The 56293-nt window shown below is 54.8% G+C and carries 57 protein-coding genes (2 of these 57 only partly in view); 31 read left to right on the top strand and 26 right to left on the bottom strand.

The features are described 5' to 3' along the window. Positions 1–543, bottom strand: the start of a protein-coding gene (gene urtA / locus V8L70_RS10630) for an urea ABC transporter substrate-binding protein (RefSeq protein ID WP_176303930.1). 705 nt of this gene lie to the left of the window's left edge; 543 of the gene's 1248 nt are visible here — the first part of the coding sequence; it begins with the start codon at positions 541–543; its stop codon lies off the left edge, out of view. 291 nt (positions 544–834) lie between these two features. Between urtA and V8L70_RS10625 the strand changes: the two genes are divergently transcribed. Further along, positions 835–4191 (top strand): ATP-binding protein, encoded by a 3357-nt coding sequence (locus V8L70_RS10625; protein WP_336269351.1) that lies wholly within the window; start codon positions 835–837, stop codon positions 4189–4191. After that, positions 4188–5096, top strand: coding sequence for a response regulator transcription factor (locus V8L70_RS10620; protein WP_176303932.1), 909 nt, complete (start codon positions 4188–4190; stop codon positions 5094–5096). The genes V8L70_RS10625 and V8L70_RS10620 overlap by 4 nt, the downstream gene beginning before the upstream one ends. 35 nt (positions 5097–5131) lie before the next feature. On the opposite strand, the gene ribA is transcribed toward V8L70_RS10620, so the two are convergent. Next, the gene (gene ribA / locus V8L70_RS10615; RefSeq protein ID WP_336269350.1) at positions 5132–5767 is read right to left on the bottom strand and encodes a GTP cyclohydrolase II; all 636 of its coding nucleotides are present in this window, start codon (positions 5765–5767) and stop codon (positions 5132–5134) included. A 311-nt stretch (positions 5768–6078) separates the two neighbouring features. Here ribA and hemE point away from each other — a divergent pair, with 311 nt between their 5' ends. From hemE to V8L70_RS10580, 7 genes are all read left to right on the top strand, one after another. Further along, on the top strand, positions 6079–7191 hold the full coding sequence (hemE, locus tag V8L70_RS10610) for a uroporphyrinogen decarboxylase (RefSeq protein ID WP_101146856.1): 1113 nt from the start codon (positions 6079–6081) through the stop codon (positions 7189–7191). Further along, entirely contained in the window at positions 7191–8057 is an 867-nt protein-coding gene (gene speE, locus V8L70_RS10605; RefSeq protein WP_101146857.1) for a polyamine aminopropyltransferase, read from the top strand. The genes hemE and speE overlap by 1 nt, the downstream gene beginning before the upstream one ends. Positions 8058–8302: 245 nt before the next feature. Further along, complete coding sequence (locus V8L70_RS10600) at positions 8303–9328, top strand: amino acid ABC transporter substrate-binding protein (RefSeq protein ID WP_101146858.1); 1026 nt, start codon at positions 8303–8305, stop codon at positions 9326–9328. A 101-nt stretch (positions 9329–9429) separates the two neighbouring features. Further along, entirely contained in the window at positions 9430–10620 is a 1191-nt protein-coding gene (locus tag V8L70_RS10595; RefSeq protein ID WP_101146859.1) for an amino acid ABC transporter permease, read from the top strand. Positions 10621–10635: 15 nt separating this feature from the next. Continuing rightward, positions 10636–11736 carry an amino acid ABC transporter permease gene (locus tag V8L70_RS10590; RefSeq protein ID WP_101146860.1) on the top strand — a complete coding sequence of 367 codons (1101 nt, stop codon included), beginning with the start codon at positions 10636–10638 and terminating at the stop codon, positions 11734–11736. Positions 11737–11820: 84 nt separating this feature from the next. After that, positions 11821–12549 carry an amino acid ABC transporter ATP-binding protein gene (locus V8L70_RS10585; RefSeq protein WP_035583650.1) on the top strand — a complete coding sequence of 243 codons (729 nt, stop codon included), beginning with the start codon at positions 11821–11823 and terminating at the stop codon, positions 12547–12549. A 114-nt stretch (positions 12550–12663) separates the two neighbouring features. Beyond that, positions 12664–13056 carry a RidA family protein gene (locus V8L70_RS10580; RefSeq protein WP_022521312.1) on the top strand — a complete coding sequence of 131 codons (393 nt, stop codon included), beginning with the start codon at positions 12664–12666 and terminating at the stop codon, positions 13054–13056. Positions 13057–13076: 20 nt separating this feature from the next. On the opposite strand, the gene V8L70_RS10575 is transcribed toward V8L70_RS10580, so the two are convergent. The 3 genes from V8L70_RS10575 to V8L70_RS10565 form a co-directional block, all read right to left on the bottom strand. Beyond that, positions 13077–14246 (bottom strand): sensor domain-containing diguanylate cyclase, encoded by a 1170-nt coding sequence (locus V8L70_RS10575; RefSeq protein WP_232774921.1) that lies wholly within the window; start codon positions 14244–14246, stop codon positions 13077–13079. A gap of 135 nt (positions 14247–14381) precedes the next feature. Continuing rightward, on the bottom strand, positions 14382–14540 hold the full coding sequence (locus tag V8L70_RS10570) for a hypothetical protein (protein ID WP_232774922.1): 159 nt from the start codon (positions 14538–14540) through the stop codon (positions 14382–14384). 50 nt (positions 14541–14590) lie between these two features. Beyond that, entirely contained in the window at positions 14591–15190 is a 600-nt protein-coding gene (locus V8L70_RS10565; protein WP_198556104.1) for a histidine phosphatase family protein, read from the bottom strand. A 174-nt stretch (positions 15191–15364) separates the two neighbouring features. Here V8L70_RS10565 and phnD point away from each other — a divergent pair, with 174 nt between their 5' ends. From phnD to V8L70_RS10535, 6 genes are all read left to right on the top strand, one after another. Continuing rightward, positions 15365–16357, top strand: a complete 993-nt coding sequence (gene phnD, locus V8L70_RS10560) for a phosphate/phosphite/phosphonate ABC transporter substrate-binding protein (RefSeq protein WP_008956569.1) — start codon at positions 15365–15367, stop codon at positions 16355–16357. Between the two features lie 56 nt (positions 16358–16413). Then, positions 16414–17211: a phosphonate ABC transporter ATP-binding protein gene (phnC, locus tag V8L70_RS10555; RefSeq protein WP_336269348.1), complete on the top strand. Its 798-nt coding sequence runs from the start codon at positions 16414–16416 to the stop codon at positions 17209–17211. Beyond that, a complete protein-coding gene (gene phnE / locus V8L70_RS10550) occupies positions 17198–18010 on the top strand; it encodes a phosphonate ABC transporter, permease protein PhnE (protein ID WP_336269347.1) in 813 nt (270 codons plus the stop codon). The genes phnC and phnE (V8L70_RS10550) overlap by 14 nt, the downstream gene beginning before the upstream one ends. Further along, positions 18004–18813, top strand: coding sequence for a phosphonate ABC transporter, permease protein PhnE (gene phnE / locus V8L70_RS10545; RefSeq protein WP_336269346.1), 810 nt, complete (start codon positions 18004–18006; stop codon positions 18811–18813). Before phnE (V8L70_RS10550) ends, phnE (V8L70_RS10545) begins: the two co-directional genes overlap by 7 nt. Before the next feature lie 77 nt (positions 18814–18890). Then, positions 18891–19322 carry a host attachment protein gene (locus V8L70_RS10540; RefSeq protein ID WP_008956565.1) on the top strand — a complete coding sequence of 144 codons (432 nt, stop codon included), beginning with the start codon at positions 18891–18893 and terminating at the stop codon, positions 19320–19322. A gap of 121 nt (positions 19323–19443) precedes the next feature. After that, entirely contained in the window at positions 19444–21300 is a 1857-nt protein-coding gene (locus V8L70_RS10535; protein ID WP_336269345.1) for a methyl-accepting chemotaxis protein, read from the top strand. A gap of 26 nt (positions 21301–21326) precedes the next feature. Here V8L70_RS10535 and V8L70_RS10530 read toward each other — a convergent pair whose 3' ends face one another. After that, positions 21327–22253: a LysR family transcriptional regulator gene (locus tag V8L70_RS10530; protein ID WP_008956563.1), complete on the bottom strand. Its 927-nt coding sequence runs from the start codon at positions 22251–22253 to the stop codon at positions 21327–21329. Positions 22254–22432: 179 nt separating this feature from the next. On the opposite strand from V8L70_RS10530, the gene V8L70_RS10525 reads away from it, so the two are divergent. After that, on the top strand, positions 22433–23209 hold the full coding sequence (locus V8L70_RS10525; RefSeq protein ID WP_008956562.1) for a ferredoxin--NADP reductase: 777 nt from the start codon (positions 22433–22435) through the stop codon (positions 23207–23209). An 82-nt stretch (positions 23210–23291) separates the two neighbouring features. Here the strand turns inward: V8L70_RS10525 and glnK are convergent, their stop codons facing one another. The 3 genes from glnK to V8L70_RS10510 all read right to left on the bottom strand — a co-directional run bounded on the left by glnK (position 23292) and on the right by V8L70_RS10510 (position 25461). Further along, on the bottom strand, positions 23292–23630 hold the full coding sequence (gene glnK, locus V8L70_RS10520; RefSeq protein ID WP_007112362.1) for a P-II family nitrogen regulator: 339 nt from the start codon (positions 23628–23630) through the stop codon (positions 23292–23294). A 171-nt stretch (positions 23631–23801) separates the two neighbouring features. Beyond that, a complete protein-coding gene (locus V8L70_RS10515; protein ID WP_101146866.1) occupies positions 23802–25049 on the bottom strand; it encodes an ammonium transporter in 1248 nt (415 codons plus the stop codon). A 73-nt stretch (positions 25050–25122) separates the two neighbouring features. Continuing rightward, entirely contained in the window at positions 25123–25461 is a 339-nt protein-coding gene (locus V8L70_RS10510) for a P-II family nitrogen regulator (protein ID WP_007112359.1), read from the bottom strand. 357 nt (positions 25462–25818) lie between these two features. Between V8L70_RS10510 and V8L70_RS10505 the strand changes: the two genes are divergently transcribed. Beyond that, entirely contained in the window at positions 25819–26166 is a 348-nt protein-coding gene (locus tag V8L70_RS10505) for an accessory factor UbiK family protein (protein ID WP_101146867.1), read from the top strand. A gap of 107 nt (positions 26167–26273) precedes the next feature. On the opposite strand, the gene V8L70_RS10500 is transcribed toward V8L70_RS10505, so the two are convergent. Then, positions 26274–26498, bottom strand: coding sequence for a hypothetical protein (locus V8L70_RS10500; protein ID WP_157826554.1), 225 nt, complete (start codon positions 26496–26498; stop codon positions 26274–26276). A gap of 70 nt (positions 26499–26568) precedes the next feature. On the opposite strand from V8L70_RS10500, the gene V8L70_RS10495 reads away from it, so the two are divergent. The 4 genes from V8L70_RS10495 to V8L70_RS10480 all read left to right on the top strand — a co-directional run bounded on the left by V8L70_RS10495 (position 26569) and on the right by V8L70_RS10480 (position 32483). Next, a complete protein-coding gene (locus tag V8L70_RS10495; protein WP_101146869.1) occupies positions 26569–27540 on the top strand; it encodes an AraC family transcriptional regulator in 972 nt (323 codons plus the stop codon). 159 nt (positions 27541–27699) lie between these two features. After that, on the top strand, positions 27700–29802 hold the full coding sequence (locus V8L70_RS10490; RefSeq protein WP_101146870.1) for a TonB-dependent siderophore receptor: 2103 nt from the start codon (positions 27700–27702) through the stop codon (positions 29800–29802). Between the two features lie 159 nt (positions 29803–29961). Continuing rightward, a complete protein-coding gene (locus V8L70_RS10485; RefSeq protein ID WP_101146871.1) occupies positions 29962–30855 on the top strand; it encodes an ABC transporter substrate-binding protein in 894 nt (297 codons plus the stop codon). Positions 30856–30974: 119 nt separating this feature from the next. Further along, complete coding sequence (locus tag V8L70_RS10480; RefSeq protein WP_101146872.1) at positions 30975–32483, top strand: YifB family Mg chelatase-like AAA ATPase; 1509 nt, start codon at positions 30975–30977, stop codon at positions 32481–32483. A 12-nt stretch (positions 32484–32495) separates the two neighbouring features. Here V8L70_RS10480 and V8L70_RS10475 read toward each other — a convergent pair whose 3' ends face one another. Then, positions 32496–33476, bottom strand: a complete 981-nt coding sequence (locus V8L70_RS10475) for an alpha/beta hydrolase (RefSeq protein WP_101146873.1) — start codon at positions 33474–33476, stop codon at positions 32496–32498. A gap of 262 nt (positions 33477–33738) precedes the next feature. Here V8L70_RS10475 and V8L70_RS10470 point away from each other — a divergent pair, with 262 nt between their 5' ends. After that, entirely contained in the window at positions 33739–35919 is a 2181-nt protein-coding gene (locus tag V8L70_RS10470; RefSeq protein ID WP_101146874.1) for a malate synthase G, read from the top strand. A gap of 110 nt (positions 35920–36029) precedes the next feature. After that, entirely contained in the window at positions 36030–36458 is a 429-nt protein-coding gene (locus tag V8L70_RS10465) for a PaaI family thioesterase (RefSeq protein ID WP_101146875.1), read from the top strand. A gap of 12 nt (positions 36459–36470) precedes the next feature. Here V8L70_RS10465 and V8L70_RS10460 read toward each other — a convergent pair whose 3' ends face one another. The 4 genes from V8L70_RS10460 to V8L70_RS10445 form a co-directional block, all read right to left on the bottom strand. Next, positions 36471–36917: a DUF411 domain-containing protein gene (locus V8L70_RS10460; RefSeq protein ID WP_101146876.1), complete on the bottom strand. Its 447-nt coding sequence runs from the start codon at positions 36915–36917 to the stop codon at positions 36471–36473. Positions 36918–37017: 100 nt separating this feature from the next. Next, positions 37018–39207 (bottom strand): aldehyde oxidoreductase molybdenum-binding subunit PaoC, encoded by a 2190-nt coding sequence (gene paoC, locus V8L70_RS10455; protein ID WP_101146877.1) that lies wholly within the window; start codon positions 39205–39207, stop codon positions 37018–37020. 3 nt (positions 39208–39210) lie between these two features. Further along, positions 39211–40161 (bottom strand): FAD binding domain-containing protein, encoded by a 951-nt coding sequence (locus V8L70_RS10450; protein WP_101146878.1) that lies wholly within the window; start codon positions 40159–40161, stop codon positions 39211–39213. Next, positions 40158–40718, bottom strand: coding sequence for a 2Fe-2S iron-sulfur cluster-binding protein (locus V8L70_RS10445; protein WP_101146879.1), 561 nt, complete (start codon positions 40716–40718; stop codon positions 40158–40160). The genes V8L70_RS10450 and V8L70_RS10445 overlap by 4 nt, the downstream gene beginning before the upstream one ends. A 171-nt stretch (positions 40719–40889) precedes the next feature. Between V8L70_RS10445 and V8L70_RS10440 the strand changes: the two genes are divergently transcribed. After that, positions 40890–41915: an XdhC family protein gene (locus tag V8L70_RS10440; protein ID WP_232774923.1), complete on the top strand. Its 1026-nt coding sequence runs from the start codon at positions 40890–40892 to the stop codon at positions 41913–41915. Then, positions 41905–42522, top strand: a complete 618-nt coding sequence (locus V8L70_RS10435; RefSeq protein ID WP_101146880.1) for a nucleotidyltransferase family protein — start codon at positions 41905–41907, stop codon at positions 42520–42522. The genes V8L70_RS10440 and V8L70_RS10435 overlap by 11 nt, the downstream gene beginning before the upstream one ends. Here the strand turns inward: V8L70_RS10435 and V8L70_RS10430 are convergent. Then, a complete protein-coding gene (locus V8L70_RS10430) occupies positions 42503–43618 on the bottom strand; it encodes a metallophosphoesterase (protein ID WP_101146881.1) in 1116 nt (371 codons plus the stop codon). The genes V8L70_RS10435 and V8L70_RS10430 overlap by 20 nt on opposite strands. A 66-nt stretch (positions 43619–43684) precedes the next feature. After that, on the bottom strand, positions 43685–44065 hold the full coding sequence (locus V8L70_RS10425) for a DUF423 domain-containing protein (RefSeq protein ID WP_101146882.1): 381 nt from the start codon (positions 44063–44065) through the stop codon (positions 43685–43687). A 137-nt stretch (positions 44066–44202) separates the two neighbouring features. Between V8L70_RS10425 and thiS the strand changes: the two genes are divergently transcribed. From thiS to trmB, 3 genes are read left to right on the top strand one after another with little or no spacing between them, the layout of a single operon-like run. Beyond that, the gene (gene thiS, locus V8L70_RS10420; protein ID WP_101146935.1) at positions 44203–44409 is read left to right on the top strand and encodes a sulfur carrier protein ThiS; all 207 of its coding nucleotides are present in this window, start codon (positions 44203–44205) and stop codon (positions 44407–44409) included. 10 nt (positions 44410–44419) lie between these two features. Continuing rightward, complete coding sequence (locus V8L70_RS10415) at positions 44420–45229, top strand: thiazole synthase (RefSeq protein ID WP_101146883.1); 810 nt, start codon at positions 44420–44422, stop codon at positions 45227–45229. 12 nt (positions 45230–45241) lie between these two features. After that, the gene (gene trmB / locus V8L70_RS10410; protein WP_101146884.1) at positions 45242–45994 is read left to right on the top strand and encodes a tRNA (guanosine(46)-N7)-methyltransferase TrmB; all 753 of its coding nucleotides are present in this window, start codon (positions 45242–45244) and stop codon (positions 45992–45994) included. A 4-nt stretch (positions 45995–45998) separates the two neighbouring features. Here the strand turns inward: trmB and thpD are convergent, their stop codons facing one another. Together thpD and V8L70_RS10400 are read right to left on the bottom strand one after the other, a co-directional pair. Beyond that, positions 45999–46910: an ectoine hydroxylase gene (gene thpD, locus V8L70_RS10405; protein ID WP_101146885.1), complete on the bottom strand. Its 912-nt coding sequence runs from the start codon at positions 46908–46910 to the stop codon at positions 45999–46001. A gap of 361 nt (positions 46911–47271) precedes the next feature. Next, positions 47272–48186, bottom strand: coding sequence for an AEC family transporter (locus tag V8L70_RS10400; protein ID WP_101146886.1), 915 nt, complete (start codon positions 48184–48186; stop codon positions 47272–47274). A 104-nt stretch (positions 48187–48290) separates the two neighbouring features. Between V8L70_RS10400 and V8L70_RS10395 the strand changes: the two genes are divergently transcribed. Both V8L70_RS10395 and V8L70_RS10390 read left to right on the top strand, forming a co-directional pair. Next, the gene (locus tag V8L70_RS10395; protein WP_232774924.1) at positions 48291–48794 is read left to right on the top strand and encodes a hypothetical protein; all 504 of its coding nucleotides are present in this window, start codon (positions 48291–48293) and stop codon (positions 48792–48794) included. Between the two features lie 5 nt (positions 48795–48799). Then, on the top strand, positions 48800–49393 hold the full coding sequence (locus tag V8L70_RS10390) for an SCO family protein (protein ID WP_008956530.1): 594 nt from the start codon (positions 48800–48802) through the stop codon (positions 49391–49393). Between the two features lie 6 nt (positions 49394–49399). On the opposite strand, the gene V8L70_RS10385 is transcribed toward V8L70_RS10390, so the two are convergent. The 7 genes from V8L70_RS10385 to V8L70_RS10355 form a co-directional block, all read right to left on the bottom strand. Beyond that, positions 49400–50491 (bottom strand): PHB depolymerase family esterase, encoded by a 1092-nt coding sequence (locus tag V8L70_RS10385; protein ID WP_101146888.1) that lies wholly within the window; start codon positions 50489–50491, stop codon positions 49400–49402. Positions 50492–50494: 3 nt separating this feature from the next. Beyond that, complete coding sequence (gene bamJ, locus V8L70_RS10380; RefSeq protein ID WP_101146889.1) at positions 50495–51175, bottom strand: BamJ family beta-barrel-assembly machinery protein; 681 nt, start codon at positions 51173–51175, stop codon at positions 50495–50497. Between the two features lie 139 nt (positions 51176–51314). Continuing rightward, positions 51315–51758, bottom strand: coding sequence for a universal stress protein (locus tag V8L70_RS10375; RefSeq protein ID WP_008956527.1), 444 nt, complete (start codon positions 51756–51758; stop codon positions 51315–51317). A gap of 21 nt (positions 51759–51779) precedes the next feature. Then, positions 51780–53063, bottom strand: coding sequence for a TRAP transporter large permease (locus V8L70_RS10370; RefSeq protein ID WP_101146890.1), 1284 nt, complete (start codon positions 53061–53063; stop codon positions 51780–51782). Positions 53064–53093: 30 nt separating this feature from the next. After that, positions 53094–53672: a TRAP transporter small permease gene (locus tag V8L70_RS10365; protein WP_101146891.1), complete on the bottom strand. Its 579-nt coding sequence runs from the start codon at positions 53670–53672 to the stop codon at positions 53094–53096. Positions 53673–53968: 296 nt separating this feature from the next. Continuing rightward, on the bottom strand, positions 53969–55015 hold the full coding sequence (locus tag V8L70_RS10360) for a TRAP transporter substrate-binding protein (protein ID WP_008956524.1): 1047 nt from the start codon (positions 55013–55015) through the stop codon (positions 53969–53971). A 202-nt stretch (positions 55016–55217) separates the two neighbouring features. Continuing rightward, positions 55218–55805, bottom strand: a complete 588-nt coding sequence (locus tag V8L70_RS10355) for a TIGR02444 family protein (protein ID WP_101146892.1) — start codon at positions 55803–55805, stop codon at positions 55218–55220. A gap of 29 nt (positions 55806–55834) precedes the next feature. Here V8L70_RS10355 and V8L70_RS10350 point away from each other — a divergent pair, with 29 nt between their 5' ends. Further along, positions 55835–56293: the start of an ATP-binding cassette domain-containing protein gene (locus tag V8L70_RS10350; protein ID WP_101146893.1), read on the top strand. It continues 1518 nt past the right edge of the window; 459 of the gene's 1977 nt are visible here — the first part of the coding sequence; its start codon is at positions 55835–55837; its stop codon lies beyond the right edge, outside the window.

Raw genomic sequence — 56293 nt, 5'->3', positions numbered from 1 at the left:
CCAAGCCCAGTTAATTCCCGCCAATATCTGCTGGGTGGCTTCCTGGCCGGTATAAATGACATTTGGAGACTCTTCGAGTCCTTCATAGAAAGTTGGGTAGTAAAGCAGGCCGTTCTCACGCTCTAGCACAGGTAGCATTGCCTTGCGCGAGGCCGATGTCCAGGCACCGAAGATGGCCGGAACATTATCCTGAGTTAGCAACTTACGTGTTCGGTCTGCGAAGGTTGGCCAATCACTCGCACCGTCTTCAATAATCGGCTCAATTTGACGACCAAGCACTCCACCCTGTGCATTGATTTGCTCAATCGCCAACTGTTCGGCTTCGACCGAACCTGTCTCACTGATGGCCATCGTGCCTGTCAATGAATGCAAAATACCTACCTGTACCGTATCGTCAGTCACGGCAAGTCCTGTGGTATTGACCTCTTCGGTGGGTGGTGCACTTAAAGCGTGCGACGAAATGCTCAGCGCGATAGGCAGTGCCACAATTCCGGTCAATAAAAAACGCCGCAAATGCGACAGCGTGGTATGTGTCGTCGTCATGATGGTGAGTCCCCAAGTCAGCGAAAACTAATCAGCGGAACGCAAGTCAGCGGAAAACCGCGGAATCTTGCTGATCCCTCGCTATTGAGTATGGGGAGACCTAGGTAAGCCAACCATGCGCGGAATGCACCAGACCACTACGTCATTTACCCCATACCTACCCTCTTACCTACCGTTTAAGATCACTAATACGCCTCGGGCATGGACGTTGCATAATTCTTCTCAGCATTGAGCGTTAAGAGGTCATCCAACCCTGCTGGCCGATATCCATTGGCCGATACAAGGCCCGCTATGACAAGCACAAAACAGCGTATATTTCCGGTTAGGCGCAACTACAATAAATGGGTAGCTAATCAAACATTAGAAGATTTTGCGCTACGCTTTACAGCCAAATCCGCACGGCGCTGGAGTGCCAAACGTGTTGCCCTGACGGCTTTAGGAACAATCTCATTTTTGGCTCTGGAAGCGATTGGGGGCGTCATTACTCTCAACTACGGCATTACTAATGCTATTGCCGCCATCGCAGTGGTCACGTTTGTTATTTTTCTGCTCGGCATACCTATCAGCTATTATGCGGCGCGCTACGGAGTGGATATCGATCTCCTGACTCGCGGCGCAGGATTTGGATACCTGGGCTCGACGTTGACATCCCTCATCTACGCCACATTCACTTTTATCTTCTTTGCTTTAGAAGCCGCTATTATGGCGATGGCTTTGGAAGTGTTATTTAACGTTCCTCTTACCTTTGGGTACATCATCAGTTCTCTGGTGGTAATACCTATTGTGACTCACGGCTTTACCTACATTAGTCGTTTCCAAGTGTGGACTCAGCCCCTATGGATATTCCTTCAGCTGTTACCCTTTATTTTTATTTTATTACAGGATCCCGACTCTCTCGAGCGCTGGGTCGATTTCGACAACCATATGATAGGGACTCAAGGTTTTAATTTGCTGTTATTCGGTGCAGCCACAACCGTGATGTTTTCTCTCGTCGCCCAAATAGGGGAGCAGGTCGACTACCTGCGCTTTCTACCCGAAGCTCAGCCTGGTAAACGCTTGCGTTGGTGGTCGGCAATGCTCGCCGGGGGCCCAGGCTGGATCATTATTGGTGCCGTCAAGGCATTGGCAGGCTCGTTCCTGGCGGTTCTCGCCATTCATCACGGCTTGGCCGCCGAACTTGCTCAGGAACCTATGCATATGTACTTGGTAGGGTTCAGCCATGTCACCACGCATCCTGCCATGTTAATGGCGCTGGCGGGCATTTTTGTTGTGCTTTCACAACTGAAAATCAACGTCACCAATGCGTATGCCGGCTCCATCGCCTGGTCCAATTTTTTCTCTCGCCTTACCCATAGCCATCCAGGTCGAGTGGTATGGCTACTCTTCAACGTAATGATCGCGCTGGTACTCATGGAGATTGGCATTTACCGCGCTTTTGAAGTTATTTTGGCCAACTACGCAATGGTCGCAATGGCCTGGATCGGTGCTTTGGTGGCAGATCTAGTAATCAACAAACCGTTGGGGCTCAGTCCGCGCCATATCGAGTTCAAGCGCGCTTACCTCTATGACATCAATCCTGTCGGCTTCGGTGCAATGTTACTGGCGACGGCTGTTGCGCTCGCCGCTAGAGGAGGGCTTTGGGGTGAAACGGCAGCAGCACTCGCATCCTTTCTAGCCTTACTGACCGCGTTTGTTAGCGCTCCGGCTATCGCGTGGCTAACCAAAGGACGCTATTACATCGCCCGCACTCCAGAACCCAAATCGATTCTCCAGGGCCACGGTTGTATCATCTGCGAGCACCATTTCGATATCGAAGATATGGCCTTTTGCCCTGCTTATAACGCACCTATATGCTCGCTCTGCTGTTCTCTGGACGCTCGCTGCAATGATGTTTGCAAGCAGCACGCCACCTTTCAAGAGCAGTTAATGGACTGGTTAGGCGTACTTCTCCCTAATCACATGCTTAAGCATTTCAACTCCCGCATGGGCCATTTCGCCAGCCTATTGATGCTTGTAACCCTGGTGATTGCCGGGTTCTTGATACTTGTTTTCTACCAGCTCCCAGACCTTACGCCTGATGTGGAGGCGTTAATGGCCACTACTTTAGCTAAAATATTAGCCATTCTCGTTATTGTCAGCGGCGTGGTAGCTTGGCTCTTTGTGCTGGCCAGCGAGAGTCGGGTGGTGGCGCATGAAGAGTCGCATCGCCAAACGCGCATGCTGCTAGAGGAGATCGACGCCCATGAGGAAACCGACCGAGAACTACAAAAAGCCAAAGAACTTGCTGAAGCGGCCAACCAAGCTAAAAGCCGCTATCTGACGAGCCTAAGCCACGAGCTTCGCTCACCGCTTAATGCTGCTTTCGGCTATGCCCAGCTCCTTGAGCATGATGACACCATTCCACCTGAGCGCCGAAAAGCGGTCGCCATCATTCGCCGCAGTACCGAACACCTTTCTGATTTAATCGAAGGACTGTTAGAAATTTCCAAAATTGAAGCTGGCCGCCTGGAGCTGTATCGAAACCAAGTACGAGTCAGCGAGTTGATTGATGAACTCGTCGCAATGTTTCGACTTCAGGCTCAGGAAAAAGGCATCGACTTCACTTTTACTAGCCAAGGACGCATCCCGGAGTGGGTCATTACCGACGAAAAACGCCTACGTCAAATACTGATTAACTTGCTCTCCAATGCCATTAAATTCACTAACCATGGCAAAGTATCGCTAAACTTTCGCTACCGCAATCAGGTGGCAGAATTCACTATTCGCGATACTGGAGTAGGTATAGAAGAGGAAGACATTCAACGAATTTTCAAACCCTTTGAACGTGTGCGCAAACCCGGTGTACCAGTTGCCCACGGTACCGGTCTGGGCCTAACGATTACTAAACTACTGACCGATATCATGGGCGGGGATCTACAAGTAATTAGCACACATGGAATCGGCAGTGAGTTTCGGCTTTCGGTAATGCTATCCAGTATAGAGCCCTTAGAGCTTGTAAGATCGCCCCATCAGGTAGTTCAAGGATATCAAGGTGAGCGATGTACTCTGCTGGTGGTCGATGATGATCCCTCTCATCGGGGTCTACTCAGTGACATGCTCACACCACTGGGATTTACGATAATAGAAGCGCCCGATGGGGTGACTAGCTTGGAGCTCTCCCGCCATACCCAATATGACTTGATCTTGATGGATATCGCCATGCCGGACACTGACGGGTGGCAAACCGCTCGCCTACTCCGCCAGCAAGGATTTCAGGGGCCTATTGTGATGCTCTCTGCCAATGCCCGCGAGAGCCAAATGGAAGCGCTTAGCGAAGGGTTGCATAACGACTACTTGATTAAACCCTTCAAGCAGGGAGCGCTTCTTGATGCACTAGCACGGCAGCTACAGCTGAAATGGCATCATCACCCCCCCTCTTCACCTAATTTTGCTCAGACTCAATTGACAGTCCCAGCCCATATTGACGCGGCATTGCGTGAAGAACTCTTGTCGCTAGTAGAAATCGGCCATATCAGTGGTCTACGTAACACTCTGAACGACGCCCAGTATCATGGAAGGATTAGTTCTTCACTGGCGACAGCGCTGGAAAGTGCTTTAGATCGTTTTGACTTCCACCAAGTGATGCGTTTGCTGGAGAAATTGCCATGAACCCGATTCAGCGTAAGGATCTCATCCTAGTCGTTGATGATTCTGCCGACTCCCTGGGAATGATTCATCATGCTTTAGAGCAGGCTGGATTAACTGCATTGGTAGCGATGGGTGGGGCTCAAGCAATCTCAATCGCGGAGAAAATGACGCCTGACTTAATTCTAATGGACGCCTTAATGCCTGGCATGGATGGCTTTGAGACTTGTCGTCATCTTAAGCTACATACCGAGTTAGCAAGCGTACCGATCATATTCATGACAGGACTAACGGATACCGAAGATGTGGTGCGGGGACTTGAAGCTGGTGGTGTGGACTATGTGACAAAACCCGTTCGGCCAAAGGAATTGGTGGCTCGTATTCGCGTACACCTCAATAACGCCCGCCTCGCCCAAAGTGCTCACACTGCCCTAGATAAACTTGGCCAGGTATCATTCTCAACAGACACGCAAGGAAGATGGCTTTGGGGTACGCCTCAGGCCGAGGATTGGATCAACATAGCTGAAGAGAATTTGATCAACCCACGCACGGAGCTTGCGGAACAAATTAAGCGCTGGCTAACCCGAACGCCGCAAACCGGCGACCAGCTAGCGCTGCCCTTGCCGCATAACGCCTTAAGATTGAGATACCTGGGCGAATCTACCGCAAATGAGCACTTATTCCGCTTGCTGCATCAGGATGGGGACAGCGAAAGCTTGCTTTTACAAAACCAACTCCGACTAACTAACCGTGAATCACAAGTACTGCTATGGATTGCACAAGGCAAGACTAATCGTGAGATCGGACAAATACTCGAATTGAGCCCCCGAACTGTTAATAAACACTTAGAGCAAGTCTTTCGAAAGCTCGGTGTTGAAAACCGCACATCCGCTGCCGCCATGGCATTCCAGTGTTTAACTAATATTTGACAACACCTTAATTCAACATCCTCGCATAGCCACTATCACCCCTTACGCTCAATATCCACATCGCTGGCCTGGGTAAAGTCATCCAGGGCCATCATATGGCCGAGCTTGCCCGCTTTAGTGGCAAGGTACTGCTCGTTATGCGGGTTCAGTCCGGTCGTGATCGACAGGCGCTCCACCACGTTCACCCCGTCGCGGGTAAGGGCATCCACTTTGCGCGGATTGTTGGTCATTAATCGCAGCGACGTAATGCCCAGGTGGTTGAGCATCGGTACGCAAAGGTCGTAGCGGCGCATGTCGGCGCCAAAGCCAAGCCGTTCGTTGGCTTCGACCGTATCCGCGCCTTGATCCTGCAAATTATAAGCGCGAATTTTATTCAGCAGACCAATTCCGCGGCCCTCTTGGCGCAGATAAAACAGTACGCCGCGGCCCTCTTCGGCAATACGCTTCAGCGCTTCCTGCAGCTGGTAGCCGCAGTCGCAGCGCATGGAAAAGAGCGCATCGCCGGTCAAACATTCAGAATGTACCCGCCCCAGTACCGGTGCGTCGCCGGTCACATCACCCAGCGTTAAGGCGATATGATCCTTGCCAGTGGCCTCATCTTCGAAGCCATGCATCGTAAAGGTTGCCCAGGGGGTGGGCAGTTGGGAAGCGGCAATAAAGCGAATGGTCACAGGTTACCTCGCTGATTGACCAAACCAGTTAACCACACCAGTGTTGGCAAAATGGGCAAGTATTCTAACAGGAAGCGGCGCCCGCCTCACGATGGCAACGCAGCTAAAGTTGGCTAATTAGAGGAGAAAAATTGATCGGGTGCGACGATTTTTTGCCACCGGTTACGCCGCCCTAGCGCCTATCTTCAAGTACAATTGCTCGCATATGGTTTCCAATACGACCCCAAGTACTGTTTCAAGTACTGTTTCAAGTACGATGCCAAGCACTGTTACAAGTACCATGCGGGCAAATTTCTTAAGAGCAAGCATTTATGACCACCACACCGTTACAAAATGACCGTTTCCTTCGCGCATTAGCGCGCCAGCCCGTTGACCGCACACCCGTATGGATGATGCGCCAAGCGGGCCGCTACCTGCCGGAATACCGCGCCAGCCGTGCCGATGCGGGCAGCTTTATGGACCTGTGCCGTAATCATGATCTGGCCTGTGAAGTCACCATGCAGCCTTTAGAGCGCTATCCGCTGGACGCCGCGATCCTGTTTTCGGACATTTTAACCATTCCAGATGCCATGGGCCTGGGGCTCTACTTTGAAACCGGCGAAGGCCCCAAATTTCGCAAAACCGTGCGCACGCAGGAAGAAGTCGCTGCACTGAGCGTGCCCGATGCCGAGCGTGACTTGGATTACGTAATGCGTGCGGTGTCGACCATTCGCCGCGAGTTGAACGGCCGCATGCCGCTGATTGGCTTCTCCGGCAGCCCCTGGACCCTGGCGACTTACATGGTGGAGGGCGGCTCAAGCAAGGATTTCCGCCACCTGAAAACCATGCTTTACGATACGCCAGATACCATGCACCAGTTGCTGGATACACTGGCCCATGCGGTCACCGATTACCTGAATGCGCAGATTCGCGCTGGCGCCCAGGCGGTACAGATTTTTGATACCTGGGGCGGCGCGCTATCCACGCCTGCGTACCTGGAATTTTCGCTGCGCTATATGGAGCAGATCGTTTCAGGATTGATTCGCGAACACGACGGTCGTCGCGTGCCGGTGATTCTGTTCACCAAAAACGGCGGCCAGTGGCTTGAGCATATCGCTTGCGCCGGTGCCGATGCCCTGGGCATCGACTGGTCTACCGAGCTTTCCGATGCCCGCGCCCGCGTTGGCCATAAGGTCGCACTGCAGGGCAACCTGGATCCCAACGTACTGTTTGCCCGCCCCTCGGCTATCCGCGCTGAAGTGGCCCGTGTGCTGGAAAGCTACGGCCACGGCCCTGGCCATGTGTTTAACCTGGGCCACGGTATTAGCCAGTTTACTAACCCGGATAACGTCACCGCCTTCATGGAGGCGCTGCATGAGCTCAGCCCACAATACCATCGGGATATCCCCACCCAATCACACACCCCGCATTCAGGAGCCAATTGATGAGCGAATTACGCGACGACCAGTGGTTTACCGAAGTCTTTGATAGCCATGGCAGCGCCTTCTCGCTGAAAATCTCTGAAAAGCTGCTGGATGTGCAGAGCCAATACCAGCACCTGGAGGTCTACGCCACAGAGACTTACGGCAACCTCATGGTGCTGGACGGCTGTGTGATGCTGACTGATCGCGATAACTTCCTCTATCACGAGATGATTGCGCATCCGGCCCTGTTTACCCATCAAGACCCTAAACGGGTGGTGATTATCGGCGGTGGCGACTGTGGCACTTTAAAAGAGGTACTTCGTCATCCAGGCGTTGAGAAAGTCACCCAGATTGATATCGATGAAGAAGTGACGAAAGCTTCTGAGCGCTTCTTCCCCTCATTGGTAGAATCGAATAATGATCCGCGCGCTGAGCTGTTGTTCGCTGATGGCGTGAAGTGGGTAGACGATGCACCTGATGAGAGCATTGATGTATTGATTATCGATTCAACCGACCCGGTCGGCCCTGCGGAAGGGCTGTTTAAAACCGACTTTCTCAAGCGCTGCCACCGTATTTTGAAAAGCGGCGGCGTGATGGTACAGCAGAGCGAGTCACCGCTTTACCACACGGGTTCAATCATTCGTGAGCTACGCCACGATATGCTGGAAGCGGGTTTTGACAGCGTCGCCACCCTGCCCTTCCCGCAGCCGGTGTACCCATCAGGCTGGTGGAGTGTGACATTGGCGGGTAAAGCCATTGATGTGAATGCGTTCCGCGAGCAGGCAGCCGCCAGCCACGAGCTGCCGCTTGAGTACTACAGCATTGATGCCCATCGCGGCGCGCTCGCCCTTCCTCCGTTTATGCGCAAGGCATTCGCGACCGAATAAACGTCCGCCCACCGCGTATCTTTCTGTCACCACTCACCTCAGCTTGCCCTACAAAGGTGCAAAGCGAGGTGGGTGGTAACATTTTTTTGCACCTAGACGTTCGTCTCGAATTCATTGAGTAGCGTTGAAAAGCGCTGAATTCACGCCTGTACCCTTGTTGGCATCTTCCTTGCTAGGTTTAGTTACATGCTACGGCATGCATAACTATTTTAATGACGGTTGTTAATCACTTCGAGGGAAACTAAATGTTCAATAAAAAACACCTGGCGCTTCTGGCGTCCGCTGGTTCACTGAGCCTAGCGGGAATGGCGACTGCTCAAGCCGACACCTTAGAAGATACTATTGAGCGTGGCGCCGTTCAGTGTGGTGTGAGCGATGGTTTGCCGGGCTTCTCAGCACCGGATGACGACGGTAATTGGCAAGGTCTGGACGTTGATGTATGCCGTGCAGTCGCCGCAGCGGTTCTCGGCGATTCAGAAGCCGTTAACTACATTTCTCTAAATGCCGTTGAGCGCTTCACCGCCCTGCAGTCTGGTGAAGTCGATGTACTGTCACGTAACACCACCTGGACCACCACGCGCGACACGACTCTGGGCCTAAACTTCACCGGCGTTACTTTCTATGATGGCCAGGGCTTCATGGTTTCACGCGATCTGGGTATTACCAGTGCCGATGAGCTAAACGGCGCCTCTATCTGCATCCAGTCGGGTACCACCACCGAGCTGAACCTGGCGGACTACTTCCGTGCTAACGACATGGAATTCAACCCGATCGTATTTGATACCTCTGAGCAAACCGTGGGTGGCTATCAAGCCGGCCGCTGTGACGTTCTGACCTCTGATACTTCTCAGCTTGCAGCGCTGCGTATCCAGCTAGACGATCCTTCTGCCTCGATGATCCTGTCTGACGTCATCTCCAAAGAGCCGCTAGGTCCTGTGGTTCGTCAGGGTGACGATCTTTGGTTCAACATCGTGAAATGGTCACTGTTTGCGATGATCAATGCTGAAGAGTACGGCGTCACCAGTGAAAACGCTGAAGAGATGCTTAACTCTGAAGATCCCAACATCGCTCGTTTGCTGGGCCAAGACGGCAACTACGGTGAAGGCATGAACCTTGAAGCTGACTGGGCTTACAATATTATTAGCCAAGTAGGTAACTACGCTGAAAGCTTTGAACGTAACGTCGGCATGGGCTCTCCGCTTGAAATCGAGCGTGGTGTTAACGCTCTGTGGACAGACGGCGGCTTCCAGTACGCTCCCCCGATTCGCTAAGCGTCTCGCTTGACCCCGGCCCGCCGCTCTCTTTGCAGGTATCTGTTTAAAGGGCATGGCGGGCCATCTGATTGACCTTCCGTGTAGCGGAGACGCCATCCATGTCTGTTAGACCCAACGTTCGCCCCGTCGGCCACAAGCCGCCGTTTTGGCGAGACCGCGCTAAGCGCGCACTTATTTTTCAAATCATTTTAGTCGCCGTTGTGGCGGCTTTCCTGATCTATATTATCGGCAATACCCAAGCCAACCTGAATGCCCGCGGCATCACCACAGGCTTTAGCTTTTTGGGCAACACAGCCGGCTTTGGTATTGGTCAAACCTTAATCGAGTACTCCTCCCAGAGCACCTACGGCCGCACCTTCGTGATCGGCTTGCTCAATACGCTGCTGGTCGGAGGGCTGGGTGTCATTGCCGCCTCAATTATCGGGTTTATCGTCGGCATTGCACGGCTATCGCCCAATTGGTTGATCGCCAAGTTAGCCAACGCCTATATCGAAACCTTTCGTAATATCCCGTTGCTGCTGCAAATTTTCTTCTGGTACTTCGCGGTACTACGGACCTTACCCAGCGCTAGAGAGAGCATGGCGTTTGGCGAAGCCATTTTCCTGAACGTGCGCGGGTTGTACTTGCCACAACCGCTGTTTGAATCAGGCTTTGGATTGATCCCTGCTACTTTTGTGGTAGCGATCATTGCCAGCATTGCGTTGGTCATCTGGAATAAGCGCCGCCACGAAGCGACCGGCAAACGCATACCGGTTTTCTGGATCTCGCTGGTGATTATTTTTGGCCTACCACTGCTGGTACTGGTGGCGACCGGCGTTCCGGTCACTTGGGAAATGCCGGTACTGCGTGGTTTTAACTTCGGCGGTGGTATTACTATCATTCCCGAATTTTTGGCCCTGTGGCTGGCGCTTTCCATTTATACCGCATCGTTTATTGCTGAGATTGTGCGCTCGGGCATTCAAGCGATTCCCCATGGCCAAACCGAAGCGGCCCAAGCACTTAGCTTGCCGCGAAAACTCGTTCTGCGCCTGGTGGTGATTCCTCAAGCCTTGCGCGTCATCATTCCGCCGCTCACCAGCCAATATCTCAACCTGATTAAAAACTCCTCTCTGGCCACCGCCATTGGTTACCCCGACCTGGTGTCGGTTTTTGCTGGCACCACGCTCAACCAGACCGGTCAAGCAATCGAAGTCATTGCCATGACCATGGCGGTCTATCTCATCATCAGCTTGCTGGTGTCCATGCTCATGAACTGGTTCAACGCTCGCGTTGCGCTGGTCGAACGCTAGGCCGGAGGCGACCCCATGATTCACAACAAAGAAACCATACCTCAGCGTCCGGCGCCTAAAGGCACGATCGGCCCGGTTGCCTGGCTACGAGGCAACCTGTTCAACGGTCCTATCAATAGTGTTTTCACGCTGTTGGGCCTGTACGTACTGTATCTGCTGGTGGTGCCAACCGTTCAGTGGGCGTTTATCGATGCCAACTGGGTGGGCGACAGCCGCGAAGACTGCACACGGGCGGGCGCCTGCTGGGTCTTCGTCAACGCGCGTTTCTCCCAGTTCATGTATGGCCTCTACCCAAGCGAAGAGTATTGGCGTGCCAACATCGTGTTTGCCATGTTTGCGGCCATTATTGCTTGGATGGTCATTCCTCGCCTGCCCTTTAAGCGCTGGATGGCCCTGTTTGCGCTGCTAATCTTCCCGGTCATCGCCTACGTGTTGCTCCACGGCGGCTACTTTGACCTACCGCGTGTCTCGACCCACCGCTGGGGCGGCTTGATGCTGACCCTGCTCTTGGCCAGCGTAGGCATGATTGGCGCGCTACCGATTGGTATCGTGCTCGCCCTTGGGCGACGCTCGAACATGCCCATCGTCAAAACCTTCTGCGTGATTTTCATTGAGTTCTGGCGCGGTGTACCACTGATTACCATTCTGTTTATGGCCTCGGTGATGCTGCCGCTGTTCTTGCCTTCAGAAATCAGCGTGGATCGCCTGGTGCGCGCCCTGATCGGCCTCACGCTGTTCCAAAGCGCCTACATGGCGGAGGTGATTCGCGGTGGTTTGCAGGCGATCCCCAAAGGCCAGGACGAAGCTGCCGCAGCGCTGGGGATGACGTACTGGAAGCGTATGGGGCTCATCGTCATGCCGCAGGCACTTAAGATGATGATTCCCGGTATCGTTAATACGTTTATCTCCCTATTTAAAGACACCACCCTGGTGATGATCATCGGGCTGTTTGACCTGCTGGGCATTGTGCAAGCGGCGCTTTCCGACTCGCGCTGGCTGGGCTTCTCAATCGAGGGGTATGTATTTGCGGCGTTCGTGTTCTGGATTTTCTGTTTCAGCATGTCGCGCTACAGCCAGTACCTGGAACGCAAGCTTAATACCGGCCATAAGCACTGATGCCGCATTTCTTTACGATTTAAGTAGGATTTCAACATGACACAAGCAGCCACCAACACCACTGACGCCAGTACTTCTGACCTGATGGTCGAGATGCGCAACGTCAACAAATGGTACGGCGATTTTCACGTACTGCGCGATATCTACCTTGAAGTAAAACGCGGCGAACGGATCGTGGTATGCGGCCCTTCGGGGTCGGGCAAATCAACGCTAATTCGCTGCATTAACCACCTTGAAGAGCACCAAAAAGGTGAAATCGTAGTGGGCGGCGTACCGCTAACCCAGGACGTTAAGCGTATAGAGCAGATTCGCCGCAGCGTGGGTATGGTGTTTCAGCACTTCAACCTGTTTCCTCACTTAACGGTGCTGGAAAACTGCTGTATCGCGCCAATGTGGGTTCAGAAGAAGCCCCGTAAAGAAGCCGAAGCGCTGGCCATGGAGTACCTTGAAAGGGTGCGCATTGCAGAGCAGGCCACCAAGTACCCCGGGCAGCTTTCGGGCGGCCAGCAGCAACGCGTGGCCATCGCCCGCTCACTGTGCATGCACCCTGACGTGATGCTGTTTGACGAGCCCACCTCCGCCCTAGACCCCGAGATGATCAAAGAGGTGCTGGACGTTATGGTGGAACTGGCGGAAGAGGGCATGACGATGATTTGTGTCACCCACGAAATGGGCTTCGCCAAAAAGGTCGCTGACCGAGTGATCTTTATGGATCAGGGTCAAATCATTGAAGAAAACGCGCCTGAACCATTCTTCAATAACCCGCAGTCTGAACGCACCCAGTTGTTCCTGAGCCAGATTCTGGGGCATTAATCCACAGCCCAATCGACAAAGCAGCTGTTGATAAGTACGTCATCATGGGTCTCATTTGAGGCCCATGATGGTTAACAGACTTTAAAAAATGGCTATCAAATAAAGGACAAAGGCATGATTGAAAAGCTGTTTATTGACCGCGCGCCACAGCCTATCGCACCGTTTTCTCATGCGTGCCGCGTAGGTGATCTGGTGTTTATCACGGGGCAAATGCCGACGGTGCCGGAAACCAACGAAATGCTATTGGGGACTTTCACCGAGCAGACCCACCGGGTGATGCAGAACCTAGCGATTGTGCTGGAAGAAGTTGGCAGCGCCTTCGAGTATGTGGTGCAGTCAAGGGTGTTTATTACCAATATGGGCCACTTTGACGAGGTCAATAAGGTTTATGCGAGCTACTTCCCCCAGCCGCTGCCTACCCGCACCTGCATTGGGGTGACCGGCCTTGCGGGCGGTGCCGATGTGGAAGTCGATATGATTGCCTGGATTCCGCCGTCGCAACAATAAACCTTATCAGTAGGCTATTCTCACGGCTGCCAGTGCGCCACAACGCAATTTCGCCCCGCCTCTTTGGCGGCATAGAGCGCTTGGTCGGCCTGGGCAACGGCGACTGCCTGACTGTGGTCTAAATCACTGGTGAGCGCCAGTGGTGCAATCCCCACGCTGACCGTGAGTGTCACCACCGTCGGCGTTTGGGACTCGCCCGCCGTCAGATAAAACGGCTCCCGGGCTATTCGTTCGCGAATACGCTCGCCTAGCTGGACTACCTGTTGGTGCGATAAATCACCTGCCGTAACGGCAAACTCTTCACCGCCAAGCCTTGCCAGACAATCCTCGGGCCGCAGGGCATCATGGACACGCTTTGCCATCTCCACCAATAGCTCATCCCCTGCGGGGTGGCCGTAGCGATCATTGATATTTTTAAAGTAATCAATATCAATCATCAGCAAGTAATAGGCTGCCGCTACAGGGCGCTCATTGAGTTGCGCTAAGTGATTAGCCAAGCCGCGTCTGTTGCGCGTGCCGGTCAAGGCGTCAAACTCCGCTGCTGCCCAGGCTTGCTCTTCGATATTTTTGCGTTGGCTAATGTCGATGACTAGACCGCCGATACGCGCCAAATAGCCATCCTCGGTGTAATAGCTTTCCATCACCAACTCGTGCCAGCGCCACTGCCCGGATGCGACCCTAAGCTGGACATCAATACGACAATGGGTTTGCAGTCGCTGATAGCACTCGCGAATCACACCAAACACCCTTAATCGGTCGGCGGGCATGGCATGGGCCAGTAAGCGACGCAACGGGAGCATGGCGTAATCGCCAGGGTATCCCAGCGAAAGCAACAACGCCGAAGAGCACCAGGTGGCGCCGCTGCGCGTGTTGATCTCCCAGGTGCCGCATGCGGCGACCTGCTGCAGCAGATCAACCTGACGCTGCCTGCGGGTAAGCTGCTGACGATAGATAGCCGAGGCGATCAGTTCGGCGCCGATCACTAGCGCCTGCAACCCCGCCCCCTCCCAGTCAACTTCGCGCTCACAGTCGTCAAAGCCCAAGGTGCCCCACCACTGACCATTCACCATAATCGGAACAGTGACCATTGATTGAATCGACTGGCTTTCCAAATTGTCGCGCAGCGTTCCCAGATCCACCTTCGAGGTAATACAGGTGTGCGATTCACCGCGCTCACGACGATTGACCATTTCCTCATACTCGGCATCGTCGATCAGCGTGGTAAAAAAGCGAAAGCGTTTTTGCGTTCGCTCACGATAGTGCGAGGAAGACGCCCACTCAAAAACAAAATCCTGCAGGACACCGTTTGGGCTGCGTTCTATGGTTTAAAATATCCACACGCGATTGACACCCGATGCCTCTCCTAGCGCCGCCAATAGCTTATCGACTCCTTCACTCCAAAAGTGCGCGTCGATTAACGCACGGCTACCCACGGCAAGGGCATTTAGCAGGCTCGGCGCATCCGGCGAAAAAGGAGCAGGCATAACAGGATCTCTTTACTTTTCTTAGAGACTATCACACAGCTTTCTGTGGATTACACACCATGCCCATAAAGAGTGATGCTAGCGGGTGCTAACGGCGTTTGCTCACGATGGGTCGTCAGCGGTTTCCCGGCTAGCGCCGTGAGCAGGATTTGCAGCGGGTCGCCATGGCTTACCAACAGGATGATTTCACCTGCGTATTGCTGTTCTAGCCCTTCCATCACGGCGCTCATGCGCGCCGCTACTGAACTAACGGCTTCCACCTGATGATGAGTATGATCGGCATTACGGCTGTCCAGTGCCCATACGTCAGGATAATGCGCATCAGTCTGCCCATCGAATTCGCCAAAATAACGCTCCCGCAAGCGCTTATCTACTGCCATCTCAAGCTTAAAAGCGCTCGCCACCTGGGCAGCCGTTTGGGTCGTCCTTAAAAAATCTGAATGCACCACTTTGGTGGGCACAGGCCACCCCCTCTCAGCCACCGCCTGGGCAAGCTGGCGCTCGCCGATCGCCGAGAGACCAAACTCGTTAATACCGCGCTCAGGGCTGCTGATAATTAGCCCCTGTTGGTTTGCTTGGCTGTGGCCGTGGCGCATTAATAAATAGCGATTGCGCCAATGGTCGGAGGGAGACTGTAAAGTATTTGACATAAGTTTGTCACAAACCCTAGATTGAAGGTGTCTGCTTTCGAAAATAACCATCCTTCGCGCGGAATGTCCACTTACGAACCATTTTTCGTTTTCATAAGTAGCAAATCGCAGTGAAGAGAACACAGCATTAACCATAGCAAGCACACAACAATAACCGTACAAACGAGGCATACCATGGCAACTTCGCTCTTCCGCAAGCGCCCGCTTGCAATGCTTACCGCCGCATCACTCCTTCCGCTCGCCCTGTTAACAACACCTGCTTTCGCTGAGTGTGAGCGGGGTGATTTGGCTGCCATTTATTGCGACGAAGATGGCGATATGGTCGCTGATCGTCCGTCTGACGAGTCTGAGTGGGTTAATCCCGATACGCTGATCTTTGCCTATACCCCGGTAGAAGATCCGGCCATTTATTCAGATATCTGGCAGCCCTTTATCGATCACTTGGCGGAAGTCACCGAGCGCGATGTGCGCTTCTTCGCGGTGCAGTCCAACGCGGCGCAGGTAGAAGCCATGCGCAGCGGGCGGCTGCATATTGCTGGGTTCTCTACCGGCCCCACACCGTTTGCGGTGAATTTGGCTGGTGCTGTGCCATTTGCATTGATGGGCTCTGATAGCGGCCAATTTGGTTATACCCTGCAGCTATTTACCCACGTCGATTCCGACATTCACGAGGTAGAAGACCTCAAAGGTAAGCGTGTCGCCCACACCTCGCCCACCTCCAACTCGGGGAACTTGGCCCCTCGCGCCCTGCTGCCTGAACTCGGCATTACGCCCGATGAAGATTACGAGGTTGTCTACTCGGGTAGCCACGATCAGTCCATGCTAGGTGTTGTGGCCCAAGACTATGACGCCGCTCCTGTGGCCTCTGAAGTCGTCGAGCGGATGGCCGCCCGCGGCCTTTACGATGAAGAGGACGTGCGGCTGATTTTTGAGTCCGACCGCTTCCCCACCACGTCTTACAACTACGCCCATAACCTGCACCCAGATCTGGTCAAAAAAATCGAAGAAGCCTTTTTCAGCTTTGATTTTGTCGGCACCGAGCTAGGAGAGGAGTTTGAAGGCGTCGAGAAATTTATTCCCATCAACTACCAGGATAACTGGAAGGTAATCCGCACCATTCAGGCGGCTAATGATGTGAGTTATACGCCAGAAAATCTGGAAGAGTAAACGTAACGCATCGCCTCCGGCGGTGCGGTTATTTTCTCGACGATGGAAGCGGACACATGCTGGAAATTACCAATCTGGTCAAACGTTATGGTCACGATGAAGCCGTGCTGAAAGGGCTTGACCTCAAGGTAAATGGGAACAGTGTTGTTTCTATCGTAGGCGCCTCGGGTGCAGGTAAAAGCACCATGCTGAGATGTATTAATCGCCTGGTCGAGCCCACCTCTGGCTCAATCAAACTCAACGGCAATGAGCTGGTGAACCTGAAAGGCGCTGAACTGCGCCGTGCTCGCCGCAAAATCGGCATGGTGTTCCAGGGCTTTAATCTGCTGGATCGTTTGACCGTGATGGAGAACGTGCTGGCCGGGCGGTTGGGTTACGTCAATCTCTATCAAGCGATATCGCGCCGCTATCCCCAGGCAGATATTGAACGTGCGTTTGTGCTGATGGAGCGGGTGGGAATCGCTCACTACGCCAACAAGCGCGCGGATGAGCTATCCGGCGGTGAGCGCCAGCGGGTAGGCGTGGTTCGTGCGCTAATGCAGGAACCTGAAGTCCTGCTGGCAGACGAACCAACGGCCTCTCTCGACCCACGCACCTCCGAGCAGATCATGATACTGCTGCAGAGCCTGGCCAGCGAGCTGTCGCTGCCGGTGCTCATTAATATCCACAACGTGGCACAGGCCAAAACCTATACCGAGCGCATAGTGGGTCTACGCCACGGCAAGATGATCTTTGATGGGTTGCCTGCCGACTTCAACAAAGACGCGCTAGACGCCATTTACGGCGGCATTGAAGCACCGGACGATGCGATCACCGAGAATCCAGCGGAGGAGCGCGCCCATGACTCCGCCTGACGCTACCACTGCCTCACCACGTACTTGGAAAAAGCCGCCGTTTATCGCCAATCCGCTGCTGCGCTACGGTTTGATCATCGTCGCCGTAGTCTATTTGGTCTGGGCGTTCGGCTCGCTGCCATTCAACTGGGCGCGAATCTCTGAAGGGTTGCCTCGCGCCACGCGTATTTTTAGTGGCGGCTTCCCGCCCAATTTAGAGCGCTACGAGCTACTGCTGACAGGTTTTAAAGAGAGCTTTCAAATCGCCATTTTGGCCACATTGATGGGGGTTTTGCTCTCTATTCCTTTTGCCGTGATGGCGGCGCGCAATATCGCTCCAATGCCGATTTACATCATTGGCCGAGCAGTGATTATTGTCTCACGCAGCTTCCACCCGGTGATCGTGGCGATTCTGTTCGTCGCTGCTGTCGGCTTTGGTCCGCTGGCGGGTATCCTTACCCTCACGCTCTATTCGATTGGTTTTGTCGGCAAGCTGCTCGCCGAAGAAATCGAGGAAATTAACTGGGGGCAGGTTGAAGCGATGAAAGCCGCGGGAGCGGGCTATTTGGCGATTCTATTTTATGCGGTTTTCCCGCAAATACTGCCACGCCAGGTCGGCCTTTCCATGTACCAATTGGACAGCAACCTTCGCGCCTCAGCAGTGGTTGGAATCGTGGGGGCAGGCGGCATTGGCGGCACGCTCATGAACGCCTTTGGGCGCTACGATTACGATTTCGCCTTTGCGATTCTGCTCGTTATTATCGCGGTCATTTTGCTCAGCGAAGGTGTCAGCGGCTGGGTAAGGAAAAAAATATGGTAGATCACGCACAGCAACTTGCCGACCGTGTTTGGCAACGTTACGACCGCAAGCAACGCCTTATTCGCTACGCCGTGCTCCTAGCCACCTTGATAGTAGTGGTCTGGACGGTGCGCGACATTGATATTTTTTGGCCCTGGGTATGGGATGCGCCTAACCAAATCTCTGCGCTTGGGGGGCGCATGTGGCCGCCCAGTGCAGCGGGATTTAATGGCATTATCGCAGCGCTCATTGAGACCGTGCATATCGCCACCCTGGCGACCTTCTTAACCATTTTCTTGGCCTTACCGGTGGCCTATATTGCGGCCCAAAACACTACGCCAAACCGTACCTGCCTGTGGCTGGGGCGTTTTATTCTCGTCTCCAGCCGTTCGGTAAACACCATTATCTGGGCGCTGCTATTCGTGGCAATTTTTGGTCCTGGCGTGCTAGCAGGGATACTCGCCATCGTATTTCGCTCCATTGGCTTTATCGGCAAGTTGATGGGCGAGGCAATCGAGGAAATCGACCGACGCCCCGTAGAGGCGATGGAAGCCACCGGCGCCTCCAAGGCCAAAGTGGTTGCCTATGCGATTGTGCCTCAGGTCATGCCAGCCTTTTTTGCCATTGTGATCCTGCGCTGGGATATCAATATCCGCGAATCGACAGTGCTTGGCTTAGTGGGTGCGGGCGGTATTGGGGTGATCCTGCAAGGTGCCATTGACACCTTTGCCTGGCCAACCGTGGCGACCATTTTGATTGCCATTATTGTGCTGGTGCTGATTGGCGAAGCCATCACCAGTTTGCTGCGCGGCAAAGTCCTGTAGGTGGCCTAAGCGTTTGACCTAGCGCCAAACGCTTGCCATGTTTAAAGGATCATCAACGACAAGGAGTATGCACAGCGATGACAACTTATATCGTGGTAGCCGACGCCGCTCGCGCGCGTATTTTTACCCGTGATTCGCTTAATCTTGCCGAAAAGGAAAGCCTGGTACATGCAGCAGGAAGACTTCATGAAGGCGATTTAATCACTGATCGCCGCGGCGCCGATGTGCATGAGTCAACATCCTCTACGTCACGCTCTTCTGGAGAAGAAAACGTTGCTTCACAGCACGAGAATGAACTGTTTGCTAAAGAGGTCGCTCAACACCTCTACAGTGCGCGGGTTAAGAACAGCCTGGAAAAGCTAATCATGGTCGCCCCACCTAAATTTTTAGGCCTGTTGCGTGACAAGCTTGATGGCCCGACCCAGAAACTGGTCATTCACTCCCTTTCGAAAGACCTAAGCAAAGCCTCGCTAGCAGAAATTCAAACTGCCGTGAGCGACTTACGTTAGACGTATTAACTTTACAATCTCCTTACTAACCTAAAGTAGTGGTCGCTCTCGCCGATACTAAGAAGTTCTATCAACAGTGCCTCCCTGGGTACTGACATGCACTTCGACGTCGAGAGCGATCATGTTTTCTACCCTCCGAGCACGCATTCTACTAGCTGCGCTAGTAGTGATTACTCTTGCCCTGATGATTAACGGCATTGCCAGCTATACCACGGTAAAACACCATAATAATCAACAAATAACCCGTAATCTAAGTGCCGTGGTTAAAGGTAATACGCAAGCTATCAACGAGTGGTTTAGCGCACGCTATACGATGCTGTCCAGTATGGAAGATGCGGTTAATAGCGATGACCCGCTTGCCGCGCTGCGCCAATTAGAGTCCTCAGGCAATTTCATGAGTACCTACATTGCCCACCCCTCTACGTCAGCCGCTATTTTTTCCGATGGCTGGGAGCCCCCTAGTGATTATGATCCTCGCCAGCGTCCCTGGTACCAAGACGCGGTAAGTGCAGGAGAAACCATTATTACTACCCCCTATGTAGATGCCCAAAGCGGTGGCCTTATCGTTACGTTTGCGCGCCCTTATTATCAAAACGAAAAGCTAGCAGCTGTGGTTGGGGCCGATATTGCCATCACTGATGTCATAGAGATTGTTAGCGGCATTGCACCGACAGACGCTAGCTTTGGTTTTCTTACTACGAATGACGGCACGCTCGTCGCTCACCCTGATGCTAACTTAACACTAGAGCCTGTATCAGCAATTAGCGCACAGCTTACCCCTGCGATGCTCGACCAACTGTCCCGTGCCTCCACACCCATTGCCCTCACACTACAAGATAGCGACAAATTACTTTTAGGCAGTCCGGTAGGTGGCAGTAGCGGTTGGCAATTAGTGGTGGCGTTAGATGAAGCCGAAGCCACAACGGGCCTTCGGGCAATCGCGACAACATCCATTGTGACGCTAATCATTGTTGCTGGCATCACGATAATTACATTTGGCCTGCTGTTAACTTTTCTCCTGCGTCGTTTGCTTAGCGTGCGCAATGCATTGATGAGCATAGCCAGCGGCAGCGGCGATTTAACTCAGCGCTTATCAGAAGATGGTCGCGACGAGGTGGCACAAATTGCCAGCGCCTTTAACCAGTTTGTCGCGAAAATGGATGGTGTCATGCTCACCATTCGTGACAGCAGCCAATCGGTTCAAACCGCGGCCAGTGAAATCGCCCTTGGTGGCCAGGATTTATCGCGGCGCACCGACAATGCGGCCTCAAGCCTTCAGCAGAGCTCTGCTTCCATTGAAGAAATCACCAGCACTATCGAACATACCGCTTCCTCGGCACAACATGCTAATCAACTGTCGTTAGACGCATCTGAAGTAGCGAACCGCGGTGGTGACGTAGTGGGCCAGGTTGTTGCCACCATGGACGATATTTCGGCTTCATCTACGCGAATCAGAGAGATTGTTACGTTCATGGATGGCATCGCCTTCCAGACCAACCTGCTGGCATTGAATGCCTCTGTAGAGGCTGCACGCGCTGGTGAGCATGGCCGTGGGTTTGCAGTGGTAGCCGATGAAGTACGTAAACTGGCTCAGCGCAGCAGCGATGCCTCCAGTGAGATCAAAACGCTCATAGATACTTCTCACCAAACTGTTACCAACGGTACTCAGTTGGTTAAGAGCGCGGGCTCTACCATGCAAGAGATTGTCGTTAGCATCACTCGTGTAACCGATGTATTGAACGAAATTACCGCCGCTACGCGTGAGCAAAGTGATGGTATCAGTCAGGTCAATATTGCCGTGTCCGAACTCGACCGCATGACGCAACAGAATGCCGCCATGGTGGAAGAATCCACCACTGCAGCTGAGCAGCTAAAAGATCAGTCACTACGCTTGGCAGATGCAGTGGGCGGCTTCAAACTTTCAGAATCAGCGTCTGCTCCGTTAGCATTAAGCAACGCCAGAGCCTATACCACCTAATCTCAAGAGCAAAGCCAGTGGAGATGTTAAGGAATCGGCGGCAGCGCAATATCGTCACTGCGTTTAGCCCCAGCGGTCATTTCACGGCATAGCCGCAAGAACTCACGCACACCGGTGGTGAGGTACTTGTGGCGGTGCCATATAAAGGTGAATTGACGCTTCAAATCCAACTCCGGCGTGGGCAGCGGTACCAAGCTGCCGCGCCGGAAGGCATCGCGCAGGGCTAGGCGTGAGACACAGCCAATGCCCAACCCTGATTCCACGGCGCGCTTGATGCCCTCGGTGTGCTCAAGTTCCAACAAGGTATTAAACCGGCTGCGGCGGTGTCGCGCAGCGTGCTCCAGCGTCATACGCGTGCCCGAGCCCTCTTCACGCATGATCCAGTCCTCACGCAGTAGCTGCTCAAGCTCAAGGTGCTCGCGGCCTGCCAGTGGGTGGCGCGGCGAGCAGAACACGCATAGCTCGTCTTCTACCCACGGCTGGCTGATAATCATCTCATCGTCGCACTGCCCCTCGATCAGCCCTAAATCCAGCGAATGTTGACGCACTCCTTCGATAATATGGCGGGTATTGCGCACCGCTAAGCGTACACGGCTGCCAGGGTGGCGCTGCATAAAATCGCTGATAAGCAGCGTGGCTAGATAGTTGCCAATGGTTAGCGTGGCGCCTACCTCCAGCGACCCAACCCCCTGCTGGCCGCGCAGGAGTTCTTCTATCTCTTCCCCCCGATCGAGCAGCGCCACCGCTTTGGGCAACAGTTGAAAGCCCAGTGCGTTGAGCTTTAAGCGCTTGCCGATGCGATCGAGCAGCTGGCAATCGAACTGCCGCTCCAGCTCGGCAAGCGCGGTACTGGTCGCTGACTGAGACATGGAGAGCGCCCGCGCCGCATGGGAGACGCTCTCATGCTGGGCGACCGCTACAAAAACTTCCAACTGCCGCAAAGTGTAGTGCATAGAGTCTGACCTTTATTTGATCTATATCTATTTTTCAGATAACCGATATCAATATAATTCGCTTAACAGATATACCACCCTTTGCTTAGACTTGTTGGCAACTTATTAAATCATTTTTATTCTTTTTAAGAATATGATCGATGCGGTGTAACGCCAGCATCGACTAATGGAGAACCGGCATGAGTAAGTTTGCTCTGGAAGAAGTGCTTAGCGTTCATCACTGGAACGATACCCTGTTCAGCTTTCGCACCACACGCGAGCGCAGTCTGCGCTTCAAAACCGGTCAGTTTGTAATGATTGGTCTGGAAGTGAATGGCAAGCCGCTAATGCGCGCTTACTCGATTGCCAGCCCCAACTATGAAGACCACCTTGAGTTCTTCAGCATCAAAGTGCCCGACGGCCCGCTGACCTCACGCCTACAGCACTTGAAAGTGGGCGATCAGATCATGGTCAGCCGTAAGCCAACCGGCACGCTGGTGACCGATGATCTACTGCCTGGTCGTAACCTTTACATGCTTTCGACTGGTACTGGTCTGGCGCCCTTTATGAGCTTGATCCAAGACCCCGACGTTTACGAGCGCTACGAGAAAATCGTGCTGGTACACGGTGTGCGTGAAGTCTCTGAGCTGGCTTACGCCGACTTCATCACCAAAGAGCTGCCCGCGCACGAATACCTGGGTGAAGATATCACTGAAAAGCTGGTCTACTACCCGACCGTTACCCGTGAAGAGTTCCACACCATGGGCCGCCTGACCGACCATATCCGTACCGGTAAGCTGTTCGAAGATACCGGATTGCCGCCCATCGATCCGCGTCAGGATCGTGCCATGATCTGCGGTAGCCCCGCCATGCTAGACGATACCAGCGCACTGCTTGATGAGCTGGGTCTAAATATCTCGCCGCGCATGGGCGAGCCGGGCGACTACGTGATTGAACGCGCTTTCGTCGAAAAGTAAGTTAACCACTAGCCATTAAAAACCCCCGCTACTCGGTTTGAGGATATAAACCGGCTAGCGGGAGTTTTGTATGCTGGCGCCTTTAAACGGCGTCTTTACCGGTTTCGCCGGTACGGATACGAATCACCTGCTCTAACGGCATCACAAAGATTTTGCCGTCGCCGATTTTACCCGTGTTAGCGACTTGGGTGATGGCATCGATCACCTGCTCGGCCATATCGTCGTCCACGGCTACTTCCAGCTTCACCTTGGGCAGGAAGTCCACCACATACTCAGCGCCACGATACAGCTCGGTATGCCCTTTCTGACGCCCAAAACCTTTCACTTCCGTCACCGTAATACCCTGTACACCGATGTCGGAGAGCGACTCGCGCACATCGTCAAGCTTGAACGGCTTGATAATAGCTGTGATCAATTTCATTACCATATCCTCTAACTGGGTGGCCGTGATGGGGTTGAGTTGAAGGGCTGCAAGTATCGCAACCGATAACCGCTACTCACCAGCATACACCGCTATCGACAGAGAATAAAAAAGCCTCCCACTTTAGGGGAGGCTATAAGGAGCACACCAGCTCAATGGGTAGGCATTACCTTATTTCTTAATACCAAATTCGGGGTAGGCTTCGAGACCACATTCAGCGATATCAACGCCTTCATACTCTTCTTCTTCGCTGACCCGGATACCCATGATGGCTTTCAGGATTAGCCATACCACCAGGCTTGCCAGGAAGACCCAACCGAAGATACCGGCAATACCGATGATTTGAGCACCAAATGACGCGCCGTCGTTGTTCAATGGCACCGCCAGCACGCCCCAGATCCCGACAACACCGTGCACTGAGATCGCGCCGACCGGATCATCCAGTTTCACTTTATCGAGGGTGACGATGGCAGCGACAACGATGATGCCGCCCACTGCACCAATAATCGTGGCGCCTAGTGCGGTCGGAGAGAGCGGATCAGCGGTGATTGCCACCAGACCCGCCAGCGCACCGTTCAGTGCCATGGTCAGGTCCGCTTTACGGAACCACAGTTTGGCCAGAATCAGTGCCGCAATCACACCACCTGCTGCTGCAGCGTTGGTATTTACAAACACTTGCGCCACGTTATTCGCAGAATCGACGGCCGCCAGCTTGAGCTCGGAACCACCGTTAAAGCCGAACCAGCCCATCCAAAGAATGAAGGTACCCAGCGTTGCCAGCGGCATGTTGGCACCGGGAATCGCGTGGATAGAACCATCTTTGCCATATTTGCCTTTACGCGGCCCGAGCACGATGACACCAGCGAGTGCTGCAGCTGCACCGGCAAGGTGCACAATGCCTGAGCCAGCATAGTCAGAGTAGCCAACTTCAGACAACCAGCCGCCACCCCACGTCCAGTAGCCAGACACCGGATAGATAAACGCGGTCATCACCACTGCAAAGGCCAGGAATGCCCACAGCTTCATACGCTCGGCCACGGCACCCGACACAATCGACATGGCGGTGGCGACAAAGACTACCTGGAAGAAGAAGTCAGAACGCATGGAGTAGTAGGGGGCGTCATCGCCGCCTGCGGTCACCGCATCAACGCTGTTTTCAGCGCCAATCAGGAAGCCTAGGTTAGGCAGAAAGCCGCCAGCGCTGCTGGAGTACATGATGTAGTAGCCCACCAGCAGGTACATGGTGCAGGCAATCGCAAACAGCGCGATATTTTTGGTCAGAATTTCAGCGGTATTTTTGGAGCGTACCAAGCCCGCTTCCAACATGGAGAAGCCTGCGGCCATCCACATCACCAGCACGCCGCAAATTAGAAAGTAGAACGTATCGAGCGCGTAGCTCAAATCAGCTAACTCATTCATAAGGTGTTCCCCGTTATTCTATGAGAAGTTATACGCAAAAGACGGCTATGCAGCCCTGTTCGCGTGGCGTCCGTTATACGGCGTCAGCGCCACGCTCACCGGTGCGGATACGAATCACGTCTTCCAGTGGCGTAACAAACACCTTGCCGTCACCGATTTTTCCGCTGTTGGCTGCGCTACAGATTGCGTCCAGCACGCTTTCTAATCGTGCATCGTCGACGGCCACTTCCACTTTTACCTTGGGCAGAAAGTCGACAACGTATTCGGCGCCACGGTACAGCTCGGTATGCCCTTTCTGACGGCCAAACCCTTTAACTTCAGTAACGGTGATGCCCTGAACTCCGTTGTCGGCGAGTGCCTCACGAACATCGTCGAGCTTGAATGGCTTGATGATAGCGGTGATGAGTTTCATCCCGGATCTCCCCTGCTGGATAAGTCCTGCTAGATTGGTAGCGGCACAGCCGCCAGAATAAGCACCTGAACCGTTAATGCGCATACCGTGCCAGCTGACTTTTTTTTCTTATAATTCAGCTAATTAGACAACAAGGAAAGTCTTTCAAAGCGCTTAATCTCGTCAAATCCATCGTCACACCACGGCTATTGCACCAAAAAAAGGCGTAAGCAAATGTTGCCTGCTCCATTTCGATGCAAACCACCCGCTGAGCAGTTAATCCATTCGACACATGCGAATTCGCCAACTGTTGCGTATCCTTACGGTAAGCCGTTTTTATATATGTTCATTTAGTGAGTTATTAAGGAGAGAGCAGCTATGGCGCCTCAAGACCGCATCAGCCGACTGGCCCAGCAGATTGGCGACCGTTTACAAAACGCCTCTCAGGCACCGGAAGATATCCAAAAAGGCGTACAGCAAGTCGTGCGTGGCGCCTTCGACCGCCTTGAGCTTGTTTCCAGAGAAGATTTCGATATTTTGATGGACGTACTGCAGCGCACGCGTTCGCGGGTAGAGGCGTTAGAGCGCCAAGTGGCTAACCTTGAAGCAGCCGTTGAAGCCTCCACAGCGCCAACCGCCACGCCAGTAGAAGCAGAAGTACCGCCGGTGCCGACGCCAGAGCCAGACAGTGACAGCAATGAAGACGAAAAACCGACCAAACGGTAAACCCATTTACTGCCTAGTCAATTAGTTAGCGGTTATCGGCAATAGCGTGACATCACCTATTGCCGACGTCTGCCGTCATGATGGTCGCCTTGCTCTATCATGCCCTCTCAGCCCTCCCCATCCTCATAAATACGAATCAATATCATTGACATTTTAGCTGTCAATGATACCTTCCTGGTGTAGCCGTTATCTTCAAGCGCCATTCGTTCTTCGCTAGTGGAGCCGTTGAGAAAGGCGACCTGGTAAAAATAAGTCGCGTGCAAGCACCAAGATAGATCAAACCGGTGCCGACGCCGCTGCGGGATGGCCTCTGCCAGCGCAGATTTTTTCATTTTGACGAGTCGTCTTGCGTACTGATGCGCCAATTTGATGCATATCATTGAAAACAATAGCGCATGACCTATGAAATCACTCGCGACTCACCCGCCTATAAACCAAACACAGCAGACCCTGACGTCGCAGTCGCTGGAACAATTGGGGTTGCGCTTCGGCATCGATTATCGAATTGAGGGGAGGTGTGCAAAAGTAGCGCCCGTCGCCCAAGGCCAAGTACATGATGTCAGCCTTTCCCCGTCGCTCCATTTAACGCTCTCGGACCTACAGGTTGAGCGTACCTACTGGTCGACTTCCCGCCAGTCAGTGCCCTGGTTCATTAGCGTTGTGCTCGAAGGTCATATCACCGCCACGGTGGGTTCTGAATGCTTTGCCCTCATGGCAGGCGATGGGCTGTGCGCGCACTTCAATTCTCAGCATTCGCTCACGGTCTGTCAGCCCGCCCAGCCGCGCCTACGCACGGTGAATCTTGCAGTACTCGCAACAGAACCTCATGGGCTTCCTCTATCCCCCGCAGCCCCGCTGTTGCATCGCTGGCGGCTACCTGAAGCGCTGCTTCTGGCCCTGCGCGCCAACATCGACCAGCCGACAAGTGCTTGCCGGCAACCGCTGGTGTGGCAAGGGCTAGCGCTACAACTACTCGGTCATGGCTTACCCGCTGACCCGTTATCGCCGCTGGCGGCACGCTCTGCCTCCCATCACCGTGAAACACGCTTAACCTCTCGAGACCGCGGCTGTCTGGCGACGCTTCACCAGCAGATTGCCGATCAACCAATGAAGAACTACTGCTTGGATGGCTTGGCCCGTGATGTAGCCATGAGCCCTAGCAGCCTGCGTCAGAAGTTTCGCGCCTATTACGGTTACTCACTTTTTGAGCACCTGCGCCAATGCCGCTTAACCCAGGCATATCACGATCTGCAGCGTGGTTATAGTGTGCAGCAGGCTGCCCATGCGAGCGGTTATCGCCACGCCACTAATTTTGCCACCGCTTTCAAGCGCGCTTTTGGGATGGCGCCCCACGCTGTGTTGAAACGCCATTAAGACACCACTCACTTGTCTTTAGCAGTAAGTTCCTCTCCCAGGCATTTTTTGGCATCAGGCATAACACCTTTGTCATTGCGCATACCTTTCCACTGCAATAAAAAGTAATAATTCTCATTAACACGTTTGCTTCATTGCTTTTTATTGCAGGTACCACCCATGCTTACTTCCCATCATCGCTTTCTACGCTCTCCGCTTAGCGCCGCTGTTATCGCAGCACTGTCGGTATCACCGCTTTATGCACAGGAAAACACCACGCTGGGTACCGTCACGGTGACCGCTCAGCAGGCCGCCACCAAAGTCGAGACGCCGTTTATCGAAACACCCCAGAGCGTCTCTACCATTACGCGCGAACAGATGGATAACCGCGGTGTAAGCACCGTTCAGCGAGCCACTGACTACACGCCCGGCGTTTATAGCAATCAAATCGGCGCCTCCAACCGTTTTGACTATCTCGTGCTGCGCGGGTTTTCGGACGGTAGCTTGAGCAATACTTTCTTAGATGGTTTGAAGATCATGGGCGATGCCAACTCCCATAGCAGCATGCATATCGACCCGTGGTTTCTAGAAAGTATCGAAGTAGTGCGCGGGCCCGCCTCGGTGCTCTATGGTCGTGCCTCCCCTGGCGGAGTGGTCGCCCTGAACAGTAAGCGGCCCGAATTTGAACAGGGCGGTGAGCTGCGTTTTCGAGTGGGTAATAATAACCAGCGCAGCGCCGCTTTTGACCTTACCGGGCCACTTGGCGCTGAGCAGCGGGTGGCCTTTCGCCTGACCGGCATTGCCAGCGCCGCGGACACCCAGTTTGGCCCGGCAGAAGAGGAGCGCTACGCCATTGCGCCCCGGCTCGCTTGGGATATCACCGATGACACCAGCCTAACGGTAGAAGCCTACTTGCAGGATGAACCCGAAGGCGGCTACCACTCCGGCGTCCCCTATGAAGGCGCCGTGGTCGCCCACAATGGCCGTAAGATCAGCAACAACTTCTTTGATGGCGAAGAGGATTACGACACCTATGAGCGCACCCAGCGCATGGTCGGCTACGCCCTGGAGCACCGCTTTAACGATCAGGTGACCGGTCGGCAGTTGATGCGCTACCTCAATTCAGATGTGGTGCTCAATCAGGTCTACGGTTTTGGCTGGACCTCGCCTACGTCTGATGAACTCACCCGCTACTACTCCGGCAGCAATGAATCGCTAGACGCCTGGACGCTCGATAACCAGTTAGAAGCCAACATTAGCAGTGGCTTTATGGATCACACGCTGCTGTTCGGGGTGGATTACCAGCAGCGGGAAAACGACGTCTCTTGGCCATCCGGGTATTTTCCGTCGATCAATGCGTTTAACCCTGTGTATGGCAGCGAACCCATCGAGTTTTACGCCCCGGTGCGGGAACGCCACGAAATCGACCAAACCGGCGTTTACCTGCAAGACCAAATCGCCCTCAATGACTGGCGCTTCACCCTGGGCGGCCGCTACGACTGGGTGAATATCGACAATACCAACCGCGACAGTGGGGATACCAGCTCGCTCAGCGATACCCAGTTCAGTGGCCGCGCCGGGGTGGTCTACCTGTTCGATAACGGCGTGGCGCCCTACTTAAGCTACTCCACCGCGTTCACCCCCACCAGTTTCGTGGATGAAAGTGGCGATCTGCTGCAACCGATGGAAGGCGAACAGTGGGAAACCGGCGTCAAATTCCAACCAAACGGCAGCGCCAGCCAGTACAGCGCGGCCCTGTTCCACATCAGCCAGGAGAACGTCGCCACCAAAGAGCAGCCCACTGACCCTTACCGGGCCGTGGGTGAAATCGAATCCCAAGGGCTGGAACTGGAAGCGCAAACACGGTTGAGCGACACCCTTTCGCTACAGGCGGGCTACAGCTTCACCGATATCACTTACGCCAAAAGCGATGACGGCAACCAGGGCAATAACGCGATTTACTCACCCCGACACCAGGTTCAACTGTGGGGCCACTACGAGGGCAACAAGGGTTGGCTAAACGGCGTGGATATGGGTGTCGGCGTACGCCACTACGCGGATATCGCCGCTGACCGGTCCAACACCGAAAGCGTGCCCGACTACACCCTGGTCGATGCCACCGTTGGCTATGACCTTAGCCAACTCGGTGTTGAAGGGGTCGAGACACGTCTGAATGTGAGCAACCTGCTGGATAAAGAGTACGTGGCTTCCTGCAACTCCCTGGAGTACTGCTACTTTGGCGCCGAGCGGGGCATCACTGCCAGCGTTCACTACCGATTCTAAGCCTCCGCTCAGAGCCATTGCCTAAGTATCGAGAAGTAATCATGAACATATTTGCCCAGGCCGCCGCGCCTGGGCTTTTTTACCTGCACTCATGTTTGCAAACAATAAATATTATCGTTTAAATACAGCTCTTATTTTTCTGGATGGCCTCTCTTCATCATGCGCCAAACCACCCTGCTCTCTTTATTTGTACGCTGTGGGCTGTTCGCCGTTTGCCTAATGACTTTTTCAACGGCAAAGGCGCAGTGGGCAACGGTCGACTGGACTATCGCCGAAACCCTGCTGGCCATTGACGCCCCTATTAGCAGCGTTGCCCAACAGGACGCTTACCACGACTGGGTAGGTGAGCCCCGTATATTTAACAGTGCCACTGATATGGGCCTGCGCACCCAACCCAATCTGGAGCTATTGGCCCAAGTACCGCCCGAACAGATACTGATCTCCCCCATGTTCGCTGGCTTAACACCGCGCCTGGAGCGAATCGCACCGGTCACCTCGTTCGCGCTCTATTCGCCCGGCACCGATACCTGGCAAGAGATGCAAACCCTGACCCGCCAGTTGGGCGAGTTAACCGAGCGTCAGCCTCAGGCAGAGCAACTGATCGAAGAAACCCAAACCTTGATGACCACGCTGCGCGAATCCCGGTCCCGCTCACAGTCAGAAATCGCGCCACTGCTCATGGTGCAGTTCATGGATGCCCGCCACGTGCGCGTCTTTGGCGATAACAGTCTTTACAACGCTGTTCTAGAGCAGCTCGAACTCCCTAATGCCTGGGACAAGCCCACCAACGCCTGGGGGTTTGCGCTGGTAGGGGTTGAAGCGCTGGCACGCTACCCTGAGGCAATGTTAGTTATCATCGACCCGCTCCCCGCCGGGGTAGAAGAGCAGCTTGCAAAAAGCGGCCTGTGGCAACAACTTCCCAGCGTCAAGAATGACAACCTGCTACGCCTACCGCCGGTATGGAGCTTCGGCGCATTACCTTCGGCTCAACGCTTTGCCAAGGAACTGACCGCGGTGTTGGAAGACGCTGCAGCAGACAGCGAGCAGCCTTAAGAGGAGTAGCGTTGAGCGCTACCAAAGCGGGCTTAACTAAGGTAGTTTAGCCATAATGGTAAAGCAGGCTTAGATAATATAAGCGTAACGTTGGCCCCCATCATCAGCGAGGAATTGCAATGACATTAGCCATTGTCGCCACCCGCGCAGGCGTAGGTTTAGACGCACCCGCGGTGCATGTTGAAGTGCATCTGGCTAATGGCTTGCCGGGCCTGACGTTAGTGGGCTTACCCGAAACCGCCGTCAAAGAGAGCCGTGAACGGGTGCGCAGTGCATTGGTCAATGCAGGCTTTGATTTCCCTAATACGCGACGAATCACGTTGAACCTCGCCCCCGCTGATCTTCCCAAAGAGGGTGGCCGCTTTGATCTACCTATTGCATTAGGCATTTTGGCCGCCTCTGGGCAAATTCCGGTGGAAGCATTGGAAGGTATGGAGTGTGCCGGTGAGTTGGCCCTAGATGGCAAACTGCGCGCCGTGCCGGGAATACTGCCCTTTGCACTGGCTACGCGGCGGGCGAAAAAAGCGCTGATTATTCCCCGCGACTGCGCCGATGAAGCGGCCCTGGCAGGCGACTTACCGGTGCTGCCTGCCGACACGCTCTGGCAAGTCGTGGCGCACTTACTCGACCAAGAGAAGATTCCCCCGCACAAGCTCAGCGCCTCGGTGAAAACCACCGCCCCGGTGGATGACCTCGCCGATGTGCGCGGCCAGCAGCAGGCGCGGCGGGCGCTCGAAGTCGCCGCTGCTGGGGGTCATAATCTCATATTCGCAGGCCCGCCAGGCACCGGCAAAACCATGTTGGCCAGTCGCCTGCCGGGCATTCTGCCGCCGCTTTCCGAAGAGGATGCCCTGGAAGTCGCCGCCGTGCGCTCGGTCTGCGGCCTGCCACTGGAAGCTGACTGGGGCAAAAGGCCGTTTCGCCAACCCCATCACAGTGCCAGCGCTGCAGCACTAGTCGGCGGCGGCTCGAAACCCAAACCCGGCGAGATTTCACTCGCCCACCACGGCGTGCTGTTTTTAGACGAACTCCCCGAGTTTTCCCGCAACGTATTAGAAGTACTTCGGCAGCCACTGGAAACAGGTACGATTCATTTAGCCCGCGCCAGCCATGAACGCCGTTATCCAGCTCGTTTTCAATTGGTAGCCGCCATGAATCCTTGCCCCTGCGGCCACTTAGGCGACCCGCGCCAGCGTTGCCAGTGTACCGCCAGCCAAATTCATCGTTATCAAGCACGTCTTTCCGGGCCGCTGCTGGATCGCATCGACCTCCAAGTGGAAGTGCCCGCGCTGCCACCTGAACAACTTACTGCGCAGACCCAAGGTGAATCATCAGAAGCGGTGCGTGGGCGGGTAATCGCGGCGCGGGAGCGCCAAATGGCGCGCGGCGCGCTTAACAGTCAGTTAAGCGGCAAAGCCCTGGAAGCCGCCTGCGACCTGAATGATGAAGAACGCGCCTGGCTTGCAGGCGTGCTCGAAAAGCTCAAGCTTTCCGCCCGCGCCTACCACCGCGTTTTGCGGGTGGCGCTTACGCTAGCCGACCTGCAGGGTGAACCCAAACCCACTCAACCGCACTTTATTGAAGCGATTGGCTACCGGCAGTTGGATCGGATGCTGAAGGGAGCTTAGCGAAAAGCGGCACTAGGCCTGATTTTCGCTTAACTGGTCTACAAACCCATCCAGCGCTTCAAAAAGCACCTCCCGGATGGAATCGGCTTCATTGACCAGATGATGACGCGCTTCCGGGTGGCGATGAATCTCGGCATTGGGAAACTTCTTCGCCAGAATCGCTAAATTCCACTCCCAATCAACGGTCAAATCCTGCTCGCCCTGCAAAATCAACGTCGGTAACTGGCTTGGCTCCTGCGCCAGTAGCCGGGGCATCCAACGACGCATAGCGCTCACCCAGGCAACGCTCAAGCGCTCGGGCTGCAGAGGGTCTCCCTCGCGTAGAAATTCGGTGAACTGTTCGTCGGTAGAGTTGGGCCGATATTTACGCGGCAGCTCTTTTACAAAGGGGCTGGCAATCAAGTGCAGCCAGCTTGTTTGGCTCCATCCCCAAGGCCGCACCAGCGGCGCCAGAAGCACCAAGCCTGACCAGCCCGAATCCTCTCGGCGGGTGAGCGCATCGGTAGCTAGAATTGCCCCGCCGGTACTCTGCCCCACCCCCAGCCACGGGGCCGGCGCCATTCCCTGGCTCTTGAGGATGGTCTGCAGGTGGGTCAGACAGTGCTGATAATCATCGAAATCCTCTATTTCCGCGCGCGCACCACTGGAAAGGCCATGGCCCGGAAGGTCCCACAGCACCACCCGCCAGCCCTTGGCCAGCAAACGCTTGAGCAGATGGCGATAAAGGCCCATATGGTCAAAATAACCGTGCACCACGAAAGCGGTGCCTACCGGCTGCGGCGGGCTCCACACTTGGCACCACAGCGCAAAGCGTCCAGTATCAATAAAGCCTGCGTGTACTTCACTGGTATCCAGTAGCAGGACTTCCAGACCATAGTGCTGAAAATAGTCCTGCATGGCGTCGGTCAATATTTCCCCTGGCAGCAGACGGCTAAGGGCGGTCTCGCCCGAAGCATGGCGAAACAAGCCTTCCAGATGTTGGAAATCACGCATCGTTGTTTCTCCATATCGCCATTTTACGTTGGCCTAGACGCGGCAGGCGAGTCGCGCTATCAACTTCTAATGGCTAGTCATTTGGTCGCGCATTTTACCGCTTTAGGGTCTACGCTGTTTACATGCCCGAGCAAATGTGGAATTATTTTCCATAAATACATTTTACTCTGCCCACGGCAAACCATGTTTTAAGAACCCATGTTATAAAAAAACATGTTCTAAAAAACAGAGTGCCCACGGGCATCCTCACAGGAGATACCCCATGAGTGAGCGTATCACGCGCCACCGTTTACAGGTGGCAGCCAATTTAGATCGTTTTATTAATGAGCAGGCGCTACCGGGAACAGGCGTTGATGAAAATGCCTTTTGGGCCGGTGTGGATGCCCTGTTTCATGATCTGACCCCTAAAAACCGTCAATTGCTGGAAGAGCGCGACACGCTACAAGAGAAGCTAGATGCGTGGCACCGGGAAAACCCCGGCCCAGTCACCGATATGCCTGCGTACCGCAGCTTCCTGAAAGAGACCGGCTACTTGGTGGAAACCCCCGCTAACGTCAAAGCGACAACGACGAATGTTGATCGTGAAGTAGCTGTTCAAGCAGGCCCGCAGCTGGTAGTGCCGGTAAGCAATGCGCGCTATGCGCTGAACGCTGCCAATGCGCGCTGGGGCAGCCTTTATGATGCCCTGTACGGCACCGACGCGATTTCAGAAGACGACGGCGCCGAGAAAGGCACCAGCTTCAACCCGAAACGCGGCGCCAAGGTGATTGCCTACGCCCGCGGCGTGCTGGATCGCGCGGCACCGTTGGCCACTGGTTCACACCGTGACGCGGTGAAATACGCTATCCGTGATGAGCATTTGGTCGTCACCCTGGAAGGTGGCCGTGAAACCGGCTTGAAGGATTCCGGCAAGCTGATCGGTTTCACTGGCGAAGGAGCCAAACCCGACGCGATTCTGCTGGGTAACAATGGTCTGCACCTGGAAATCCAGATCGACGCCAGCGATTCCATCGGTAAAACCGACCCAGCAGGCGTGAAGGATGTTGTCGTCGAAGCTGCCCTGACCACGATCATGGATTGTGAAGACTCCGTTGCTGCGGTGGATTCAGAAGACAAGGTCGGCGTTTACAGCAACTGGCTCGGCCTGATGAAGGGCGACCTGGAAGAGAAGATCGAGAAAGGTGACAAGACGTTTACGCGTAAGCTGAACGCCGACCGCACCTGGCAAACCAGCGATGGCGGCAGTGTAACGCTACCCGGTCGTTCGCTGATGTTCGTGCGTAATGTGGGTCACTTGATGACCACACCAGCGATTCTGGATGAAAATGGCAACGAGCTGCCGGAAGGTATCCTGGATGCGGTGGTTACCTCGCTACTCGCGCTGCACGACCTGAAAAAGGATGATAGCCAGCCGCGTAACTCGCGGACCGGCTCGGTCTATATCGTGAAGCCGAAAATGCACGGCCCTAAAGAAGTCGCCTTTGCCAATGAACTGTTTGGCCGCGTTGAAGACCTTCTGGGCATGGACCGTGACACCCTGAAAATGGGCATTATGGACGAGGAACGTCGTACCACCGTCAACCTCAAAGCGTGTATTGCCGAAGCCGCTTCCCGCGTTGCGTTCATCAATACCGGCTTCCTGGATCGCACCGGCGACGAAATGCATACCGCCATGGAAGCAGGCCCCATGGTACGCAAGGGCGACATGAAAGGCGCCAAATGGATAGCGGCCTACGAGAAGAGCAACGTGCAAGTCGGTCTTGCCTGTGGCCTACGCGGTCGTGCGCAAATCGGTAAAGGCATGTGGGCCATGCCGGACCTGATGCACAACATGCTGGAGCAGAAAATCGGCCACCCGAAAGCGGGCGCCAACACCGCCTGGGTACCTTCTCCCACGGCTGCCGCGCTACACGCGCTGCACTATCATCAGGTCAACGTCACCGACGTTCAGCGCGAGCTGGAAGCCCTGGGCGAGCCCGATTATCTCGATGACCTGCTCACCGTGCCGGTCGCGGAAAATCCCAACTGGTCGGATGAAGAGAAGCAACAGGAGCTGGATAACAACTGCCAGGGTATTCTGGGCTACGTGGTGCGCTGGGTAGAGCACGGTGTAGGCTGTTCGAAAGTACCGGACATTCATAACGTCGGCCTGATGGAAGACCGTGCGACGCTGCGTATCTCAAGCCAGCACATTGCCAACTGGCTGCACCATGGCATTGTCGATGCGCCGCGGGTGGAAGAAACCCTTAAGCGTATGGCCAAGGTAGTCGACGAGCAGAACGCAGGCGACCCGACCTACACCGCTATGAGTGCGGACTTTGAAGCCTCTACCGCGTTCAAAGCTGCCTCCGACCTGATCTTCAAAGGTCGCGTCCAGCCTTCTGGCTACACCGAGCCGCTACTCCACGAATGGCGCCAGGTGCACAAAGCTAAACGTGCATAAGGTTAAGTAAGCCCGCTAGCTTATCCATATAGCCCCAAGGCTCGCGCCTTGGGGCTTTTTATTTAGGCTGATTGACGTTAACGTTAAAGAAAACGTGAGGAATAATAACAATGACCGTGATGACTGCTGAGCAGATTGAGCACTTTCTGGATGAAGTCTTTCCCCAGCGAATGGGCAAGATAGAGAGCGTGGGCGAGATGCGCGCCACAATGCGCTTAGCGATTGATAATGAACATCTACGCCCTGGGCCGCGCGTTTCCGGACCTACGATGATGGGGTTTGCGGATGTGGCCATGTATGTCGCTATTTTGGCCCAGATTGGCCCTGAATCGATGGCGGTCACCAGCGATTTTAACTGCCACTTTCTGCGCGCGGCTTCCGGTGACCACGACATTATCGCCCACGCCAAGCTGATCAAACTCGGCCGCCGCCTAGCGGTGGGCGAAGTACAGATTTTTTCAGCCAGCGATGACACACGCCCCGTAGTGCATGTCACCGCCAGCTATGCACTGCCTGACACCCTACCCAACAACGCTTAATGCAACCGCTGATTAAGGCGCCAGGGTCATAAACGGGGTATCTTCCTGGTCGGTAAACGCATACACATTGTAAGGGGCCTCTTGCGGCCCCGGCATGCCCGGCGTACCAATGGGCATACCGGCCAAGCCAATGCCGTCGATATCAGGTTGCGTTTCAAACAGTGCCTGCACCGCGTCCATCGGCACATGGCCCTCAATCCAGTACTCACCTATTTCGATGGTATGGCACGATCCTAAACCATAGGGAACACCCGCCTGCTGTTTGATATCACTCAGTTCAGCGTCATCCACGATAGTGACATCAATACCCAGCTCTTCAAGATGGCGTGCATAAGCATCGCAGCAGCCGCACTGAGGGTTTTTGTACAAGGTCGCCTCGGCGGGCAGTGCCGCGTGCGCCGAGGTCGCCCCGAGAATTAGAGCACTAGATAGGAATATTGAGGTGGTTAAGCGGCTCATAAATACCCTCCTGATTAAGAGCGAATAAAAAACGTTGGTAAGCGACGCAACATCCAATTGAAAGCTTACAACCTGTGTGTCGCCCCAAGGTCAAGCTAGCTCAACGCTCAGTGTTAGGGAGTTGATCGATCATGTGATCCAGCGTCATCGGGTACTCACGTATCCGGACACCGGTGGCATTGTAGATCGCGTTGCCAATCGCAGCCGCTACGCCGCAAATACCCAGCTCACCCACCCCTTTTGCTTTTAGGGGCGATGAAGCAGCATCGGTGGTCTCTAAAAAGATGACCTCCTGCTCGGGAATATCCGCATGTACCGCCACTTCGTAGCCTGCTAGGTCGTGGTTGACGAAGAAGCCGCGCCCGGTATCCACGCTCATGCCCTCGGTCAAGGCAGCGCCTACGCCCATGGTCATGCCGCCAATTACCTGGCTGCGCGCCGTGATGGGATTGAGGATGCGCCCTGCATCGCACACGGCCAGCATACGCCGCACGCGAGTTTCCCCGGTGTAGGCATTCACGGCCACCTCGATAAAGTGCGCGCCGAAGGTGCCGATCTCCAGCTCATCCTTGAAGTCGCCAAAGTTGATCGAATCCTCAGCCACTATCTCTTCGCCATCGGCTATGTCGGCCAGCGCCAGATCTTTCTGTCCGGAAACCACGCGGCCATTTTCAAAGCGCGCCTCGTCAACGTTTAGGCGCTTGGCGATCTGCTCTTGAAGCGCCACACAGGCAGCATATACGCCAGCGGTGGCGCTAGTCGCACCAAACTGCCCGCCTGAGCCGGAGGAGGTTGGATAGGCGCTATTGCCAAGGCGCACTTCTACATCCTGCATCTCCATGCCCATGGTTTCTGCCGCCGTTTGGGTCAGGATGGTGTAGGAGCCGGTACCGATATCGGTCATATCGGTTTCCACAATCAGCCGCCCTTTCTGCAAGCGCACCCGCGCGCCCGAGGTCATGGTGGGCGCACCGCGATAGGCACCAGCCATGCCGTGGCCAATCAGCCACTGGCCTTCGCGCCGACCGCCCGGTTGAAGGTTACGCTCAGCCCAGCCGAAGGCATCGGCGCCCTTACGCAGGCACTCCACAAAGTGGCGATCGCTGAAGGGTTTCGATGGCTCCTCGGGATTGACCTGGGTGTCGTTGAGAATCCTGAACGCCACGGGGTCCATGCCGAGCTTCTCCGCCATCTCGTCCATGGCGATCTCCAGCACCGCCAGCCCCGAGGCTTCGCCGGGCGCACGCATGTCCGCCGATTCGGGCAGCCCCATATCGATAGGATGGTGCGCCACACGACGGTTTTCGCCCGCATAGAAGCAGCGGGTCTGGTTGACCGCGTCTTCACCGCTGCCGCCGGGCAGCGTATGGGAAACGGCAGCATGGTCGAAAGCGGTAATCTTGCCATCTGACCCGGCCGCGATGCGCAGACGCTGAATAGTGCCGGAACGATGCGTGGCGTTATTGAAGATCATTGGGCGCGGCAGAGCCACCTTGACCGGCCGCCCGGTCTCGCGCGAGCCAAGCGCCGCCAGCACCGCATCGGCGCGTAGCCACAGCTTGCCGCCAAAGCCACCGCCCACGTAAGGGCTTTCCAGGCGGATTCTGTCAGCATCAATATCAAAGGTGGTGGCGAGCGCCTGGCGCGTCCACTCGATCATCTGGTTCGAGGTCCATACCGTCATCTGCTCACCATCGGACCAGTCAACAATCGAGGCGTGAGGCTCCATCATGGCGTGGCTTTGCGAGGCGGTGCGGTAGGTTTCATCCAGCGTGACCGGCGCGGCGGCAAACGCCGCATCCACATCGCCGACGTTTGCCACCGGCTCGCCGGTGCTCTGAAGGCGCGTCCAGGCATCTTCAAGATCAAACACGCCCTTCGCCTCTTCGTAGCGCACCTCGATCAATGACGCCGCACCACGCGCCTGCTCCAAGGTATCGGCAACCACCACCGCGATGGCCTGATGGTAGTGCTCAACGGTGGCGCCGCCGAACAGGTGGGCCACGTTGCTGTCTGCACGCGCCAGGGGCTCAAGCTCCAGTGTGGTAATAACGGCCGCCACGCCGGGGGCAGCGCGGGCAGCCGAGGCGTCCATATGAGTGATTTTCCCTCGGGCAATCGTTGCGCACACGGGGTAACCCACCAGTTGGTTGGCTGCCACGTCATGCCGCTCGTAAGCGTAGGGCGCGCGGCCGGTTACCTTGAGCAGACCGTCGATCCGCGCGTGGGGCTTGCCGATAACGCGGGCATGATCGAACAGGTTATCTTCCGTTGATTGATTAAAATCCATGGGTCACTCCTGAGCCAGCAGCGCGGCGAGCGTTCGCTCTGCTAAGGTAAGCTTGTAGGCGTTCTCTTGCGTTGGGCGGGCGCCGTCCAGTAAACGGGCCATGACAGCGGATGCGCCCTGCGGTAACGCCGCGTCGGCGTCATCACGGCGCCAGGGCTTGGGAGCTACACCGCCCAGGGCAACGCGCCCCGTTCCATCGGGGGCTTGAATCAGCGCAACGGACACCAGCGCAAAGGCGTAGGAGGCCCGGTCGCGCACTTTGTAGTAGGCGTGGCGGCCCTCAACGGGGGGCGGCAGCAGTACGGCGGTGATCATTTCGCCTGTTTGCAGCGCTGTCTCCACCTCCGGCGTATCGCCAGGCAGTTGATAGAACTCATCCAGCGTCAGGCGGCGTGTTTCACCGGTTGACGTCACTGTTTCCACTTCGGCATCCAGCACGCGCAGGGCAACGGCCATATCAGAGGGGTGCGTGGCAATACACGCATCGGACGTGCCGATAATGCCCAGCTGACGCGTGGTGGCTCCTTCGCTTAACGCTGCGCAGCCCGCCCCAGGCGAGCGCTTATTGCAGGGCATGCCAGTGTCATAAAAGTAGCCACAGCGCGTGCGCTGGAGCAGGTTGCCGCCGGTGGTCGCTTTGTTACGCAGCTGGCCGGAGGCACCCGACACCAGCGCCCGACTCAATACCGCGTAGTCCTTACGAATCCGGGTATCCGCCGAGAGCGCGGCGTTGCTAACCAGCGCGCCAATGCGCAGCCCGCCCTCATCCGTTGGTGTAATATCGTCAAGACCCGTGCCCCCTACGTCGATCAGGTGCTTGGGAATTTCGATCTCATGCTTCATCAAATCCAGCAGGTTAGTGCCGCCCGCAATAAACTTGGCGCCCGGCACTTCCGCCGCACGGGCTGCCGCCTGGGCTGGGTCGCTGACGCGTTCATAGGAAAAGGCTTTCATGAGCGCGCCTCCGCAACCTGGTTGATGGCCTTGAGAATGTTGGCGTAGGCGCCGCAGCGGCAAAGATTGCCTGACATCCGCTCGCGAATTTCCGCATCGCTGATCTCAATAGGCGCATTCAAATCTTTGGTAACATGGCTTGGCAGCCCCGCTTGAATCTCTTCAAGCACCGCCTTGGCCGAGCAGATCTGCCCCGGCGTGCAGTAGCCGCACTGAAAAGCGTCATGATCGACAAAGGCTTGCTGCATGGGATCAAGATGGTCGACCTCAGCCGCCCCTTCGATGGTCGAAATATCATCATCTTCATGCATGACCGCAAGGGACAAGCAGGCGTTGATGCGTTCGCCGTTCACCAACACCGTGCAGGCGCCACACTGGCCGTGGTCACAGCCTTTCTTGGTGCCCGTAAGCTTTAGATGCTCACGCAGGGCATCCAGCAGCGTTGTGCGGTTATCCAGGGTTAACGTATGCCGTTCACCATTGACGGTTAGTGAAAAGGTGCTGCTATCGGGGTTCACGGTCTTGGGGTGTCTTTCGACGTTATTAGAGGGGTTCATTGCTATATGCCTTCCTTGCGCGTTGCTTTCGCTTATTTAGTGCCATAAGGCCTTTAGCATAGACACGATTACGCCAGGCAGCCCAACTCTGTGTCCAAACCTTGTAAAACTAAACCTCTAACGGCGTCAGTTGCGCTACGCTATGACACGTCTATCCACGCAAGACAGGCCATGGATGCCGCTTGCTCACTATTGGAAACGTTTGAAATGCAGCATTTGGACTTGCAGGTTATCGATCAAGCGCTTACCTGGTCCCAGGAGGGTGAAACGGTCTGGCTGTGCACCGTGCTCGCCACGTTTGGCTCATCGCCCCGCGCCCCCGGCGCCTGGATGGCGGTGACCAGGGACGGCAGGCACCTGGGGTCGCTCTCCGGCGGCTGTGTGGAAGATGATTTCATCAAGCGCCTGGCCGAAGGGCAGTTTGAAACACCGGCGACCATTATACGCTACGGCGATGCAGAGGACGCTCAGGGCGGACATATCGCGCTGCCCTGCGGCGGCATTCTAGAGGTACTGGTTGAGCGCCTGCCGGCCACACCGGATATACGGGAGCACCTTGGCACGCTGAAAGCGACGCTTGAAGGCCACCGCCAGTTGATGCGCCATGTCGATATTCACGCTGGCACCCGACACTTTACCGACGACACCACACTGGGGCCGCGGGTGGTCTGGCCCAGTGAAGAGGGTGCGCCGAACCGGGTAACAATGCGGCTCGCGCCCGCACGGCGGCTGATCATTGCTGGCATTTCGCCCGTTTCCAGCGCCTGTGCCTCATTTGCCGCCACGTTAGGGTTTGAGGTCATTGTCTGCGACCCCGACGAAGCCGCCTGTCAGGCGTTTGATGTTCCAGGGGTAACAGTCATAGCGCAACTGCCTTCCCAGTACATTGCCGCCAACGGCTGCCACGGCGCCACGGCCATTGTGGCGCTCACCCATGATCCACGTATAGATGACCTGGCGATGATGGAAGCGGTGCGCACACCTGCGTTTTATATCGGCGTGATGGGCTCAAAGCGCACCTCTACTGCGCGCGCTGAGCGGCTGATTCGCTCAGGAGGGCTGACCGAAGAGCAAGTCGAGCGATTGCATATGCCGATTGGTCTAGCGCTAGGCAGCATGACCCCGGCGGAAATTGCCCTCGCTATCATGGCGGATATCGTCCGGGTCCAATACGGAAAAGCTACCAATGAGCTCTAGCAATGTCGTCGCCCTGGTGATGGCGGCTGGCTACTCGCGCCGATTTGGTGAGGATGACAAGCGCTGCGCGACCTTAACCGACGGACGCTCGCTGTTGGCAGCCTCTGTCGCGAATGCCGAGCAAGCCTTTCCTATACTGCGCGTGGCAATCCGCGAAGAGGATGATGCGGCCTCGCTCGGCCTTACAGAAAGCACGTCGTTGATTCGACTCCATCAGGCGCACCTTGGGTTGGGGGCAAGCCTCGCCGAGGCGGTGGCCGCGCTTAGCCACGACGCCCGCCTGAATAGCGTCGAGGCAGTCGCGATTTTATTGGGCGATATGCCCTGGATTCAGCAGGAGACGCTGCTGTCGTTACAGCGGCTAGCCACTCGCGACACTATCGTGCGGCCCTGCCATGAAGGCAAGCCGGGGCATCCGGTTATATTTGGGCGTACGCTTTGGCCCGCGTTTACAACGCTAAACGGCCATACGGGGGCCAAAGAGATTATTCGCAACAACGCCGCATACTACCGTGAGTATCACGTGCAGGATGCGGGCACGATGATGGATATCGACGTGCCCGCTCACTTAGCGTCATCAAAACACGCTACCCCTGACGGAGCGTAATGCGGGTTAGCTCTGAGGGCTTGCCGAGGCGTAAAGCAAACCCTGGCCATAAGCCTGTACCGTTATTGACGTAAAGCGTCATGTCTTGAATATTATAAACGCCTGAAACGAAACCATTGTTAGCGCTGGCAACCAGTCGATCGAAGCCTAGTATCATCCCACCATGAGTATGTCCGGAGAGCTGCAGATCTACACCAGCCGTGGCCGCAGCCACCGCATTGCGGGGCTGATGATCCAGCATAATAATCGGCGAGTCGCTCGGTGCCTCTGCTATCGCCTCCTCGACATTCGGCGCAGCAAAAGCATGCCTGGCGGCCGTAAAATCCGTCACTCCCGCAAGGACCAAGTTCGCCCCCTCGTTGTCGATCACAACATGTTGATTTGCCAATACCTGCATGCCGAGCGACTGGTAATACTCCATCCACTGCGGGTAACCAAAATAGTACTCATGATTACCCGGAATGGTATAGACACCGTCGGGCGCTGAAAGCGCTTGTAAAGGCGCCACATCTGCGCGACGCAAATCCAGGTCGCCATCGATCAGGTCGCCGGTGATGACGATTAAATTTGGCTCCAGCGCATTGGCCTGCGACACCACCGCTTCAACCCACGGGGCTTCAAACAGTCGGCTAATATGCAGATCGGTTAACTGCACAATTTCGTAGCCTTCAAACTGAGAGGGCAACCCTTGAATGGTAACCTCGATATCCTTCACCAGCGGCACCCGCGCTGCTTGGCTGACGGCGAAAGCAGCCACGCCTAACGCCAATGCCCCCATGCTGTAACGCAATGAAGAAGGAATGGCGACACGCCTTCTTTTTACCGCCATCAGCATCAGCGCTATCGCATCAACCACTAGCTGAAACACTGCTAGAAACAGCATCGTGCCGAAAATCCAATTGACGATCAGTACGATGGCTCTTGGCACCTCGGGAGAGAACATGGAGCCAAACGCCATCAAGGTAAGCCAATGATGCTGAGCTACCAGTAACAGCGCAACGCTGAGCAGACCTTTAAACCAGAGCGGCCATTTGAGTGGCACTAAATAGCGAAGAATAACAATCAGGCAGGGTATGGCGACGACAAAATGAAACATAGAGATGCTCATGAAAAGGAAGAAGCGCGGCGCATAGCCACGCGAATATTTGGCCTACAAAGGTGCTTACTGCTTGGCCATCAGTGCGACGACCGCCAGCGCCAGCCACCCGGCCATTAATAAAACGCCGCCAATAGGCGTCACAATGCCGAGGCTTAGCCCAGCCAAGGCCATTAAGTAGAGTGAGCCTGAAAAACTCACCACCCCCAGCGACCACAGCGCCAGCACCCAGCGCTGCCCCGCCAGCGGATGCACTCGGCGCCACACCAGTACGATCATCATGGCTAGGGTGTGCCACGCCTGGTAACGCACGCCGGTTTCGACGGCACTCACCATGACCTCGGTCGTGCGCGCCGCCAAGCCGTGTGCCGCATAGGCACCCAGCATCACCAGCATGGCGCCTGAAATCGCCGCTATACACCACCACACTTTATCTGTTTGTTGCACACTGCTCTCCTGTCTCACTTTCATGCTCCCAACTTCGCTTCGCCCACCGCGCTGATTATACCCACGGCGTACCTTGCGCGCCGCTAAACCGCTACAATAGAGAATGAACTGCCATGACGAATGAGACGCGCCCTATTATGTCTATACAGATACGTCTAAACGGTGAACCGCATACACTGGCCACCGGCCTAACCGCCGCCGACCTAGTGGAACAGCTGGGTCTTAGTGGCCGTCGTATAGCCGTGGAAATTAACGAAGAGATTGTCCCCCGCAGCCAACACGCCGACACCCACTTGGCCGATGGCGACCACGTGGAAGTGGTTCACGCGATTGGCGGTGGCTAAAGGAAATACTATGACGCAATTAACGCATGAACCGCTCACTGATACGCCGCTAACCATTGCCGGACACGATTTTCGTTCGCGCCTGCTGGTGGGCACTGGCAAATACAAAGACTTTACCGAAACCGGCGCTGCCATTGCCCAGAGCGGTGCCGAGATCGTGACGTTTGCCGTACGCCGCACCAACTTGGGCCAGGACGCCGAGGCGCCCAATCTGCTAGATGTTATCTCGCCCGAGCGCTACACCCTGCTGCCCAATACCGCTGGTTGCTACAACGCGAAAGATGCCGTGCGCACCTGCCGTTTGGCCCGCGAGCTGCTTGATGGCCACAACCTGGTCAAACTGGAAGTGCTCGGCGATGACCACACGCTCTACCCCAACGTGGTAGAGACCCTGAAAGCCGCTGAAACGCTGCTTGCCGACGGTTTCGACGTGATGGTTTACACCAGCGATGACCCTATTGTGGCACGCGAACTCGAAGCCATGGGCTGCTGCGCCATCATGCCACTGGGCTCGCTGATTGGCTCTGGCCACGGCATTCAAAACCCGCACAACGTGCGCTTGATTGTTGAGCAGAGCAACGTTCCGGTGCTGGTGGATGCGGGCATTGGCACGGCGTCGGATGCCGCCATGGCGATGGAGCTCGGCTGTGACGGCGTACTGTTGAACAGTGCCATTGCCCATGCTCGCGACCCGCTACGCATGGCCAACGCCATGAAACTAGCCGTGGAAGCCGGCCGCGACGCGTTTTTAGCTGGCCGTATGCCGCGCCGCCAGTCCGCCGATCCCTCTTCTCCTTTCGCCGGCCGTATTAACGGCTGATACAGAGACACCATGACCGATACGAACAATGCCGCGCCCGAAGGCAACGCCACCACCAACCCCGAAAGCCAGGATGCCCCGCTGCATCGTCGCGGCATTAAAAGCTATGTAATCCGCGCGGGCCGCATGACCCAGGCACAAAACCGGGGGCTAGAAGACGTTTGGCCACGCTTCGGCCTGACCATTGCCGACGGCCGTCAAGACCTGGACGTGCTGTTCGGGCGCCAAGCGCCGCGCGTAGTCGAAATCGGCTTTGGCATGGGCAACTCACTGATTGAGCAGGCCGAAACCCACCCGGATACCGACTTTATCGGTATCGAAGTGCACGCCCCTGGCGTTGGCAAACTATTAGATGAAGTGGATAAACGCGGCCTGACTAACCTGCGAGTTTACCGCGAAGATGCCCTGGCCGTGCTAGAGCAGTGCCTGCCGGAAGGCTCGCTAACCACGCTGCAGCTGTTCTTCCCTGACCCCTGGCCGAAGAAAAAGCATCACAAGCGGCGTATCGTGCAGCCAGCCTTTGTTGAGCTGATTCGCACTCGTCTGATGCCCGGCGGCACCTTCCATCTAGCTACGGACTGGGAAGCCTACGCGGAGTGGATGGTGGAAGTGATGGAAGCGGCCCCCGGTTATGCCAATACCGCTAGCACAGAGACCGCCCCCTACGTGCCGCGCCCGGCCTTCCGCCCGCTCACCAAGTTTGAAGCCCGCGGCGAAAAACTCGGCCACGGCGTGTGGGATTTGATTTATCGGCGAGAGGGGTAACGCCTTACTCTTTAAGCGGTTCAATCGGCTCCCAATCTGAACGATTGGCCAGAAACTCAGGCCTGGGCCGATTACCGCAGTAAGGGTCATGAAGGGTATTTTCAACGCTGTTATAAACAAAGAACAGATTACTTCTCGGCCAGCAGGACATATTCGTGTTGGAGCCGTGCATAGTATTGCTTTCGAAAATCACCAGCGAACCAGCGGGCCCCTTGGGCGCTTCAATATCGTTCTCCAACATTAATTCGCGCAGGCTGCTGGCTGGCGGCACTCCCACCTCTTGGCTTTTGAGTGACTCTTTGTAGTTATTCTCCGGCGTTCGCCCTACACAGGGAACAAAGTAGCGGTGCGAACCAGGAATCAACATCAGTGGCCCATTAAACTCACCGTTATCGGTGAGCACGATGGAACAGCTAAGCGCGCGCATGCGCGGCATGCCATCTTCGCTATGCCACGTCTCAAAGTCTGAATGCCAATCAAACCCTTTGCCTTTGAACCCGGGCTTATAGTTGATTCGTGACTGATGGATATAGACATCGCTGCCCAGCAATTGCTTGACGATCGCCAACAGCTTGGGGTCCTGGGTCAGACGTTGGAAACGCTTGGACACTTCATGAATACCGAACACGGTGCGTATCTCTTCACGCCCTGGTTCAAGAATCGTGCCTTCTGAAAGCTTAAGATCGGCATCATCTTCGTACTCACGCAGCTCTTGAAGAAACACCTGCATATCGTCGGCGTCAAAAAAACCTTCAAAGGAGAGAAATCCCTTTTTCTCATACTCCTCAATTTGCGACCTATTCAGCGGCCCATCAGCAAGCTGGGATTCATCGCCATATACCACGGGATCGATGCGTTCAAACATTCCCAATTTTCGCTCCAAGCGAGTAGGGAAAAGATCTTGGGTATCGTTCATGGTCAACTCCTCCATTAGCATGCGTTTAAAAAGCGCTTTTAAGCATTACGTATAAAACGTAGACGCCAAAACGCACCTCAGCAATGCCCTTTGGAGGTCGCCGAAAAGCCAGCATTAGAAATGGGGAGGTTAGCAGGGTGTAGAAAAAAGAAAGCCGCTCCATTGGAGCGGCAAAAAAAGACCGTGACTAGCAATGAGAGGGAGAAACCATGACAGTTAACTGGCGATAATGTTTACCGAGTAGCTGTCTTGGCTGCCAAGCGTCTCATCAAACGCTGACAATCACACTATAATCATTCTCATTTACCTCGTCAATACAAATACGAATATTTTTTATTTACCTTTTGAGTCTGCCTATCCATCAGCTTACCAATCGCAGCCAAAACGGTAGCGTCGCCATGGCCAATAGGGTTTGTCCGGTGATAATGGCCGCCATCAGTTCAGCATCGCCGCCCAGTTGGCGGGCTAAAATATAGGCAGACGTAGCGGTGGGCAGCGCTGCAAACAGGAGCGCCACGTCACGACTGACCGGATCTAGTTGCAACACCCAGGTTAATACCAAGACAAACGCGGGCATCAGCAGCAGCTTAACGCTATTGGTAGCCAGCACGCCGCGGTCAATCCGCAGCAACGCCGCCGGGCGCAGCGCTACCCCCACCGCTACCAGCCCCAGTGGCAACGCCGCACGCCCCAATAGCTCGACCGTGTCCTGACTCCAACCAGGTAAACCGACACCGGAAAGGTTCAGGCCAATACCAATAAGGCAAGCAAGGATTAGCGGATTTTTAATCAGCGCCATTGCGCTTTTACCCACGCTAGCGCCGCCCAGAGTGCCAGCGGCCACAAAGCTAGCCACACACATCACGTTAACTACCGGTACCATTAGTGCCACCGCGACGGCTGCAGTGGTCGCTCCTAAGCTGCCGTGTAGCGCAGCGGCACCAGCAACGCCCACATAAGTATTAAAGCGTACCGCCCCTTGAAACACCGAGGTAAACGCAGCGGGTGTAAGCCGTAACCAGCCTCGTAAACGCCAAAGCAGTATGCCAAACAATGCCATTGCGCCCAGCAATACCAGTGCTAGGCGGCCTACAGGCACTTGGCTCACATCGGCAGTCGCCAACGTTCCCACCAGCATGGCGGGGAACAGTACAAAATAGATAAGCCGCTCCATCTGCGGCCAGAAAGTATCGCTAGGCCAACGCCAATAGCCGAGCATGGCGCCCAGTAAAATCAATAAAAACAGGGGGCCTAAAGCGCCAGTGATACTCTCCATTTGCGTCCCTTTTGCCTGCGACATCCCAGCACAGCGATATCGGCTCGATTACTGTTACCATGGCGAAACACCCGCCTCACGGCTTGCGTAGCGATTATTCTGCCATGAAGATGATATCAAAACCTGCACACCCGGCAGGCTTTCCTGCTTTAAGGGTACTGATACTGGTCACTGGTATAGCGCTGGCTGCCTGTGCTTGGTATGCCTTTGCCCATTGGTTGCACCGCGATAGCGATGTGACCTGGTTTCCGCCTGCGGCAAGCTGCAACTTGCATACAGCGCCTTGTTCCGCCACGTTGGGCGATAAAGGCCGCATCACCCTCCATGTTCAAGCGAGTGGGCAGATTGATGCATTAGAGGTATTACCACTGGAAGTTGAGGTTGACGGCGTTACGGCCACTCAGGTTGACGTTGATTTTGTTGGCCGTGATATGGACTTAGGGCTGCACCGTTTTGCCCTCAGCGCAGGCGCGCCCGGCCATTTTCAAGGCCAAGGCCAAGTGGGGATTTGCACCCAAACCGTTATGCCCTGGCGAGCGCGTGTCATACTGGACACTGCAGAAGGTAAAGTGGGTAGTTGGTTCGATTTTGACGTTATTCGGAGTTAACGCACATGGCACGTAAACCGTTATGGCTGGGCGCTGGTGTCGCCGCTGTATTAATTGTGGTCAGTGGCATCGGCCTCTATCACTACGCTTTTGCCCCCAAGGATGGCGAACCTGTAGGTGGCCCTGTGGAAATGCCTTCGACCCAGGGAGATTTTTCGCTGACCCAGCTGGATGACGATCAGCTAGCCATTTTGTCGTTTGGTTACACGTTCTGCCCCGACATATGCCCGATGACCCAGTCGGTCAAACGCCAAGCCTTGGCTCAACTCTCTGAGGAACAGCGCGAGCGGGTGGTGCCGGTGATGATTACCGTTGACCCCGAACGCGACACCATAGAGCGCATGCAGGAGTACATGGGCTTTTTCGGCGAGGAGTTCATTGGTGCGGTAGGTAGTCAGGAGCAGCTTGAAGATGTTGCGTCGCGCTATGGCGTGATATGGCGAAAAGTCGAAGCGCCGGATTCGGCAATGGCATACACTATCGATCACAGCGCCTCGCTTTTTTTAGTCAATCGCGAAGGCGAGATATTGCAGCGAGTGCTCTATTCGCCAACTCCCCATGGGTTAGTCTCGGCATTAGAGAGCGAACTGGGCAGTTAGTCGACTTTACTCTGGCGAGGCGTTTTCGGGAGCAGTTTGCAAGCGATCCAACATCGCCATCAGCGCACCAATCTGGGTGCCGCTACGGGTATCGTGCTGAGGGCTTAACTGCCAAGTGCTTTCGGCAAATCCCCACCAGTCCCAGCAGCCTTGCGGATTCGCCATACTGCTTTCCGCCTGGGGATAAAGCACAATTTGCTGATGCGCTGACGCCCAGGCGTTTAACCCAGTGTAACGTACAAACGTTTCACCAATCGCCTCTGCGTTCATTTGGCAGCCATGCAGCGCCAACGTTACCGGGCAGTTACCCGCTTCACAGCCTTCCGGTATAAACACATAGCCTGTGTCGGCTAGGCCTTTTACCGCAAATTCCGACTGATCAAACGCGGCTAACTCGCCACCCAGTTTGCCGCTCGCCTCAGAGGCTTCACGTTCGGGATAAAGCCAGTTCAACATATCACCAGCGATATCTTCATCGCAGGCTAATACATAACTACCGCCCCCTTGGCGACAATCGCCCCACTCTTGGGGGCCGGGCGATACATCATCAGGTAAGCGTACCGGCCAGCCATGCCCGGCATTTTCGCTACGCGCAACGCGCAGTTGATCTGGCGAGGCAAGCCATTGCGTCCACTGCTCGGCAAGGAGATCGCCCAGCAGCGGTTCAACGACGTCATCTTCTTCGCCGTGCCAAAAGTAGGCCCGCAGCTGGCTAAGGCGCTCTGTGCTTCCGACCTGTTCAAGCGCTATATAGCGATCATAGCGGCTCGCCAGCTCGTCTAATGATGGCGCGCCGCGGCGCGTCATCATGCACTGGTTAAGCGCCAAACTCAGCGAGCCTTGTGCACAACTCCAAGGCCCCGCCGCCAGTACGCCCAGGCCACTAAACCGTTCTGGCCAAGCGACCGCTAGCTGGGTTGCCATATAGCCGCCTGACGATACCCCCACCACGCTTGCCTGCTCGCTAACGGCACCCAGGGCGGGTAATGCCTCAGGCTCAACCTCCGGCTCGGCCTGTGCCAACAACGGGATACCAAGGCTCAGGCAGACCAGAGCGTATGCAAGTGGGCGAAGCATGGAAGGGGCGGCTGAAGTCATTGCTTATTCGACGCCTAACAATTCAACGCGGAAGGTCAGCACTTCATTGGGTCCAATCGGCCCTTGACCATTTTCGCCGTAAGCAATATCAGCGGGAATATATAGCATCCAGCTATCGCCAACGCTCATCATCTGCAGCGCTTCCTGCCAACCTTCGATCACTTGGTTGGTTTGGAAACTGACTGATTCACCGCGCTCAAAGGAGCTATCGAATACAGTGCCGTCTAACAGCATGCCTTCGTAGTTCACTTCAACAGTGTCTTCAGGGCCAGGTGTCGCACCATCGCCCGACTCAAGCACTTCATACTGAAGGCCAGAATCCGTCACGGTTACTTCTTCACGTTCAGCGTTTTCGGCCAGGAAAGCTTCGCCTTCTTCGAGATTCGTTTGCGCCATCTCTTCAGCTTCGGCTTCACGTGCTTGCATTGATTGCTCTTGGAAGGCCATCAATGCTTCGGTCATCTCTTCTTCACTAAGCGCTAAGTCATTACCTTCAAAAACGTCACTCATGCCGTCATGAAACGCATCTAAGTCGAGGTCTTCGATATCGGCCTGCATGCTTTCGCCCAAGGTAACACCCAGGCTGTAAGCCAAACGCTGTTCGTCAGTTTCGGGCGCTGCCGCTGCAAAAGGGGCGACCAAAAGCAAACCTGTCAGAGCCGTTGTAGAGAGCAGTAGTTTCATGAAAGATCCTTTTATCTTTTATATAGCGGCGCCGAACGCCTATCTGTGTCACTTAAAGATTAACACCCACCGCCCCAAGCTGCATCTTTGGGCGGTGGGTGTTAATAAGACCATAAAGCAAGCAAGAGGTTTAACGGATTTAGACGACCAACGTAGGACAGTGAGCGGCGCCAGCAACGCGCTGAGAGACGCTGCCCAGCAGCGGATTCTTTTCGCCGTTGGTGCCCTGAGCGCCAATTACGATCAGATCGCACTCTCGCTTACGGGCGAAACGCACGATAATACGCGAGGGGCGCCCACCTTTTACAAAGGCACGCACGCGGGAGTCATCAGCGCCCAGCTCAATAGCATGCGCCTTCGCATGTACGGCAATCTCGGTGGCGTACTCTTTTAACGCATCGTCAGGAATATCCAACTGATTAGGCCGCACCATGGAAAGGGAGGCTTCCAGCAGGCTGTGGTGTTTAAACACGCACAGCAGATAAAGCTCGGCGCCCGTTAGCATCTGTAAGCCTACCGCCTTCTCCAGCGCCCTTAAGGCGCCTTTTGAGCCATCCACCGGGACTAATATGCGATTAAACATTCGCGTACTCCTTGTGGCTGTTTAGCGGAAGGCAACATCGCGCAGGAACAGCGCAATTTGCGGGAACATGATCAATAAGGCGGCCGCTAAAATCAGCATGAAAATAAACGGCGGTGTGCCTTTGATGACATCCCAGTAAGGGCGTTTGAAAATCGCAATCGCAGTAAAGATATCGCACCCAAAGGGCGGTGTTGCCGACCCTATCGCCACCTGCAGCGTAATCAAAATACCCACCAGCACAGGGTCGAGTCCGGTGGCTTCAATCGCCGGTGTAAAGATCGGCGTTAGCACCAGGATGACGACGATGGGGTCAACGAACATACAGGCGACGAAAAAGGCGATACAAATGGCAATCAACACGCCCGTGGGGCCTGCTTCATTGATGCCCACTGCCTCCAGAATCATTTGCGGGATCTGGGCAAAAGAGATAATCCACGAGAAGCCATTACCCACTGCCACCAAAATAAACACCACAGCGGTGATTAAACCGGTGGATTTGGCAATGGCGTAAATGTCGTTCATTTTGAGCGAGCGGAAGACCACAAACTCAAGCAAGATGGCATACAGCACACAGGCGGCGGCGGCTTCGGTCGGGCTAAAGATACCGCCATAGATACCACCAACAATAATCACCGGAAAGCCGAGCGGCCATAACGCTTGTTGTACTGCTTTTGCGCGCTCTTTCCAGCTCGATTTTGGTTCTGTGGGTACGTCTTTAACAATGGCGTAGATAATGCAGTAAGCCGAGAACATACATAGAATCATCAAGCCTGGACCAATCCCGGCGATAAATAGCTCACCGATAGAAGTGCCCGAGATAACCCCGTAGATAATCATGCCGATACTAGGCGGAATCAGAAAAGCAATATCGCTGGCATTGATGATCAGCGCCAGCGTAAACGAGTCTGAGTAGCCCGCTTTAAGCATTTTCGGGCGCAATGGTGAACCAACGGCCACCACGGTCGCTTGCGTTGACCCGGACACGGCACCAAACAGTGTGCAAGAGGCCGCCGTGCTCACCGCTAAGCCGCCTTTAATATGGCCGATAAACGACATCACCATATCAATTAAGCGATTAGCAGACTGCCCGCGAGTCATAATATCGGCAGCAAGAATAAACATTGGCACAGCAATGAGTGAGGCTGGGCGTATACCCGCCATCATCTGCTGGATCAACGTATCCATCTGGCCGAAGCCGTTAAACATCATGAAGAAGCCAATTATCGCAGCGGTAATCAGCGGAATCATCATTGGAAAGCCCAGCAGCAGCAGGGCAATCATGGTAGTAACCATTATTGTCGTCATAGCTGTTCCCCTAGGGTGCAGTGTCCCGCGTTAGACTTCAGTTTCCGTGTCTTTGTAACCATCCACCACGCCCGTCGAGAGATACACATCGTGGGAAGTAAAGTTTTTAACAGCAGTCAATAAGTATTGAATCCCAGTGACCAAAAAGCCCAGCGGTACCCATAGGTAAATGATCCATACCGGTAAGCCCAGGGAGGGCAGCACGCGCCCTTTGCTATACAGGTCAACAATATAAATAATTGAATAATAAAGAAGGAAAAACATTACCATCGATGTGAATAGTGCAATACCAATCATCAGCACTTTGCGGCCACCCACCGGCAATGCATCATAAATAGCCGACATACGAATATGACGGCCATGTCGGGCGGCATAACCAATCCCGGCAAAGGTGATCATGATGATCAAAATTCGGTTTAATTCACCAGAAAACATAATGCTGTTGCCAAACACGAAACGGGCAACCACGTTGGTGACCGTATTCAGCGCCATTAGCAAAACGCCCATCGCCAGGATCACGGCTTCCATTTTGCTAATTGCAGTGTCGATCACACCTAAAATCCCCGGCAAACCGGAGCGATAACTCTTTTCCATCTCTTCATCGGTCATGGCCGGACTCCTTTCTAACGGCTTTAACGGCATCAGTTCAGTGCCGTTAGCACAATTAACACAGCGTTATTACAGACCTACCTATTGCAAACCTGCCCGCGTTATTCAGCAAGGAATCACTACTAGCGTAACGGTATGCCGCCGCTAGTGATTCAACGCTAGATATACGTAACCCAGCGTAATGATGCTAAATTCCAAACCGAAAACCCATAGCTTACCGCGGCAGCATAAAAAAGGGGCAGCCTTTGCTGCCCCTCGGGTAAATCATCCAACATGCAAATGCGGCTTAAGGATGATTACTCGTTGCTTACGGCTTCCAAATCGGCTTTGAACTGCTCAAGCAATTCTTCGCCTTTGTCGCCGGTCATTTCCAAGAAGGCTTCTTCAACCTGTGGAGCACGGTCACGGAAGGCTTGAATCTGCTCTTCATCCAGACGCGTTACAGTCACTTCATCAGACGCTTCCTGAATCTTCGCTAACGACTCTTCAGCCAAGCCTTGGATATGCTCGATGGTGTGGTCATAAGCTGCTTGTGAAGCTTCATCAACCAGTGTTTGGTCTTCTTCAGACAGGCCTTCATAGAAGTCCTGGTTAGCCATCATCGCGGTGGTGAACCAGCCATGGCCAGTGAAGGTCAAGTGCGGAGACACCTCATACAAACCACCGGACTCGATCCAGAAAATCGGGTTCTCTTGTCCATCGATGATGCCGGTCTGTAGGCCACCATAGACTTCACCCCACGGTAGCGGCGTAGGCGTCGCACCAAAGGCGTCGTAGGTTTCCGATAGCAGCGGGTTGGTCATGGTACGGATTTTCTTATTATCCATATCTTCCGGTGAGCTGATCGGCTCGTCGGTCGTTATGACCATTTCGCCTTCCGGATACATCTTCAGTAGCTCAAGGCCTTGTTCGGCATAAAGCTCTGGGAACATCTCGTTGATTGCTTCGCTTTCTTCGAAGAACGTTAGTACGGTCTCTTCGTCGGTCGGCAGCAGGTAAGGAATGAAGAAAATTTGCGCTTCAGGAATCAATGCACCGGTAAAGCCGGGTGACTGGTTCACAAACTGCAGAATACCGTTCTGAGTCTGCTCCATAATATCGTCAGACTCACCCAGCTCACCAAAGCGGTAAACCTGAACCGTGTGATCGGAGTTCTCTTCGATATGCTCTTTAAAAGCATAGGCAAAGACATCCTGTACGTCGCCTTCGTACTCTTCATGAGCATAACGCCAGTTATCCGCTTGCGCGACAGCTGTCATGCCCATCAACAGTGCACCCACGCTTGCTGTTGTCACTAATTTGGTGGTTACAGAACGATTAAATACGGGTTTGCTTGCCTTCATACGGTGTTCCCCTTGCAGTGATAAGCGCGCTATTCAAGTGCGCAAAAACCTAGGTCAGTTTTGCTTTTCTAAACACGACACTGTCATTTACGACACTGTTATTCGCTAATTGGTGTTCACTAACAAACACTGAAGTACTGTTCTTAAAGGTGTGCTAGCGAGCGAATAACGCTAGGTATTTCAAAATCAGCTTAAATTCAGGCTAGCGCGCTCCTTGATGAGGGTCAAGCTGGCAAGTAAGCATTTGTAGCGCCTCACACAGTGCCGACGTGGTATTTAAGCTACTCTCCGAGTGGGTGTTAGCTTTACTAAAAAGCAGCTGATTTCGCAGCCATTTAGCCGAATCTTGCGGAATTTCGACGATATTCATTACACGCTGCTCATCAGCATGCACTTCTAAAACCCATTCTTGCCAACGTTGAAGGTTCTCACGCTCGGCCATTAGTTCCGCCTGCTTAATGGTTTCGCGCAGCGCTGCCACAGAGTCACTAGACGCTGCCGAGGCTTTTAAATCGCGACGTAAACCACGCAAAACTGCCGTGACACTGCTCTGCCATTGGCGACGCTGCTCGCGCTGGCGAGCGACCGCGCGGGGGATCGCTTCTAAATCGCACGAGTAGAGCCAGCAATGAAATAGTAGCTCACAAACATCCAGCTCACCCTCCTCTTGCAGCGTCAGGCAAGCAGTCTCAACACCCGGCTTGGCGTAAAGCGACAGCGCAAATTCCCATAACGGTGCCTGCTGTAGGCGCTGCAATCGGGTAGAATCAAGCGCAATAGAATTTTGCATCGTATGACCCACTTTTTTCGGGAGAAAGCATGATCGCACTGCGCCAAGTCGCCCTGCAACGCGGCACGCAAACGCTACTCGACAATGCAGACGTTACCCTTAATAACGGGGTGAAGGCCGGTATTATCGGGGCAAACGGCGCCGGCAAATCGAGCCTGTTCAAACTGCTGCTGGGCGAGATTGCTCCTGACCAGGGCGATGTCGAGATGAGCGGCGGCCAGCGCATCGCGCATATGGCCCAGGAAGTTGACGCCCTTGATCGCCCCATTATTGAGTATGTACTTGATGGCGATGTAGCGCTACGCCAGGCAGAAGCCGACTTGCTGGCCGCTCGGGAGGCCGGAGAAGCCCATCGTGAAGCCGAACTGCACGGCTTGATTGAAACCCTGGATGGCTACCGCGCGGAATCGCGCGCAGCACAGCTACTGGTGGGGCTAGGCTTCCTTCAGACCGATCTCACCCGCCCACTCTCGGCGTTTTCCGGCGGC

Origin of the sequence: Vreelandella arctica, from assembly GCF_037070215.1 — a bacterium.
Lineage (GTDB): Bacteria > Pseudomonadota > Gammaproteobacteria > Pseudomonadales > Halomonadaceae > Vreelandella > Vreelandella arctica.
The sequence above is the reverse complement of the archived record's forward strand: the minus strand, read 5'-3'. Positions and strand labels throughout refer to the sequence as shown.

Bases quoted from the DNA above. Each gene is read 5' to 3' on its own strand.
- V8L70_RS10510 (WP_007112359.1), bottom strand. From the start codon at position 25,461: ATGAAACTCATCACCGCTATCATCAAGCCATTCAAGCTCGACGATGTT.
- V8L70_RS10525 (WP_008956562.1), top strand. From the start codon at position 22,433: ATGAGTAAGTTTGCTCTGGAAGAAGTGCTTAGCGTTCATCACTGGAAC.
- V8L70_RS10585 (WP_035583650.1), top strand. From the start codon at position 11,821: ATGGTCGAGATGCGCAACGTCAACAAATGGTACGGCGATTTTCACGTA.
- bamJ (WP_101146889.1), bottom strand. From the start codon at position 51,175: ATGAAACTACTGCTCTCTACAACGGCTCTGACAGGTTTGCTTTTGGTC.
- V8L70_RS10370 (WP_101146890.1), bottom strand. From the start codon at position 53,063: ATGACGACAATAATGGTTACTACCATGATTGCCCTGCTGCTGCTGGGC.
- V8L70_RS10375 (WP_008956527.1), bottom strand. From the start codon at position 51,758: ATGTTTAATCGCATATTAGTCCCGGTGGATGGCTCAAAAGGCGCCTTA.
- V8L70_RS10500 (WP_157826554.1), bottom strand. From the start codon at position 26,498: ATGAAAAAATCTGCGCTGGCAGAGGCCATCCCGCAGCGGCGTCGGCAC.
- V8L70_RS10395 (WP_232774924.1), top strand. From the start codon at position 48,291: ATGAAGATGATATCAAAACCTGCACACCCGGCAGGCTTTCCTGCTTTA.
- phnE (WP_336269347.1), top strand. From the start codon at position 17,198: ATGACTCCGCCTGACGCTACCACTGCCTCACCACGTACTTGGAAAAAG.
- V8L70_RS10480 (WP_101146872.1), top strand. From the start codon at position 30,975: ATGACATTAGCCATTGTCGCCACCCGCGCAGGCGTAGGTTTAGACGCA.
- V8L70_RS10430 (WP_101146881.1), bottom strand. From the start codon at position 43,618: ATGTTTCATTTTGTCGTCGCCATACCCTGCCTGATTGTTATTCTTCGC.
- V8L70_RS10535 (WP_336269345.1), top strand. From the start codon at position 19,444: ATGTTTTCTACCCTCCGAGCACGCATTCTACTAGCTGCGCTAGTAGTG.
- V8L70_RS10415 (WP_101146883.1), top strand. From the start codon at position 44,420: ATGACGCAATTAACGCATGAACCGCTCACTGATACGCCGCTAACCATT.
- V8L70_RS10580 (WP_022521312.1), top strand. From the start codon at position 12,664: ATGATTGAAAAGCTGTTTATTGACCGCGCGCCACAGCCTATCGCACCG.
- V8L70_RS10625 (WP_336269351.1), top strand. From the start codon at position 835: ATGACAAGCACAAAACAGCGTATATTTCCGGTTAGGCGCAACTACAAT.
- V8L70_RS10450 (WP_101146878.1), bottom strand. From the start codon at position 40,161: ATGAAAGCCTTTTCCTATGAACGCGTCAGCGACCCAGCCCAGGCGGCA.
- V8L70_RS10390 (WP_008956530.1), top strand. From the start codon at position 48,800: ATGGCACGTAAACCGTTATGGCTGGGCGCTGGTGTCGCCGCTGTATTA.
- V8L70_RS10575 (WP_232774921.1), bottom strand. From the start codon at position 14,246: ATGGTCAATCGTCGTGAGCGCGGTGAATCGCACACCTGTATTACCTCG.
- glnK (WP_007112362.1), bottom strand. From the start codon at position 23,630: ATGAAATTGATCACAGCTATTATCAAGCCGTTCAAGCTTGACGATGTG.
- V8L70_RS10485 (WP_101146871.1), top strand. From the start codon at position 29,962: ATGCGCCAAACCACCCTGCTCTCTTTATTTGTACGCTGTGGGCTGTTC.
- V8L70_RS10465 (WP_101146875.1), top strand. From the start codon at position 36,030: ATGACCGTGATGACTGCTGAGCAGATTGAGCACTTTCTGGATGAAGTC.
- V8L70_RS10595 (WP_101146859.1), top strand. From the start codon at position 9,430: ATGTCTGTTAGACCCAACGTTCGCCCCGTCGGCCACAAGCCGCCGTTT.
- V8L70_RS10385 (WP_101146888.1), bottom strand. From the start codon at position 50,491: ATGACTTCAGCCGCCCCTTCCATGCTTCGCCCACTTGCATACGCTCTG.
- V8L70_RS10565 (WP_198556104.1), bottom strand. From the start codon at position 15,190: ATGTCAAATACTTTACAGTCTCCCTCCGACCATTGGCGCAATCGCTAT.
- V8L70_RS10445 (WP_101146879.1), bottom strand. From the start codon at position 40,718: ATGAACCCCTCTAATAACGTCGAAAGACACCCCAAGACCGTGAACCCC.
- V8L70_RS10435 (WP_101146880.1), top strand. From the start codon at position 41,905: ATGAGCTCTAGCAATGTCGTCGCCCTGGTGATGGCGGCTGGCTACTCG.
- hemE (WP_101146856.1), top strand. From the start codon at position 6,079: ATGACCACCACACCGTTACAAAATGACCGTTTCCTTCGCGCATTAGCG.
- V8L70_RS10400 (WP_101146886.1), bottom strand. From the start codon at position 48,186: ATGGAGAGTATCACTGGCGCTTTAGGCCCCCTGTTTTTATTGATTTTA.
- V8L70_RS10590 (WP_101146860.1), top strand. From the start codon at position 10,636: ATGATTCACAACAAAGAAACCATACCTCAGCGTCCGGCGCCTAAAGGC.
- V8L70_RS10490 (WP_101146870.1), top strand. From the start codon at position 27,700: ATGCTTACTTCCCATCATCGCTTTCTACGCTCTCCGCTTAGCGCCGCT.
- V8L70_RS10515 (WP_101146866.1), bottom strand. From the start codon at position 25,049: ATGAATGAGTTAGCTGATTTGAGCTACGCGCTCGATACGTTCTACTTT.
- V8L70_RS10470 (WP_101146874.1), top strand. From the start codon at position 33,739: ATGAGTGAGCGTATCACGCGCCACCGTTTACAGGTGGCAGCCAATTTA.
- V8L70_RS10505 (WP_101146867.1), top strand. From the start codon at position 25,819: ATGGCGCCTCAAGACCGCATCAGCCGACTGGCCCAGCAGATTGGCGAC.
- V8L70_RS10360 (WP_008956524.1), bottom strand. From the start codon at position 55,015: ATGAAGGCAAGCAAACCCGTATTTAATCGTTCTGTAACCACCAAATTA.
- V8L70_RS10570 (WP_232774922.1), bottom strand. From the start codon at position 14,540: ATGCCTGCTCCTTTTTCGCCGGATGCGCCGAGCCTGCTAAATGCCCTT.
- V8L70_RS10495 (WP_101146869.1), top strand. From the start codon at position 26,569: ATGAAATCACTCGCGACTCACCCGCCTATAAACCAAACACAGCAGACC.
- phnD (WP_008956569.1), top strand. From the start codon at position 15,365: ATGGCAACTTCGCTCTTCCGCAAGCGCCCGCTTGCAATGCTTACCGCC.
- V8L70_RS10600 (WP_101146858.1), top strand. From the start codon at position 8,303: ATGTTCAATAAAAAACACCTGGCGCTTCTGGCGTCCGCTGGTTCACTG.
- V8L70_RS10475 (WP_101146873.1), bottom strand. From the start codon at position 33,476: ATGCGTGATTTCCAACATCTGGAAGGCTTGTTTCGCCATGCTTCGGGC.
- thiS (WP_101146935.1), top strand. From the start codon at position 44,203: ATGTCTATACAGATACGTCTAAACGGTGAACCGCATACACTGGCCACC.
- phnC (WP_336269348.1), top strand. From the start codon at position 16,414: ATGCTGGAAATTACCAATCTGGTCAAACGTTATGGTCACGATGAAGCC.
- speE (WP_101146857.1), top strand. From the start codon at position 7,191: ATGAGCGAATTACGCGACGACCAGTGGTTTACCGAAGTCTTTGATAGC.
- paoC (WP_101146877.1), bottom strand. From the start codon at position 39,207: ATGGATTTTAATCAATCAACGGAAGATAACCTGTTCGATCATGCCCGC.
- V8L70_RS10620 (WP_176303932.1), top strand. From the start codon at position 4,188: ATGAACCCGATTCAGCGTAAGGATCTCATCCTAGTCGTTGATGATTCT.
- V8L70_RS10365 (WP_101146891.1), bottom strand. From the start codon at position 53,672: ATGACCGATGAAGAGATGGAAAAGAGTTATCGCTCCGGTTTGCCGGGG.
- V8L70_RS10440 (WP_232774923.1), top strand. From the start codon at position 40,890: ATGGATGCCGCTTGCTCACTATTGGAAACGTTTGAAATGCAGCATTTG.
- V8L70_RS10460 (WP_101146876.1), bottom strand. From the start codon at position 36,917: ATGAGCCGCTTAACCACCTCAATATTCCTATCTAGTGCTCTAATTCTC.
- V8L70_RS10530 (WP_008956563.1), bottom strand. From the start codon at position 22,253: ATGCACTACACTTTGCGGCAGTTGGAAGTTTTTGTAGCGGTCGCCCAG.
- phnE (WP_336269346.1), top strand. From the start codon at position 18,004: ATGGTAGATCACGCACAGCAACTTGCCGACCGTGTTTGGCAACGTTAC.
- V8L70_RS10540 (WP_008956565.1), top strand. From the start codon at position 18,891: ATGACAACTTATATCGTGGTAGCCGACGCCGCTCGCGCGCGTATTTTT.
- trmB (WP_101146884.1), top strand. From the start codon at position 45,242: ATGACCGATACGAACAATGCCGCGCCCGAAGGCAACGCCACCACCAAC.
- thpD (WP_101146885.1), bottom strand. From the start codon at position 46,910: ATGAACGATACCCAAGATCTTTTCCCTACTCGCTTGGAGCGAAAATTG.
- V8L70_RS10355 (WP_101146892.1), bottom strand. From the start codon at position 55,805: ATGCAAAATTCTATTGCGCTTGATTCTACCCGATTGCAGCGCCTACAG.